The 57,027-nt window shown below is 61.2% G+C and carries 48 protein-coding genes and 1 pseudogene (2 of these 49 running past the window's edge); 23 read left to right on the forward strand and 26 right to left on the reverse strand.

Translation table 11 applies throughout. The features are described 5' to 3' along the window. Positions 1 to 1,308, forward strand: the final stretch of a protein-coding gene (locus IHQ43_RS04865) for a dermonecrotic toxin domain-containing protein (RefSeq protein WP_192563566.1). It extends 2,124 nt beyond the left edge of the window; the window shows 1,308 of its 3,432 coding nt (coding positions 2,125-3,432); the start codon falls outside the window, past its left edge; the stop codon is at positions 1,306 to 1,308. A 24-nt stretch (positions 1,309 to 1,332) separates the two neighbouring features. On the opposite strand, the gene IHQ43_RS04870 is transcribed toward IHQ43_RS04865, so the two are convergent. Beyond that, positions 1,333 to 2,118, reverse strand: a complete 786-nt coding sequence (locus tag IHQ43_RS04870) for an IclR family transcriptional regulator (protein WP_192563567.1) — start codon at positions 2,116 to 2,118, stop codon at positions 1,333 to 1,335. Positions 2,119 to 2,281: 163 nt separating this feature from the next. Here IHQ43_RS04870 and hmgA point away from each other — a divergent pair, with 163 nt between their 5' ends. The 4 genes from hmgA to IHQ43_RS04890 all read left to right on the forward strand — a co-directional run bounded on the left by hmgA (position 2,282) and on the right by IHQ43_RS04890 (position 7,049). Beyond that, positions 2,282 to 3,577 (forward strand): homogentisate 1,2-dioxygenase, encoded by a 1,296-nt coding sequence (gene hmgA / locus IHQ43_RS04875; RefSeq protein ID WP_192563568.1) that lies wholly within the window; start codon positions 2,282 to 2,284, stop codon positions 3,575 to 3,577. Between the two features lie 3 nt (positions 3,578 to 3,580). After that, a complete protein-coding gene (fahA, locus tag IHQ43_RS04880; RefSeq protein WP_192563569.1) occupies positions 3,581 to 4,885 on the forward strand; it encodes a fumarylacetoacetase in 1,305 nt (434 codons plus the stop codon). Between the two features lie 12 nt (positions 4,886 to 4,897). Beyond that, positions 4,898 to 5,533 carry a maleylacetoacetate isomerase gene (gene maiA, locus IHQ43_RS04885; RefSeq protein WP_192563570.1) on the forward strand — a complete coding sequence of 212 codons (636 nt, stop codon included), beginning with the start codon at positions 4,898 to 4,900 and terminating at the stop codon, positions 5,531 to 5,533. Positions 5,534 to 5,678: 145 nt separating this feature from the next. Beyond that, positions 5,679 to 7,049: an MFS transporter gene (locus IHQ43_RS04890; RefSeq protein ID WP_192563571.1), complete on the forward strand. Its 1,371-nt coding sequence runs from the start codon at positions 5,679 to 5,681 to the stop codon at positions 7,047 to 7,049. Positions 7,050 to 7,099: 50 nt separating this feature from the next. On the opposite strand, the gene IHQ43_RS04895 is transcribed toward IHQ43_RS04890, so the two are convergent. Further along, positions 7,100 to 7,903 carry a SirB1 family protein gene (locus tag IHQ43_RS04895; protein WP_192563572.1) on the reverse strand — a complete coding sequence of 268 codons (804 nt, stop codon included), beginning with the start codon at positions 7,901 to 7,903 and terminating at the stop codon, positions 7,100 to 7,102. Positions 7,904 to 8,087: 184 nt separating this feature from the next. Here IHQ43_RS04895 and IHQ43_RS04900 point away from each other — a divergent pair, with 184 nt between their 5' ends. Further along, positions 8,088 to 9,107: a Glu/Leu/Phe/Val dehydrogenase family protein gene (locus tag IHQ43_RS04900; RefSeq protein WP_192563573.1), complete on the forward strand. Its 1,020-nt coding sequence runs from the start codon at positions 8,088 to 8,090 to the stop codon at positions 9,105 to 9,107. Between the two features lie 181 nt (positions 9,108 to 9,288). On the opposite strand, the pseudogene IHQ43_RS04905 reads toward IHQ43_RS04900, so the two are convergent. Then, positions 9,289 to 9,546 (reverse strand): annotated as a pseudogene (locus IHQ43_RS04905) (YebG family protein); the annotation flags it as partial. Positions 9,547 to 9,839: 293 nt separating this feature from the next. Here IHQ43_RS04905 and IHQ43_RS04910 point away from each other — a divergent pair. Continuing rightward, on the forward strand, positions 9,840 to 10,340 hold the full coding sequence (locus IHQ43_RS04910; protein WP_007957255.1) for a phosphate-starvation-inducible protein PsiE: 501 nt from the start codon (positions 9,840 to 9,842) through the stop codon (positions 10,338 to 10,340). On the opposite strand, the gene IHQ43_RS04915 is transcribed toward IHQ43_RS04910, so the two are convergent. The 3 genes from IHQ43_RS04915 to IHQ43_RS04925 form a co-directional block, all read right to left on the reverse strand. Beyond that, entirely contained in the window at positions 10,337 to 10,654 is a 318-nt protein-coding gene (locus IHQ43_RS04915; protein WP_192563574.1) for a DUF3509 domain-containing protein, read from the reverse strand. The two genes, IHQ43_RS04910 and IHQ43_RS04915, sit on opposite strands and share 4 nt — an antisense overlap. A 199-nt stretch (positions 10,655 to 10,853) precedes the next feature. Next, on the reverse strand, positions 10,854 to 12,155 hold the full coding sequence (locus IHQ43_RS04920; protein ID WP_007957257.1) for an HAAAP family serine/threonine permease: 1,302 nt from the start codon (positions 12,153 to 12,155) through the stop codon (positions 10,854 to 10,856). A 63-nt stretch (positions 12,156 to 12,218) separates the two neighbouring features. After that, on the reverse strand, positions 12,219 to 13,595 hold the full coding sequence (locus IHQ43_RS04925; protein WP_192563575.1) for an L-serine ammonia-lyase: 1,377 nt from the start codon (positions 13,593 to 13,595) through the stop codon (positions 12,219 to 12,221). 135 nt (positions 13,596 to 13,730) lie between these two features. Here IHQ43_RS04925 and IHQ43_RS04930 point away from each other — a divergent pair, with 135 nt between their 5' ends. Next, complete coding sequence (locus tag IHQ43_RS04930) at positions 13,731 to 14,678, forward strand: LysR substrate-binding domain-containing protein (protein ID WP_011332523.1); 948 nt, start codon at positions 13,731 to 13,733, stop codon at positions 14,676 to 14,678. 200 nt (positions 14,679 to 14,878) lie between these two features. Beyond that, positions 14,879 to 15,286, forward strand: coding sequence for an HPF/RaiA family ribosome-associated protein (locus IHQ43_RS04935; protein ID WP_011332524.1), 408 nt, complete (start codon positions 14,879 to 14,881; stop codon positions 15,284 to 15,286). A gap of 71 nt (positions 15,287 to 15,357) precedes the next feature. On the opposite strand, the gene fecA is transcribed toward IHQ43_RS04935, so the two are convergent. The 3 genes from fecA to IHQ43_RS04950 all read right to left on the reverse strand — a co-directional run bounded on the left by fecA (position 15,358) and on the right by IHQ43_RS04950 (position 19,240). After that, the gene (gene fecA / locus IHQ43_RS04940; protein WP_192563576.1) at positions 15,358 to 17,691 is read right to left on the reverse strand and encodes a TonB-dependent Fe(3+) dicitrate receptor FecA; all 2,334 of its coding nucleotides are present in this window, start codon (positions 17,689 to 17,691) and stop codon (positions 15,358 to 15,360) included. Between the two features lie 134 nt (positions 17,692 to 17,825). Then, positions 17,826 to 18,755 carry a DUF4880 domain-containing protein gene (locus IHQ43_RS04945; RefSeq protein WP_192563577.1) on the reverse strand — a complete coding sequence of 310 codons (930 nt, stop codon included), beginning with the start codon at positions 18,753 to 18,755 and terminating at the stop codon, positions 17,826 to 17,828. Next, positions 18,752 to 19,240, reverse strand: a complete 489-nt coding sequence (locus IHQ43_RS04950) for a sigma-70 family RNA polymerase sigma factor (protein WP_007957265.1) — start codon at positions 19,238 to 19,240, stop codon at positions 18,752 to 18,754. The genes IHQ43_RS04945 and IHQ43_RS04950 overlap by 4 nt, the downstream gene beginning before the upstream one ends. 176 nt (positions 19,241 to 19,416) lie before the next feature. Here IHQ43_RS04950 and IHQ43_RS04955 point away from each other — a divergent pair, with 176 nt between their 5' ends. The 6 genes from IHQ43_RS04955 to IHQ43_RS04980 all read left to right on the forward strand — a co-directional run bounded on the left by IHQ43_RS04955 (position 19,417) and on the right by IHQ43_RS04980 (position 25,819). Continuing rightward, positions 19,417 to 19,722, forward strand: coding sequence for a DUF3649 domain-containing protein (locus tag IHQ43_RS04955; RefSeq protein ID WP_085698515.1), 306 nt, complete (start codon positions 19,417 to 19,419; stop codon positions 19,720 to 19,722). Continuing rightward, entirely contained in the window at positions 19,719 to 21,308 is a 1,590-nt protein-coding gene (locus IHQ43_RS04960; RefSeq protein WP_192563578.1) for a PepSY-associated TM helix domain-containing protein, read from the forward strand. The genes IHQ43_RS04955 and IHQ43_RS04960 overlap by 4 nt, the downstream gene beginning before the upstream one ends. Then, complete coding sequence (locus tag IHQ43_RS04965) at positions 21,309 to 21,635, forward strand: DUF3325 domain-containing protein (RefSeq protein WP_192563579.1); 327 nt, start codon at positions 21,309 to 21,311, stop codon at positions 21,633 to 21,635. A 1-nt stretch (position 21,636) separates the two neighbouring features. Next, positions 21,637 to 22,203 (forward strand): RNA polymerase sigma factor, encoded by a 567-nt coding sequence (locus IHQ43_RS04970; protein ID WP_192563580.1) that lies wholly within the window; start codon positions 21,637 to 21,639, stop codon positions 22,201 to 22,203. Continuing rightward, positions 22,200 to 23,189, forward strand: coding sequence for a FecR family protein (locus IHQ43_RS04975; RefSeq protein WP_192563581.1), 990 nt, complete (start codon positions 22,200 to 22,202; stop codon positions 23,187 to 23,189). The genes IHQ43_RS04970 and IHQ43_RS04975 overlap by 4 nt, the downstream gene beginning before the upstream one ends. Positions 23,190 to 23,389: 200 nt before the next feature. Beyond that, positions 23,390 to 25,819, forward strand: coding sequence for a TonB-dependent siderophore receptor (locus IHQ43_RS04980; protein ID WP_192563582.1), 2,430 nt, complete (start codon positions 23,390 to 23,392; stop codon positions 25,817 to 25,819). On the opposite strand, the gene IHQ43_RS04985 is transcribed toward IHQ43_RS04980, so the two are convergent. Further along, on the reverse strand, positions 25,820 to 26,695 hold the full coding sequence (locus IHQ43_RS04985) for an AraC family transcriptional regulator (protein WP_127796967.1): 876 nt from the start codon (positions 26,693 to 26,695) through the stop codon (positions 25,820 to 25,822). Between the two features lie 139 nt (positions 26,696 to 26,834). Here IHQ43_RS04985 and IHQ43_RS04990 point away from each other — a divergent pair, with 139 nt between their 5' ends. Further along, entirely contained in the window at positions 26,835 to 27,737 is a 903-nt protein-coding gene (locus IHQ43_RS04990; RefSeq protein ID WP_192563583.1) for a DMT family transporter, read from the forward strand. Positions 27,738 to 27,765: 28 nt separating this feature from the next. Here the strand turns inward: IHQ43_RS04990 and IHQ43_RS04995 are convergent, their stop codons facing one another. Together IHQ43_RS04995 and IHQ43_RS05000 are read right to left on the reverse strand one after the other, a co-directional pair. Then, a complete protein-coding gene (locus IHQ43_RS04995) occupies positions 27,766 to 28,275 on the reverse strand; it encodes a DUF2165 family protein (protein ID WP_192563584.1) in 510 nt (169 codons plus the stop codon). Positions 28,276 to 28,426: 151 nt separating this feature from the next. Further along, on the reverse strand, positions 28,427 to 29,401 hold the full coding sequence (locus IHQ43_RS05000; RefSeq protein ID WP_192563585.1) for a 2-hydroxyacid dehydrogenase: 975 nt from the start codon (positions 29,399 to 29,401) through the stop codon (positions 28,427 to 28,429). Positions 29,402 to 29,670: 269 nt separating this feature from the next. Here IHQ43_RS05000 and IHQ43_RS05005 point away from each other — a divergent pair, with 269 nt between their 5' ends. Continuing rightward, complete coding sequence (locus IHQ43_RS05005) at positions 29,671 to 30,972, forward strand: IS4 family transposase (protein WP_192564953.1); 1,302 nt, start codon at positions 29,671 to 29,673, stop codon at positions 30,970 to 30,972. Between the two features lie 490 nt (positions 30,973 to 31,462). On the opposite strand, the gene IHQ43_RS05010 is transcribed toward IHQ43_RS05005, so the two are convergent. Next, positions 31,463 to 32,431 carry a LysR family transcriptional regulator gene (locus IHQ43_RS05010; protein WP_192563586.1) on the reverse strand — a complete coding sequence of 323 codons (969 nt, stop codon included), beginning with the start codon at positions 32,429 to 32,431 and terminating at the stop codon, positions 31,463 to 31,465. Between the two features lie 182 nt (positions 32,432 to 32,613). On the opposite strand from IHQ43_RS05010, the gene IHQ43_RS05015 reads away from it, so the two are divergent. The 4 genes from IHQ43_RS05015 to IHQ43_RS05030 all read left to right on the forward strand — a co-directional run bounded on the left by IHQ43_RS05015 (position 32,614) and on the right by IHQ43_RS05030 (position 37,521). Further along, positions 32,614 to 34,113 carry an efflux transporter outer membrane subunit gene (locus tag IHQ43_RS05015; RefSeq protein ID WP_192563587.1) on the forward strand — a complete coding sequence of 500 codons (1,500 nt, stop codon included), beginning with the start codon at positions 32,614 to 32,616 and terminating at the stop codon, positions 34,111 to 34,113. 141 nt (positions 34,114 to 34,254) lie between these two features. Beyond that, positions 34,255 to 36,447, forward strand: a complete 2,193-nt coding sequence (locus IHQ43_RS05020; RefSeq protein ID WP_192563588.1) for an FUSC family protein — start codon at positions 34,255 to 34,257, stop codon at positions 36,445 to 36,447. Continuing rightward, positions 36,437 to 36,637: a DUF1656 domain-containing protein gene (locus IHQ43_RS05025; RefSeq protein WP_003221811.1), complete on the forward strand. Its 201-nt coding sequence runs from the start codon at positions 36,437 to 36,439 to the stop codon at positions 36,635 to 36,637. The genes IHQ43_RS05020 and IHQ43_RS05025 overlap by 11 nt, the downstream gene beginning before the upstream one ends. Positions 36,638 to 36,654: 17 nt before the next feature. Next, complete coding sequence (locus tag IHQ43_RS05030; RefSeq protein WP_192563589.1) at positions 36,655 to 37,521, forward strand: efflux RND transporter periplasmic adaptor subunit; 867 nt, start codon at positions 36,655 to 36,657, stop codon at positions 37,519 to 37,521. 143 nt (positions 37,522 to 37,664) lie between these two features. Here the strand turns inward: IHQ43_RS05030 and IHQ43_RS05035 are convergent, their stop codons facing one another. Together IHQ43_RS05035 and IHQ43_RS05040 are read right to left on the reverse strand one after the other, a co-directional pair. Continuing rightward, on the reverse strand, positions 37,665 to 38,063 hold the full coding sequence (locus tag IHQ43_RS05035) for a DUF4440 domain-containing protein (RefSeq protein ID WP_192563590.1): 399 nt from the start codon (positions 38,061 to 38,063) through the stop codon (positions 37,665 to 37,667). After that, positions 38,060 to 39,430: an MFS transporter gene (locus IHQ43_RS05040; RefSeq protein WP_192563591.1), complete on the reverse strand. Its 1,371-nt coding sequence runs from the start codon at positions 39,428 to 39,430 to the stop codon at positions 38,060 to 38,062. The genes IHQ43_RS05035 and IHQ43_RS05040 overlap by 4 nt, the downstream gene beginning before the upstream one ends. Before the next feature lie 109 nt (positions 39,431 to 39,539). Between IHQ43_RS05040 and IHQ43_RS05045 the strand changes: the two genes are divergently transcribed. Then, the gene (locus tag IHQ43_RS05045; protein ID WP_192563592.1) at positions 39,540 to 40,421 is read left to right on the forward strand and encodes a LysR family transcriptional regulator; all 882 of its coding nucleotides are present in this window, start codon (positions 39,540 to 39,542) and stop codon (positions 40,419 to 40,421) included. Between the two features lie 132 nt (positions 40,422 to 40,553). Here the strand turns inward: IHQ43_RS05045 and IHQ43_RS05050 are convergent, their stop codons facing one another. After that, the gene (locus IHQ43_RS05050; protein ID WP_192563593.1) at positions 40,554 to 41,378 is read right to left on the reverse strand and encodes an SDR family oxidoreductase; all 825 of its coding nucleotides are present in this window, start codon (positions 41,376 to 41,378) and stop codon (positions 40,554 to 40,556) included. Between the two features lie 36 nt (positions 41,379 to 41,414). After that, entirely contained in the window at positions 41,415 to 41,879 is a 465-nt protein-coding gene (locus IHQ43_RS05055) for a multidrug transporter (RefSeq protein WP_085690590.1), read from the reverse strand. 182 nt (positions 41,880 to 42,061) lie between these two features. On the opposite strand from IHQ43_RS05055, the gene IHQ43_RS05060 reads away from it, so the two are divergent. Beyond that, positions 42,062 to 44,752: an RHS repeat domain-containing protein gene (locus tag IHQ43_RS05060; protein ID WP_192563594.1), complete on the forward strand. Its 2,691-nt coding sequence runs from the start codon at positions 42,062 to 42,064 to the stop codon at positions 44,750 to 44,752. 71 nt (positions 44,753 to 44,823) lie between these two features. Here the strand turns inward: IHQ43_RS05060 and IHQ43_RS05065 are convergent, their stop codons facing one another. The 9 genes from IHQ43_RS05065 to algK all read right to left on the reverse strand — a co-directional run. After that, positions 44,824 to 46,275, reverse strand: coding sequence for a mannose-1-phosphate guanylyltransferase/mannose-6-phosphate isomerase (locus tag IHQ43_RS05065; RefSeq protein ID WP_179692576.1), 1,452 nt, complete (start codon positions 46,273 to 46,275; stop codon positions 44,824 to 44,826). Positions 46,276 to 46,486: 211 nt separating this feature from the next. Next, entirely contained in the window at positions 46,487 to 47,143 is a 657-nt protein-coding gene (locus tag IHQ43_RS05070; RefSeq protein WP_085711707.1) for an alginate O-acetyltransferase AlgF, read from the reverse strand. A 14-nt stretch (positions 47,144 to 47,157) separates the two neighbouring features. Next, positions 47,158 to 48,333: an alginate O-acetyltransferase gene (locus tag IHQ43_RS05075; RefSeq protein ID WP_192563595.1), complete on the reverse strand. Its 1,176-nt coding sequence runs from the start codon at positions 48,331 to 48,333 to the stop codon at positions 47,158 to 47,160. A 10-nt stretch (positions 48,334 to 48,343) separates the two neighbouring features. After that, a complete protein-coding gene (locus tag IHQ43_RS05080; protein ID WP_192563596.1) occupies positions 48,344 to 49,909 on the reverse strand; it encodes an MBOAT family O-acyltransferase in 1,566 nt (521 codons plus the stop codon). A gap of 212 nt (positions 49,910 to 50,121) precedes the next feature. Beyond that, positions 50,122 to 51,246, reverse strand: coding sequence for a mannuronate-specific alginate lyase (locus IHQ43_RS05085; RefSeq protein WP_192563597.1), 1,125 nt, complete (start codon positions 51,244 to 51,246; stop codon positions 50,122 to 50,124). Positions 51,247 to 51,254: 8 nt separating this feature from the next. Then, complete coding sequence (locus tag IHQ43_RS05090; RefSeq protein WP_192563598.1) at positions 51,255 to 52,706, reverse strand: alginate O-acetyltransferase; 1,452 nt, start codon at positions 52,704 to 52,706, stop codon at positions 51,255 to 51,257. A gap of 10 nt (positions 52,707 to 52,716) precedes the next feature. Further along, positions 52,717 to 54,288 carry a mannuronan 5-epimerase AlgG gene (algG, locus tag IHQ43_RS05095; RefSeq protein WP_192563599.1) on the reverse strand — a complete coding sequence of 524 codons (1,572 nt, stop codon included), beginning with the start codon at positions 54,286 to 54,288 and terminating at the stop codon, positions 52,717 to 52,719. A 26-nt stretch (positions 54,289 to 54,314) separates the two neighbouring features. Continuing rightward, entirely contained in the window at positions 54,315 to 55,802 is a 1,488-nt protein-coding gene (locus tag IHQ43_RS05100; protein WP_085608137.1) for an alginate export family protein, read from the reverse strand. After that, positions 55,799 to 57,027, reverse strand: partial view of an alginate biosynthesis TPR repeat lipoprotein AlgK gene (gene algK / locus IHQ43_RS05105; protein WP_425220292.1) — the 3' portion only. The gene runs 283 nt beyond the window's last position; the window shows 1,229 of its 1,512 coding nt (coding positions 284-1,512); its start codon lies beyond the right edge, outside the window — the gene reads right to left on this strand; it ends in the stop codon at positions 55,799 to 55,801. Before algK ends, IHQ43_RS05100 begins: the two co-directional genes overlap by 4 nt.

Below are 57,027 nucleotides of genomic sequence, written 5' to 3' on the forward strand. Positions count from 1 at the left end.
ACTTTCGAACAGTTTTCCCGTGATCTGATCAAGCAGCGGATTGAAGAGGTACTGCTTTCGCGAGGTCAGAGGGTCCAGGTCGATCCTGACAAAATCATGATCCAGACCGACGATTTTCATCTGGATCTGACCACCGTCCTGATCGAAGGACGCCACTTTGAAGTACCTGCGACGCCCGGCCGGTCGATTGATGACAACCCCAGGTTCTATGTGACCGGTGTTCATCCTTCGATTGAAAAACTGGACATAAGGGATCTTTCCAGTTGGTCGAAAACCTTGCGTCCCGGCGACCATTACACCCGGTTTCTGCAAAGTGAGTACCTGGATCGCAAGCATCCGGGCTATGAGTTCAAGCGAGCTGTGCATGCCAGGAAGATTCGCTGCGAGATGCACTACGACACCTGTCATCAGCATTACTCCGGTCAACTTTCACTGGAAGTTTTCAGGGGGATTCAACGGCTGCTCGACAACCTGGAGGAGACTGCAGGCAATGAGGGTTCTCCGTTTCCATCGAATAATGCAGAAGGGATTTACAAGTTCCGCTTGCCGGGCCGGCGAATCGTGGAAGGCGTCTATATTTTCCGGATCTCGATTTACGGGAAGTTCCATGACTACCTTTACACGCCCAATGCTCCGGACAGTGTGGCTATTCGCTCGGTTGACGAGTTTGTCGGCTCCATTCGTTTGCGCTTCGGGCCATTGCGTGAGTACTACGCGGCACGGGTGAAGATCGAAGACTGGAAGGTTGTGAATGATTACTTCGACACTCTGGTCGCTACGGTCAACGCCGTCGAGCCACCTCAGCCGGAGGGCGCGATGCGGTTGTCGGGCCTGAACATGCTCCATGATGACCGGATCTATCGCGTTCTCAGCGACATCGACGCGCAAACCACGAGTCTGAATGAGGTCATTGCCGGCCTGGTGTACGACAACGTGATTTTTGCCGCCAATCTCATCAGTCTTGTGATTCCCCCGGTCGGCGTAGTTGTGACGGCCGTGGAAGTGTTCAAGAGTCTTTACGACGGTGCCAGCGCTTATGAGCTGGGTGATTACCAGTCGGCCCTTGGACATGGAAAATCCGCACTGGTCGGACTGGTGAGCCTTGGAAAGGCCGCCGCTGCCGGCAAGCCGGTCAAGGTCACGCCTGCGCAAAAGACCTTGTTTGATCTGGGCAAGGATGCCAGGACTGTGGTGGGCTGGATGTCCCAGGCCACGGGCCAGAAGATGGGAGAAAAGCGCCTGATCGAGATCATCGAGCAAATGATGCAGGATCATCAAAGTCGCAGGAGTCAGACCACCGTACGCTGATGCCCGGATTCGGCCGCGAGCGTTTCAGGCTTGCGGCTCATGCCCCATCCGCCAACTCACGGCCCGCGTCGCCGCCAGCAACCGCTGCGCCGCCGGGCCGTTTTCGTCTGCGTGGAACAACGAGGTCGGGCCGACGATGGTCAACACCGCAGCGATCTGACCGAGGGCGTTGAACACCGGTGCCGACAGGGCATCGACACCGGGCATCAGCAAGCCATGCACATGATGCAGACCGCGTTCGCGGATCTGTTCGCACAACGCCGCATAGGCTTTTTCGTCCGCCAGCGGATGGCCGCCGCTGGCGATTTCCTGTTCGCGCAATTCGTCGGTTTCCCGATGCGGCAGGTAAGTGCTGAACACCAGACCGGTGGAGGAACTGAGCAGCGGCAACACAGAGCCCAGTTGCGTCACCACCGTCACCGCGCGCACCGCCGGCTCGATGTGCACCACGGTCGCGCCCTGATTGCCCCAGACCGCCAAAAAGCAGGTTTCGTTGAGTTCGTCGCGCAACTCGGCCAGCGGCAGGGCGGCGACTTTCAGCACGTCCATACTGTTGAGTGCGGCCAGGCCCACGCGCAGCGCTTCACGGCCGAGGCCGTAGTGGTTGGTGGCAGTGTTCTGTTCGGCGAAACCACTGGCGATCAATGCCTGCAGATAGCGGTGAACCTTGCTCGCCGGCATCTGCACATGTTCGGCCAGACGCGACAGCGAAGTGGACGGCGACAACTCGGCCAGGGCCTTGAGGATGTCGGTGCCGACTTCGGCGGAGCGGACTTTCTGTTTGCCGTTGCTGTCGCTGGTTTTTTCCATGGTGCTGCCGTGTCCCGGAACGAATGGGCGTCTTTATAGCTTGACGCTGGATAGCGAGCAAATTACGTTATGCGTAATTGAATTACGATAAAAATAACCCCGGCGTGCCAAGACCTCTGATCCAGAGCGTCCGGCCATGCCGACTCCCTGTTCAGGAGGCTCCATGAACCTCGATTCAGCCCTGGCTTACCAGTCCGGTTTCGGTAACGAATTCAGCTCCGAAGCGTTGCCCGGCGCACTGCCCGTCGGCCAGAACTCCCCGCAGAAAGCCCCGTACGGTCTGTACACCGAACTGTTCTCCGGCACCGCGTTCACCATGACCCGCAGCGAAGCGCGGCGTACCTGGATGTACCGGATCCAGCCGTCGGCCAATCACCCGGCGTTCGTCAAACTGGAGCGGCAACTGGCGGGCGGGCCGTTGGGTGAAGTCACCCCGAATCGCCTGCGCTGGAACCCGCTGGAGATCCCGGGCGAACCGACCGACTTCATAGATGGCCTGGTGAGCATGGCAGCCAACTCCGGCGCCGAGAAACCTGCCGGCATCAGCATCTATCACTACTGCGCCAACCGTTCGATGGAACGGGTGTTCTTCAACGCCGACGGCGAGCTGCTGCTGGTGCCGCAACTTGGGCGCCTGCGCATCGCCACCGAACTGGGTGTGCTGGAAGTGGCGCCGCTGGAAATCGCCGTGCTGCCACGGGGCTTGAAATTCCGGGTAGAACTGCTCGATCCGCAAGCGCGCGGTTATGTCGCCGAGAACCATGGCGCGCCACTGCGTCTGCCGGATCTTGGGCCGATCGGCAGCAACGGCCTGGCCAATCCGCGGGACTTCCTGACCCCGGTCGCCGCCTATGAAAACCTGCAACAACCGACCACCCTGGTGCAGAAATTCCTCGGCCAGTTGTGGGGCACCGAACTCAATCACTCGCCGCTGAACGTGGTCGCCTGGCACGGCAACAACGTGCCGTACAAATATGACCTGCGCCGCTTCAACACCATCGGCACCGTCAGTTTCGATCACCCGGACCCGTCGATCTTCACCGTGCTGACCTCGCCGACCAGCGTCCACGGTCTGGCCAACCTCGACTTCGTGATCTTCCCGCCGCGCTGGATGGTGGCCGAGAACACCTTCCGTCCGCCGTGGTTCCACCGCAACCTGATGAACGAATTCATGGGTCTGATCCAGGGCGAATACGACGCCAAGGCCGAAGGCTTCGTGCCCGGCGGCGCGTCCCTGCACAGCTGCATGAGCGCCCACGGCCCGGACGGCGAGACCTGCACCAAAGCCATCAACGCGGACCTCAAACCGGCGAAGATCGACAACACCATGGCCTTCATGTTCGAGACCAGCCAGGTGCTGCGCCCAAGCCGCTTCGCCCTCGACTGTCCGCAACTGCAATCCACTTACGACGCCTGCTGGGCCACGCTGCCTGCCACGTTCGACCCGACCCGGAGATAACCCATGACTCAGAATTCCATCACCCGCAGCTGGGTCGCTTCGGCCAACGGCCACACCGAATTCCCGCTGCAGAACCTGCCACTGGGCGTGTTCAGCATCGAAGGCTCGGCACCGCGTGCGGGCGTGGCGATTGGCGAACACATCTTTGATCTGCAAGTGGCGCTGGAGGCCGGGCTGTTCGATGGCGTCGCGCGCAGCGCGGTTGAAGCCATGCACGGCGGTCAGTTGAACGCCTTCTTCGAACTCGGTCGCGACGCTCGTGTTGCCTTGCGTGAACGTCTGCTGGAACTGTTCAGCGAGGGCAGCACTCATCGCGGCAATGTCGAAGCCCAAGGCGCGAAACTGCTGCCGCTGGCTGCCGATTGCCAGATGCACCTGCCGGCGCGCATCAGTGACTACACCGACTTCTACGTCGGCATCGAGCACGCGCAAAACGTCGGCAAACTGTTCCGCCCGGACAACCCGCTGCTGCCGAACTACAAACACGTGCCGATCGGCTACCACGGTCGTGCCTCCACCGTGCGCGCCTCCGGTGCCGACGTGCGCCGTCCGAAAGGCCAGACCTTGCCGGCCGGTGCGACCGAACCGACCTTCGGCCCGTGCGCGCGTCTGGACTATGAGCTGGAGCTGGGGATCTGGATCGGTCAGGGCAACGAGATGGGCGAGCCGGTCGCCATCGGTGACGCCGCTGAACACATCGCCGGTTTCTGTCTGCTCAACGACTGGTCGGCCCGTGACATCCAGGCCTGGGAATACCAGCCGCTCGGTCCGTTCCTGTCCAAGAGCTTCATCACCAGCGTCTCGCCATGGGTGGTGACCGCCGAAGCGCTGGCGCCATTCCGCACCGCGCAACCGGCGCGTCCGCAGGGTGATCCGCAGCCGCTGCCGTACCTGCTCGACAAACGCGATCAGGATGGCGGTGCCTTCGACATCGAACTGGAGGTGCTGCTGCTCACCGAGAAAATGCGCGAGCAGAACCTGCCGGCCCATCGCCTGACCCTGAGCAACACTCGCTACATGTACTGGACCGTTGCACAAATGGTCGCGCACCACAGCGTCAACGGCTGCCAGTTGCAGGCCGGTGACCTGTTCGGGTCGGGCACCTTGTCCGGCCCTGAAAACGGCCAGTTCGGCAGCCTGCTGGAAATCACCGAGGGCGGCAAAAAGCCGATCGAACTGGCCTCCGGTGAGGTGCGTAAGTTCCTTGAAGACGGCGACGAAATCATCCTGCGCGCCCGTTGCGCCCGCGAAGGTTTTGCCTCGATCGGTTTCGGCGAATGCCGTGGCACCGTGCTGGCGGCACGCTGACAGGAGCGGCTCATGGATCTCTATACCTATTACCGTTCCACCTCGTCGTACCGGGTGCGGATCGCGCTGGCACTCAAGGGCCTCGACTACCAGGCATTGCCGGTCAACCTGATCGCACCGCCCGGTGGCGAGCATCGGCAACCGGCGTACCTGGCGATCAATTCGCAGGGTCGGGTGCCGGCGCTGCGCACTGATGACGGCAAGTTACTGATTCAATCGCCGGCGATCATCGAGTATCTGGAAGAGCGTTATCCACAGGTGCCGCTGCTACCCGAAGACCTCGTTGCCCGCGCCCGGGTGCGCGGCGTGGCGGCGGTGATCGGTTGCGATGTGCATCCGCTGCACAACGTCAGCGTGCTCAATCGTCTGCGCGGTCTGGGGCATGACGAGCCGCAGGTCAACGAGTGGATCGGCCACTGGATCAGCCAGGGGCTGGCGACGGTTGAGCAGTTGATCGGCGACAGCGGCTTCTGTTTCGGCGAGTGGCCGTGTGTGGCGGACGTGTACCTGATTCCGCAGCTGTACGCGGCCGAGCGGTTCAACGTTTCGCTGGAGGCTTACCCACGGATTCGTCGGGTAGCTGCGTTGGCTGCTGAGCATCCGGCGTTCATTGCGGCTCATCCGGCGAATCAGCCGGACACGCCGTAACCCCTGTGGGAGCGAGCTTGCTCGCGAAGAGGGAGGGGCAGCGCCAGCAATGTCGCCTGACTGACCGCTTTCGCGAGCAAGCTCGCTCCCACAATAGATATGCGCTGTGACCAAAAAAACATAAAAACAAAACAGGTTCCTTGCGATGCACAACCAGATTGCCAGCTTTCGGGCGGCACTCGACGCCCGTCCTGTGTCCCGCTTTCAGTGGTTGCTCCTGATTCTTCTCGCCTTGCTGCTGGTCACCGATGGCTATGACGCCCAGGTGCTCGGTTACGTGGTACCGGCGCTGGCGCAGGACTGGGGCCTGGAGAAATCCGCGTTTGGCCCGGTGTTCAGCGCCAACCTGCTGGGGCTGACCCTCGGCTCTCTCGCTGTGACGCCACTGGCCGACCGCTTCGGCGTGCGAAGGATTCTGCTCGCCTGCGTGCTGATCTACGCCAGCCTCACCGTGCTGATGGTGTTCGCCGATTCCCTGAATATCCTGATGATCGCGCGCTTCATCTGCGGTATCGGCATGGGCGGTGCGATGCCCAGCGCCATGGCGTTGATGTCGGAATATTCACCGCCACGCCTGCGCACGTTGATGGTGACGCTGGCGGCGTGCGGCTTCTCCTTTGGCGGGGCAGCGGGCGGTTTTGTCGCGGCGGGATTCATCGACCGTTTCGGCTGGCAAGCGGTGTTCCTCGCTGGCGGCGTCACGCCATTGCTGTTGTTCCCGTTCCTCTGGTGGATGCTGCCGGAATCCTTGCCACGACTGCTGCGTGACGCACCACCGTATGCGCGCCTGCGCAAGGTCACCGCGCGAATGCTGCCGGACTGGCAGCCGCCGGCTGCATCAGTCGAGCAGAACGAACGCGAGCAGGGCAGCAAACTGATCGTGGTGGAGTTGTTCCGTAACGGTTACGCACGTCCGACCTTGCTGATCTGGGCGACGTTTTTCGTCAGCCTGATCCTGCTGTATTTCATGATCAGCTGGCTGCCGTCGCTGCTGCTGGAAAGTGGCCTGAAACTCAATGAAGCGAACCTGGTGACGTCGATGTTCCTGTTCGCCGGCACGTTGGGTGCGACCTGCATGGCGTGGTTCGCCGACCGTTTGAAAAGCAAGGTGCGATTGTTGTCCGGCGTGCTGGCTGGTGCGGCGGTGTGCACGATCCTGCTGGGTCTGAATCACGACAACCCGCGTTATCTGGTGGCCTGTGTGTTCGCGGCGGGGTTCTGCATCATCGGCGGGCAACTGACGCTCAACGCGTTCGCCAGCAATTTCTATCCGGCGCATGTGCGAGCCACCGGCACCGGCTGGGCTTTGGGAGTAGGGCGGTTCGGCTCGATTCTCGGGCCGCTGTTCGGCAGCCTGCTGCTGGCGATGCACATTCCGGTGGAGCAGATTTTCTTCTTCTGCGCGATTCCGGCGGTGATTGCGGCGTTGTTGATCATGCAGGTGCGTTCGCCTTCGCAGCTCGCGCAAAATCCTGTGAGAGCGAGCTTGCTCGCGAAGAACGATAACGCGGTTTGACTGATCGACCGTGTCGCCTGATTCGCGAGCAAGCTCGCTCCCACAAGGGATCAGTGGACGACTGAGTTCGGCGGCAGATGCCCCAGTCGTTCCGTCAGGCGAAGTCGCTGAATCGGGTCGTCACTGAGCAATAGCGCGTGCTCCAGATCGAAACGCTCGGCGTTCGGGCAATCGAGGCGCTGGTACAGACTGGCCCGGGCCAGATAGTCGGCGGCGTTGGCATTGCCCAGTTCGAGCACGCGCTCGGCATCGATCAGCGCCGCGATGAAGTCGTCGTGGGTCAGGTGCAACTGACGCAGATTGCGTGACAGACGCTGAAGCATCTGCACCGGCTCGGCAGTCAGCAGGTGATCGGCATTGAGTTTCATCTGGTGGCCGTACTGGCGATGCAGCAATTCGCGGCAATCGTTGGGATACAGGCGCCGTCCGCCGCAGGGGTCGAGCAGGTGATCGGCCCCGGGAACCTTTAGCAGGAAATGCCCGGGGAAGTTGACGCCAACCAGCGGAATCTCCAGGCCACGGGCCAGTTCCAGAGCGATCAGTGCCAGCGCCAGTGGCTGGCCGCGTTTGGTCTGCATGACTTTGTGCACCATCGCGGCCTGCGGGCGCAGAGGTACGAAATCGTCCTGGGCAAAACCCAGATCGGTCATGCGCCGCAGCAGCGGTTGCGCCAGTTCACTGACCGGCAGCAACGGCAAGCCATAGCTGACCCGTTGTTGCAGTTCCTTGAATTCCTGCAGCAGCGCTTCGGGATCGGCTTGTTTGTCGTGTTCGGCGGCCATCCACAACGCGGCTTCGAACAGCGCGGGCGGTGAACGGTGCAGACAATCGAAAAAATGTTGGCGCGGACTCATCTCAATCTCCGGGGCTTGCCTCGTTTTAGCCCCGTCTTCGCCATTCGTCCAGTGCCGGGCCGCTCTGCCATCGGGTTATGCCACATCCCTCTGATGGGTGGCGGTGCTTATTCCGGCGTGCTTCAGCAATTTTCAGACGCAAGCCTATACTGGCGTCTACCAGAAGTGATTCGGGAGCCTGCCGATGTTCGCTCTCATGCAAAGCACTCGCCTGGAATCGCTGCACCTTAGCGTTGATCCGGTGTCCGGATTGAAGGCGGTCATTGCCATTCATAACAGTCGCCTCGGGCCAGCCCTGGGCGGGTGTCGTTATCTTGCCTATCCGAACGACGAGTCCGCGGTCGAGGACGCCATACGTCTGGCCCAGGGCATGAGCTACAAGGCCGCGCTGGCCGGCCTCGCCCAGGGCGGCGGGGTGGCCGTGATCGTGCGGCCGGTCCACGTGGAAAACCGCGCCGCACTGTTTGAGGCTTTCGGGCGTTGCATCGACCAGCTCGACGGGCGCTACATCACTGCCATCGACAGCGGCACATCCGTGGCGGACATGGACTGCATCGCCCAGCAGACCCAACATGTCACCAGCACCACCTCGGCCGGCGATCCGGCGCCGCATGCGGCGATGGGCGTGTTCGCCGGAATTCGCGCCACGGCCATGGCGCGTCTGGGCAGCGACAACCTCGAAGGCTTGCGCGTGGCGATCCAGGGCCTGGGCAACGTCGGGTTTGCGCTCGCCGAGCAATTGCATGCCGCCGGGGCCGAACTGCTGGTCAGCGACATCGACCACGGCAAGGTGCAACTGGCGATGGAGCAACTCAACGCTCATCCGATCGCCAATGATGCGTTGCTCAGCACGCCGTGCGACATCCTCGCGCCGTGCGGCCTCGGTGGGGTGCTCAACAGCCACTCGGTCACCCAGTTGCGCTGCTCGGCGGTGGCGGGTTCGGCCAACAATCAGCTGACGCATCTGGACGTCGCCGATCAACTGGAACGGCGCGGCATCCTGTATGCGCCGGACTACGTGATCAATGCTGGCGGGCTGATCTACGTTTCCCTCAAGCATCGCGGCGAAGAGCTGACGACCATCACCGCGCACCTGTCGAAGATCAGTTCGCGACTGACCGAAGTCTTTGCCCACGCCCAGGCGGAAAAACGTTCACCTGCGCGGGTGGCGGACGAACTGGCGGAGAAGGTGTTGTACCGCTGAGGTTGGTCCGGGCATGAAAAAGCCCCTGAGTCTTTCAACTCAGGGGCTATTCAATTCAGAGGCTTCAATTCAGAGGCTTCAATTCAGCTATCGATTACTTCGCAGCCTTTGCCGCCTTGGCGGGTTTGGCGGGTGCTTCTGCCGGTTCGGCCACATCTGCTGGCTCGGTCGCCACAACCGGTGCCGCTGGTGCGTTGATCAGCTCCGACAGTGCGTCAGGCTGGCTCTTGAACGCCCGGGCGAACACATCGCGGTTCTTCGCCATGAAGATCCCGACTTCTTCCACTTGCTGCTCGCTCAACGAAGGAACGGCTTTTTCCAGCACTTCGGCCAACAGTTCGGCCAGTTCGAGCATTTTGTCATGACGGTCAGCTTCGGCTTTATCCATGAACAAGCGCTCCAGATCTCGGCTGCTGCGGTATACCACTTCGACGGCCATTCACCACCTCACATGCCTTCACATTAAGTTGTCTTTGCGACTACTGTATCTATATACAGCGAAAAGGATAAGCGAATCCCTGCGCTTTGGGTAGTGGCTTTTCAATGTAGACCGGATTCGGATTTTTTCAGCCTGACGGTTACGCACAGGTGCGACCAAACGCCACGGCGCGGGTTTCGCGGCGCCTCGCCATCATGGCGTGGCCTCTTTTCTGCATGCATCCGTGTGCGTGTGTAATAACCGTCACGTCCAATGCGCAACATCCGCTCGAACCGGGCTAAGGAACCTTCATCGTGAAAATCAACTGGGCCGAGAAACTGCGGCAAAACGTGCATCAACTGGCCGAGTCCCTGGGCAACCTGTTCGTCGAGACCTTCCATTACCTGGCGCTGTTCGCCATTGGTGCGGTAACCGCATGGGCGGCGGTGATGGAATTTCTCGGGATGCTCGAAGAAGGGCACATCAAGATCGATGACATTCTGTTGCTGTTCATCTATCTGGAACTGGGGGCGATGGTCGGGATTTACTTCAAGACCAACCACATGCCGGTGCGCTTCCTGATCTACGTGGCGATCACGGCACTGACGCGCCTGCTGATCTCCAACGTCTCGCATCACAACCCGCCGGACATGGGCATCATCTACCTGTGCGGCGGGATTCTGCTGCTGGCGTTTTCGATCCTGGTGGTGCGTTACGCCTCGTCGCAATTCCCCTCGGTGAAAATCGAGAACCCGCACCGCAAGATCGGTACGGGTTCCAGTGAACATCCTGAAGTGGAGAAAGGCGAACTCTAAAGGCCGGCTGTTGGCCGGGGCAGGTGGTTGGCGCGGCGCGGTGGCGGAGCGATTCCGTCGCCGCGAGTCATGGCGTCGAGGATCGCCATGGCGCTGTGGCCCTGTTCAATGGCGATGCCGAACTGAATGCTTTGCACCAGGCGCTTCAGGCGCTTGGGGTCGTTGCGCTGTTCGGCGCTGATCATCCGTTTGGCGACGATCCGCCCGCCATTGGAGAGGGTCAGCATGATGCTGCCGTCGAGTCCCTGAATGCTCAGGTTGATTTGATAGTCCGGCGCGAAGGCATCGGTAATGATCTGAAAAGGATTGTCCATGATGCGTCACCGCCTGATTGAACGTGCAGTTGTTGACCGGCCTTGATCGGGTTGGTTCGCCAAACCTGACCATCGGCCCTTCCGTGGTCTTGTCTCCTTCAGCGATGTAGCAAGGGACATGCCGGGAATATTGTCGAACAATGAAACCGGCCAAAAAGAAGGCGAGCCCCTGGCTCGCCTTCTTCGTTTACGGCCCGTTTCAGGGCAGAACCGAGTAGATGATCGCTGACAGTGCAATCAGGCCGATCAGCACCACGAACACGTTCGACACCTGCCCCGAATACTGGCGCAAGGCTGGCACGCGGCGAATCGCGTACATCGGCATCAGGAACAAAAGGCAGGCAATCACCGGCCCGCCGAGGGTTTCGATCATGCCGAGGATGCTCGGGTTGAAGGTCGCCACGGCCCAGCAGCTGAGGATCATGAACAGTGCGGTCGCACGGTTCAGCCAGCTCGCCGACATCACCCGGCCACGGCTGCGCAGGCTTTTGACGATCATGCCCTGGAAGCCTTCGCTGGCACCGATGTAGTGGCCGAGGAAGGATTTGGTGATCGCCACCAGTGCAATCAGCGGCGCGGCGTAAGCGATGACCGGGGTCTGGAAATGGTTGGCCAGGTACGACAGGATCGAAATGTTCTGTGCCTTGGCCGCTGCCAGATCCGCCGGCGACAATGCCAGCACGCAACTGAAGCAGAAGAACATCACCGTGACGACCATCATGCCGTGGGCCATGGCGAGAATGCCGCTGCTCTTGCGTTCGGCCTGGTCGCCGTAGCGTTGTTTTTGCTCAACCGCGAAGGCGGAAATGATCGGCGAATGGTTGAACGAGAACACCATCACCGGGATCGCCAGCCACAGGGTCTTGAGGAACACCGACATTTCCATCGGTTCTTGAGCACTGGCGAAGAATGCGCCGTTCCAGTTCGGAATCAGGCTGATGCCGAGCAACAGCAGCGCGGCGACGAACGGATACACCAGCACGCTCATGGCTTTGACGATCACGCTCTGACCGCAACGCACGATGGCCATCAGACCGAGGATCAGCGCCAGCGACAGCACCGCTCGCGGCGGCGGGGCGATGTGCAACTGGTGCTCGAGGAAGCTGCTCAACGTGTTGGTCAGCGCCACGCTGTACACCAGCAGGATCGGGAAGATCGCGAAAAAATACAGCAGCGTGATCAGTTTGCCGGCGCCGATGCCGAAGTGTTCTTCCACCACTTCGGTGATGTCACCGGAGCGGCCCGACAGCACGAAGCGGGTCAGGCCCCGGTGCGCGAAGAACGTCATCGGGAATGCGAGCAATGCCAGGATCAGCAATGGCCAGAAGCCGCCGACACCAGCGTTGATCGGCAGGAACAAGGTGCCGGCACCGATGGCTGTGCCGTACAGGCCGAGCATCCAGGTGGTGTCGAATTTGCTCCAGCCCTTGTGGGCGGTTTCGTTGTTGCGTGTGCGGTCTACAGCGGGATTTTCGGCAGCAGGTGTGCGTACATCGGTCATCGTTTTTGCCTCGTTATTATTCTTGCTCGGGCTCACGTGTTACGGGCGGTCAGGGAGTGCTCCTCAGCACTCCACCCAGCTCACGGCCAGGCCGCCCCGTGAAGTCTCTTTGTATTTGTCATGCATGTCGGCGCCGGTATCGCGCATGGTGCGGATCACCCGGTCGAGGGAAATGAAGTGTTTGCCGTCGCCGCGCAGGGCCATTTGCGTGGCGTTGATTGCCTTCACCGCAGCGATGGCGTTGCGCTCGATGCACGGCACCTGCACGAGCCCGCCGACCGGGTCGCAGGTCAGGCCGAGGTTATGTTCCAGACCGATTTCGGCGGCGTTCTCCAGTTGCTCCGGGGTGGCGCCGAGCACATCGGCCAGACCCGCAGCGGCCATCGCGCAGGCAGAGCCCACCTCGCCCTGGCAGCCGACTTCGGCGCCGGAAATCGAGGCGTTTTTCTTGCACAGGATGCCTACGGCAGCTGCGCCCAGAAAGAACGCGACCACGTCATCGTCGGACGCGTCCGGATTGAATTTCATGTAGTAGTGCAGGACAGCCGGAATGATCCCGGCGGCACCGTTGGTCGGCGCAGTCACCATGCGCCCGCCGGCGGCGTTTTCTTCGTTGACGGCGAGGGCGAACAGGTTGACCCATTCCATCGCCGACAGGGTCGAGCTGATGACGTTCGGCTTGCCGATTTCCAGCAGGCTGCGGTGCAATTTCGCCGCACGACGGGGAACATTCAGACCGCCAGGCAGGATGCCTTCGTGACGCAGGCCTTGCTCGACGCATTCGCGCATCACCGACCAGATGTGCAGCAGGCCCTGACGGATCTCTGCGTCGCTGCGCCAGGCCCGTTCGTTGGCCATCATCAGTTCGGAAACCCGCAGGTTGTGTTGCTTGCACAGTGCGAGCAGTTCGACGGCGCTGGAGAATTCGTAAGGCAACTCGACGTCGCCGGCCGGCGCCACACCGGATTCGGCTTCGGCCGCTTCGATGATGAAACCGCCACCGACCGAGTAGTACGTCTGCTCGAACAGTTGCCCTGATGCACCGAAGGCTGTCAGCGACATGGCGTTGGGGTGGTAGGGCAGGCTCTCGTCCAGCAGCAGTAGATCGTGCTGCCAGTTGAAGGCAATTGAGCGTTCACCGGCGAGGGACAGTTGGCCGGTCTCGCGCAGTTGCTGGATACGTGGCTCGATGGTCGATGGATCGATGCTGTCCGGCCATTCGCCCATCAACCCCATGACCGTTGCGCGGTCAGTGGCGTGACCGACGCCAGTGGCCGAAAGCGAGCCGTACAAACGGATTTCCACCCGTTGCACATCGTTCAGCAAATGCTGCTCGATCAGGGCCTGGGCGAAGGTCGCGGCGGCGCGCATCGGGCCGACGGTGTGGGAGCTGGACGGGCCGATACCCACTTTGAATAGCTCGAAAACACTGATAGCCATGCTAAACCCTTACAAGCAATGGAGTAGGAATCGCTGCCATTTTTTGTAGGACAAGCGCAATGTCGGCGATACTGCCTACCTCGCTTCAACGTGACTAACGAAACTTCCTAAGTAAGCCTTTAGCAGGACTAAACCATGAGTCGTCAATTGCATGCCCAGACTTACGTCTGGCTGCAGGTGTTTTCCTGTGCCGCGCGGCACCTGTCGTTCACCCGCTGTGCCGAAGAACTGCACATCACGCCGGGGGCCGTGAGCCAGCAAATCCGACAGCTGGAAGAGCGTTTGGGGTTTCGCCTGTTTCACCGTCGTGCGCGGGGCGTGGAGCTGAGTGCGGAAGGGCAGCGACTGGCGATCACGGTCAACGAAGCCTACGGCAGCATCGATGCGGAATTGCGGCGCCTGGATGCGGGGATGATCAGCGGGATTCTGCGAGTCCGTTCGATTCCATCGTTCCTCAGCAAATGGTTGACCCCGCGTCTGCCACGCCTGCAACAACGTTACCCGGACATCCAGTTGCGGCTGGTGGCCGAGGACAGCAGCGTGCCGTTGCATGAAGGGGATTTCGACCTGGCCATCGACCTGAACGACGGCAGCTATCCGGGATTGTTATCCACAGCCTTGCTCGACGAGCAGATCTTTCCGGTGTGCGCACCGGGCCTGCTACGTGGGCGGCCGCCGCTGCACGGGCCGGCGGATCTGGTGCATTTCCCGCTGTTGCACGACATCACCGCCTGGCGTGGCAGTTATGAATACGCGGAGTGGGAGTTTTATCTGAATGCCATCGGTTTCGAGGGTGCCGATGTGCGGCGCGGGCACACGTTCAATCGCAACCACCTGACCATCGAAGCGGCGATTGCCGGCATGGGCGTGGCAATTGCCCGGCGAACGCTGCTCAACGATGAACTGGAGCGGGGGACGTTGATCGTGCCGTTCGGGATTTCGGTGCCCAATCACAAGCGCTATGTCTTGCTTTATGCGCCGGGGGCGTTGAGCCATCCGGGCGTGCGGGCGGTACATGACTGGCTGGTGGAAGAGGCGGGGATTTTCCGCAGCCTGCACCCGTTGGGTGATGGCCAATTGTGAGCAGATTTTTCGGGGCGGCGAGGCGACCCAACTCCCGACCTTACCAGCGCTTTACTCGGTTGTCCGGCTTTTTTTGCGTATGAATATTTATCTTTTTTAAGGGGTTGAAATGTTCGTCCGGCGGGCCGATTGTTGTAATCAAGAGGTCACGAAATCCTGTTCCAGGCCTCTTGCGAGCTAGCTGAAATAAGGGATGAACTATGCAAATCCAAGTCAACAGCGACAACCATATTCAAAGCAGCAAACGACTGGAGGAGTGGGTACGAACCACAATTGAGAGCACGCTCGACCGTTATGAAGAAGACCTGACCCGTGTCGAAGTCCATCTGAGCGACGAGAACGGTGACAAACCAGGTCCTCATGATTTGCGCTGCCAACTGGAAGCGCGGCCAAAAGGCCATCAACCGATTTCCGTCACCCACAAAGCCGATTCGCTGGAACAGGCGATCGATGGTGCAGCCGAAAAACTGGAGCACGCGCTGGAGCACCTGTTTGGCAAACTGCGCGGCAAACCACGAGCCGCTGTGGTGCCATTCACAAGCAAGGCCAATGACAAGCTATTGGCGGAAGAGTTTGACGAGAACGAACAGGCAGCGATCAACAGTTGATGCGCTGATTTTTCAAGCCACCCAATGAGAAAGGGCCTGCAATTGCAGGCCCTTTCTGTTTTCAGCAGGGATCAGAAAGCAACGGAAGTCTGCACGTACACCGTGCGCGGCTCACCGACATACTTGCCCTTGTTGTTGTCATCGAACGAGCGGGTGAAATACTGGGTGTTGAAGATGTTCTTCACCCCCACCGCGACGTTCAGGTCCGACAGCTGCGGGCCGAAGTCATAGCCGGCACGGCTGCTGAACAGCATGTAGCCCGGGATCTTGCCGGTGCTGCCGTCGGCACTTTCTTTCGAGGTGTTGGCGTTGTCGGCGAACTGGTCGCTCTGGAAGCTGCTGTCCAGGTTCAGCTTCCACGGCCCTTCGGTGTAACCGACGCCGATCGTGCCTTTGTGTTTCGACGAGAACGGCACACGATTGCCCTTGTTCGGCCCGTCTTCGCGAATGGTCGCATCCACATAAGCGTAAGTGGCGTAGATATCGAAGCCGGCCAGCGCCGGGCTCAAGTCGTCGAGGGCGTAATTGACGCTGGTTTCGATGCCCTGATGGCGGGTTTCGCCACGGGCGATCACCGAGTCGTTGGTCTGATTGCTTTCGTACTGGTTGTCGAAGTTGATCAGGAACGCGCCGATCTCCGCTCGCAGCGCACCGTTGTCGTAACGGGTGCCGACTTCCCAGGTGCGGGCCTTCTCCGGTTTCACTTCGCCGCTGCTGACGCGGTTGGGCATCTGGCTGTATTGCACGCTGCCGAAGGAGCCTTCGGTGTTGGCGTACAGGTTCCAGCTGTCGGTCAGGTGATACAGCACGTTCAGCGCCGGCAGCGCGGTGTTGTAGTCGCCCTTGTATTTGACGTTGGTCAGGTTGTTGGTCTGCTGCGACTCGATCATCTCGTAGCGCACGCCCGGGGTGATCGTCCACTTGCCGATGTCGATCCGGTCATCGACGAAGAACGCATTGGCTTCGGTGCCGCCGCGAGTGTCGCGGTCATTGCGGCTGTTGGTGGTCGGGTATTCGTTGCTGCTGATCGGCGTGCGATAGCGCAATTCATGGCCGGCTTCATTGATGTAGCGATAGCCGACGCCGACTTCATGGCTGGTGGCGCCGAGGTCGAAGCCCTGGGCGAAGCGGGTTTCCAGACCTCGCACCCAGTATTCGCGGGGCGACAGCGACAGGAAGGTGCCCTGATCCAGATAACCGCTGCGCAGGGTCTTGGTGAAGAACGTGTTGGCGGTGAACTCGCGGCGATCTTCCTGATAGCGATAGCCGAAATTGAACATCGTGCGGCGGCCCCAGAACTGGTCTTTCGGCCGGGTCGACTGATACGGATCGGCATCGTAGTCGGCGACATTCAGACCGCCGGGCATGTCGGCCTTGCCTTCGTAATACTGGGCCATGGCGTTGAAGCTGTTGGCTTCGTCGAGCTGGTATTTGCCCTTGAGGATCAGGTCGTCGATTTCCGTGTCGCTGTGTTCGCGCCAGTCGCCACCGCGAGTGCCGGAGTAAAGCAGCGCGCCGCCCAGACCATTGGCATTGGTGCCGCCGGCCAGCAGATTGGCGCTGGTCTTGAAGCCGTCGTGGCTCGACGATGGGCTGGTTTCGGTCTGGAATCCGCCCTTGACGGTGGGCTCGTCCGGAATCGCCCTGGTCACGAAGTTGACCACGCCGCCGACGTTCTGCGGGCCGTAACGCACGGCGCCGCCGCCACGCACCACGTCCACGGCGTCCATGTTGCCCATGCTGATTGGCGCGAACGACAACTGCGGCTGACCGTAAGGCGCGAATGGCACCGGAATGCCGTCCATCAACACCGTCGAGCGTGCAGCCAGACGGGGGTTGAGGCCGCGAATACCGAAGTTCAGCGCCATGTCGTGGCTGCCGGTTCCGTTATTTTCCGGAGCGTTGACCCCGGGAATGCGGTTGAGCACATCGCGGGCCTGGGTCGCGCCCTGGCGTTTGAACTCTTCGCGGCGGATCACGTCACGGGCACCGGGATGTTCGAAGACGTTGACCTGCGCCGCTTCACCCAGCCAGTCGCCGACCACTTTCGAGGTGTCCAGCTCCAGGGCGCTGTCGTTCGACGGTTGCAGGCTGAAGGCATTACCACCTTCGGCCCGTGCTTGCAGACCAGTGCCTTCGAGCAGCGCGTTCAGACCTTGCTCGGCTGTGTAGCTGCCTTCGAGGCCACGGCTTTGCACACCGCTGGTGACTTGCGAGCCGAATGAAATCAGCACACCGGCTTCACGGCCGAACTGGTTGAGGGCATTTTCCAGCGACGACGGGGCAATGTGATAAGCCTTGGTGTCGGCAGCCTGCACAAGGGGCAGGGCGCTGAAGCTCAGGCTGGCGCCGAGGACAAGGTTGCGCAGGGTTCGGGCCAGCGGCGTGAGGCGGGTGGGGTGCATGGAGGACGGTCCTGAGAAGGTTGAATCAAGGGGGCTTTCCTTCTCTGTCACGCCAGATCTGAAAAACGGCTCATTTATTTTTACAGGGGATGCGGAGCGCCCGGGTTGAGCTCCCACGCAGAGCGTGGGAGCGATCAGGCTCTGGCTTCCACCGTCACCCAGTAACGCGTAAAACGCTTCACTTTTACCGGCAAACTGATTTCCAGCAGATCGAGAATCCGCTCGCTGTCGTCCAGTGGATAAGTCCCGGAGATCAGCAAGTCGGCGACTTTCGCATCGCAGTTGAGCTGCCCGCGACGGTAGCGGCCGAGTTCGTCGAGGAAGTCGCCAAGGCGCATGTGCGCGGCCACCAGCATGCCGTCGGCCCAGGCGCCGCTGTTGGCGTCCAGCGGTTTTGCCTCACCGACGCCGGTGGTGCTGAAACTCAATTGTCGGGCGATCGGCAGCAACATCGGCACGCGACCTTGTGTGCTCAATTCGACCCGCCCTTCAAACAGTGCGATCTGCGTACGGTCGGCAAATTGCCGCACGTTTATTCGCGCGCCCTGGGTTTTCAGCACGCCTTGGGCGGTTTGCACTTCGAAAGATTGAGTGGCGGTCAGCAGCATTTCGCCTTCGAGCAGACGGATCAGGCCATCGCCCCGGACATCCGCCGCGCTGGCGGTGTTGAGCTGCAATTGGCCGCCAGCGCCGAGCGAGATCTTGCGCCGCTGACCGATCGGGCTGCGGTAATCGGCCAGCAGCGATGGCAACGGATTGTATTCGCGCATCCCGCAGGTCACCGCCGATCCGGCGCCGAGAATCAGCAACAGCTTCAGCGCCTGACGACGGCTGGCGGACTTCGGCGCATTCAGCGCGGCGTGGGCCAGTGGCGACGACAATCCGCGCAACCGCGAATTGACCCGCTGCATGTGTTCCCAGGCGCGACGGTGTTCGCTGTGGGCGTCGATCCATTGCTGCCAGGCCTGTTGCTGGCGCGGGCTCAGTTGTCCTTGCTGCATTTCCAGCAACCAGTGGACCGCCTGTTCGGCGACCTGCGCGGAAAAATCCATCGGCGGGTTCACAGGGCGAAATAGCAGCGCATCGCCGCTTTATTCAGATGACGTTTGACAGTGGCCACGGAAATGCCCAGCTCGGCGGCGATCTGCGGATAGGTCAAGCCATCGACCTGTGCCAGCAGAAATGCACGTTTGACGGCGCGCGGCAGACCGTCGAGCAACTGATCCAGCTCCATCAGGGTTTGCAGGATGATCGCCTTCTCTTCTTCCGACGGCGCAACCATTTCCGGCATCTGTGCGAGGGTGTCGAGGTAGGCGCGCTCCAGATCCTGGCGGCGGTAATGATTGAACAGCACGCGCTTGGCCAGGGTGGTGAGGAACGCGCGTGGCTCGATGATCACCGGCGGCTCGCGGGCGGTCAGTACCCGGATGAAGGTGTCCTGGGCCAGATCGGCGGCGCTGTCCGGGCAGCCGAGCTTGCGCCGCAGCCAGCCGGTGAGCCAGCTGTGGTGGGCCTGATAGAGCGATTCGACAGGATGGGCGGACGACAACGGCATCACTCCGGGCGCATGCAGGATGCGTTAGAGAACAAGAATGGTTCGCATTGTAGGGCTGCGAGTGCGTGCCGGCAATCAGACTCTTTTGCGTATGAGAATATTTATCATTAATATCGCATGCCTGTCGTCTCGGCCTGTTGGCCGGACGTTAACCGTTTCAGGGTCGAAACATGAAAGCCAAACTCGCCACACTCCCCATGTCCTATCGTCTGGCCGTCACTTCGCGGGTGCTCGCGGCGGTGTTTGGCGGCTATCTGGTCGCGGCATTGGCCAGCGTCACGCTGACGCTATGGCTGCCGCTGAATCGCGCCGAGGCAGTGGTGACCGGCATGACCGTTTCGTTTCTGGTCTATCTGGTGGCGGTGCTCTGGTGTTTCGCCTGTCGCACGGCGTGGTCGGCGTGGGTCGGTCTGCTGGTGCCGAGCGTGATCCTGGCGACCGTTTCCGGGGCTGCGCGCGGCCTGGGTCTGGCATGAAAGAGGGCTTCCGTCAGGCGATGGCCTGGCTGCACACCTGGACCGGGCTGGTCTTCGGCTGGCTGCTGTTCGCGATTTTCCTGACCGGGACCCTGGCCTATTTCAAGGACGAAATCAGTCACTGGATGCAGCCGGAAATCCCGGCCCGCGCGGTGAATGCCGAAGCGAACCTGACCCTGGCGCAACATTACCTGCAACAGCACGCGGTCGGCGCTTCACGCTGGTTGATCGACCTGCCTGATGCCCGTGATCCTGGTCTTGGCGTGCGTTGGCAACAGGCCCCGGCCAAGCCCGGCGAGCGCGGCCAGTTCATCAGCAAGACCCTCGACGCACAGACCGGCGCCGAAGTGCAGGCCCGGGAAAGCATGGGCGGCGAGTTCTTCTACCGCTTCCATTTCCAGTTGCAGATGCCTTACCCGTGGGGCCGCTGGCTCTCGACCATCGCCGCGATGGTGATGTTTGTTGCATTGATCACCGGGATCATCACCCACAAGAAAATCTTCAAGGACTTCTTCACCTTCCGCCCGCGCAAGGGCCAGCGTTCGTGGCTCGACGGGCACAACGCGGTGGGCGTGCTGGTGCTGCCGTTTCACTTGATGATCACCTACAGCAGTCTGGTGATTTTCATGTCGATGGTGATGCCGGCGAGCATTCTGGCTTCGTACGGCAACAACGTCCGGGCGTTTTACGATGAGGTATTTCCCGCCTCCAATGTGCCCGAGCGTGCCGGTCAACCGGCGACGCTGGCACCGCTGGCGCCCCTGCTGCTGACGGCCAGCGAGCAATGGTCGGGCGGACGTGTCGGGCGTATCAGCGTGAACAATCCGGGTGATGCCAACGCCTCGGTGGTGATGTCCCGCGCCGGTTCCGACCGTGTGGTGAATGATTCCGGCAGCGCCGTGACCTTTCACGGAGTCAGCGGGCAAATCATCGGCACCCCTCCTGAACAGCCGATGGCGATGGCGGTTGCCGGCAGTTTCTATGGTTTGCACATGGGGCACTTTGCCGGCCCTGTGCTGCGCTGGCTGTACTTCATCTGTGGTCTGGCCGGCACGGCGATGATCGGCACCGGGCTGGTGATCTGGCTCGGCAAGCGTCAGCTCAAACACGCCAAGACCGGTGTGATGCCGTTCGAGTTGCGACTGGTGGAAGTGTTGAACATTGCCAGCATGACCGGACTGGTGGCAGCAGTCGCGGTGTTCTTCTGGGCCAATCGTCTGCTGCCGGTGAGTCTGGCCGGGCGTGACGACTGGGAAGTGAACGCGTTTTTCATCGCCTGGGGCTTGAGCGTGGTGCACGCCATGTTGCGACCGGGGCGCAAGGCCTGGGTCGAACAGCTTTCGCTGGGGGCTGCACTGTTTGTCACGGTGCCCGTTCTTAATGGTTTGACCACTCCGTATCACCTCGGTGTGACAGTGCCCGAAGGCGACTGGGTTCTGGCTGGCTTCGACCTGACGTGTCTGGGCAGCGGTCTGTTCCTCGCCTGGGCTGCCCGAAAAATGCAGCGCGCCGGACACGCCGTCAGCGTAAAAAAACCAGCCCGCGAAAAGGCCCGGCCGATCACCCTTGAGCAAGGGGCGAACTGAATGCTGTTGGCGCTGTTGCTCTGCTATTCCGGCTTCACCGCATTGTGTTTGGCGATGCCCCGGCATCACGAAGACGTACTCGGCCACAAACCTTCGGCATCCCGGCGACAAGGCCTGAAGATCGCCGGTTGGTTGCTGCTGGGACTTTCGCTCTGGGCGGCCGTTTCCAGGAAGGGCTGGAGTTTCGGTCTGGTCGACTGGTGCGCGGTGTTGATGCTCAGTGCGCTGACTCTGGTTCTGCTGCTGCCCTATCGCCCACGGCTAGTCATTACGATGGCCGGGCTGAGCCTGCTCGCCAGCCCGGTCGCTGCGTGGGCCCTGAACTGACATGTTGATCGGCCATCCTCCCGAGCGTCGCGACGACGAACCCCATGGCGCCCGTGCGCATTTTCTTCAGGTGTTCCTGTCCCAGCGTTCGCAGATGGAAGCGCTGGTGAGCCGGCGCGTCGGTTGCCGGGCGACGGCGGCGGATCTGGTGCAGGACCTGTTCCTGCGTTTCTGGCGTCGGCCGCTGGTGCAGGTCGAAGAACTCAGCACTTATCTTTTGCGTTGTGCCGGCAACATCGCCATCGATCATCTGCGCAGCGAAGGCGCGCGGGTGCGGGTCAACGAAGGCTGGCAACCGGATGAGCCTGACAGCAGCGCCAGCGAGCCGCAGGCCGCGCTCGAAGCGGGCAACGATTTGCGCCATGTCGAAGCGGCGTTGCGCGCTTTGCCCGAGCGCACGCGGCAGATCTTTTTGCTCAATCGCATCCACGGGCGCAAGTACGCCGAGATCGCCAAAGCCATGGGCCTGTCCCAAAGCGCCGTGGAAAAACATATGATGCGCGCCCTCGAGGCCTGCAAGGCCAGCCTGCGCGAACCCGCGCCACGCCTGCCAGGGAAAGCACCGTGAATTACACCGAACGCGTCATCCCGACGCCCGCTCAGGAACAGGCCGCTTTCGCCTGGCTGAGCCTGCTGCATGACCGCCCGAGCACCGGTGATCAACTGACCTTCAGTCAATGGCTGCGCGCTGACCCGGCCCACGCCGAGGCCTACGCCCAGGCGCAAGTGGTGTGGGAATTGAGCGAAGGGCCGGCGCGCACGTTGGCTGATGAAGACGCGCTCGCGTTGCAGGGTTTGCTCAAGGCGATGGATCGACCGCGCCGTGCGCCGGTTCGACGCTGGGCCGGCGCGCTGGCCATGGCGGCCTGTCTGCTGTTGATGATCAGCCTCGGCAGCGGTTGGCAGCCGCAGCGCTGGATCGAAGATCTGGGCGCCGATTACGTGTCGGCACCGGGCGAGATCCGCACCGTGATCCTGGCCGATCAATCGCAAGTGACGCTGGACGCCGACAGCGCCATCGCCGTGGATTTCAGTCATGGCGAGCGGCATGTGCAATTGCGTCGCGGCGCCGGATTTTTCAGCGTGACCCACACCGGCGATCCCTTTGTGGTCGAGGCCGAGAAGGGTGAGGCGCGAGTGCTGGGCACGCAATTCGAAGTGCGCCTGCAATCTCCTGGCGCACAAGTCACTGTGCTGTCAGGGCGCGTCGGCGTGACGGCTGCGCGGGATGCCGAACAGCAGATTCTCACCGCCGGCCAGCAAGTGGCGTATGGCGAAGGCACTGCGCAAAAACTGCATGCCGTGGACAGCGAAGCGCAACTGGCGTGGCGCCAGGGCTGGCTGACTTACTACAAGTCGACACTGGCCGAAGTGGTGCAGGATCTGCGGCGTTATTACCCCGGACGGATCGTGTTGCTCAACGACGAACTGGGCGCGCGCAAGGTCAGCGGAAGCTTTCCGAGCAAGGATCCGCAAGCCGTGTTGAATTCGCTGCAAGGGGTGTTGGGATTCGAGCAGCATCAGGTGCTAGGACATCTGATAATTCTTCGCTGACCTCACTGGCCATTTCGCGAGCAAGCTCGCTCCCACAGGTCGTGCATTCCAAGGTGGGAGCGAGCTTGCTCGCGAAGGCGTCGGCAGCGACAACGAAAATATTTTCAACTTTGTGGTGAGGTAAACCCGGACGCCATCCGTGTAGTGACTGAAACTGCGAGTCATTCGCATCCGTTGCGGTTCTACACAGGTCATGAGCAATGAAGTCCAGGGCAAAATCGGGTTCGGTCAAACAGTGGTTAGGCGTTTCGGCATTGAGTTTTTCGGCGTTGGCCCTGTTGCCGATGAGCGTGGCGCTGGCCGCTGAATCCGTCAGCAGTCAGCCACAAAAGCAATTCAGTTTTTCCCTGGCCGCCAAGCCGTTGCCTCAGGCCCTGAGCGATTTCAGTCGCGTCACCGGGCAGAGCGTGGTCTACACCGATGAAGCGCCTTACGGCCTGACCGCTCCAGCGATCAACGGCCAGATGAGTGCCGAACAGGCGCTGCAACGTCTGCTCACCGGCTCGGGCCTGACCTTCCGCCGCACCGACAGCCATACCCTGGCGCTCGAACCGCAACCGACCGCAGGCGCATTGAACCTCGGCGCGACCACCATCACCTCGGTGGTCAACCAGCCGATGAGTTACCAGCCACCGGAAACCAGCTCGGTGATGCGCTCTTCCGCTTCGCTTCAGGAAATCCCGCAGACCGTCAACGTGATTCCGGCCCAGGTCATTCGCGATCAGGCACCGCGCAATCTCGATGACGCGCTGGCCAACGTCAGCGGCATCACCCAGGGCAACACCTTGGGCAGCACTCAGGATTCGGTGATGACCCGTGGCTTCGGCGACAACCGCAACGGCTCGATCATGCGCGACGGCATGCCGGTGGTGCAGGGGCGTGGCATGAACGCGACCGTGGATCGCGTCGAAGTGCTCAAGGGCCCGGCGTCGCTGCTGTACGGGATTCAGGACCCGGGCGGCGTGGTCAACATGGTCAGCAAGAAACCCGAACTGACCCGGTACAACGCGCTGACCCTGCGCGGCTCGACCTACGGCGACGGCAAGAACGGCAGCGGTGGCTCGTTCGACAGCACCGGTGCGCTGGGGGACTCCGGCCTCGCGTATCGCATGGTGCTGGACCACGAAGACGAAGATTACTGGCGCAACTTCGGCACTCACCGTGAATCGTTGATTGCGCCGTCGATTGCCTGGTACGGCGAGCGCACCAAGTTGCTGTTCGCCTATGAGCACCGCGAATTCCTGACCCCGTTTGATCGTGGCACCCTGATCGATCCACGCACCAACCATCCGCTGGACATCTCGCGCAACGAGCGTCTCGACGAGAAATTCAACGACATGGAAGGGCGTTCGGACCTCTATCACTTCGAAGCCGATCACGAGCTCAACGACGACTGGAAAGCCCATTTCGGCTACAGCTGGAACCGCGAAACCTACGACGCCAGCCAGGTTCGCGTAACCGCGATCGACACCAGGAAAGGCACCCTGACCCGCAGCATGGACGGCACCCAGGGCGCGATCAGCACCGACCGTTTCACCACCGCCAGCCTCGAAGGCAAGGTCAACGTGCTGGGCATGCAGCATGACCTGGTGTTCGGCGTCGACGACGAGTACCGCAAGATCTACCGCGCCGACCTGATCCGCCAGAAAAGCCTGAGCACCTTCAGCTACGTCAACCCGGTCTACGGCCGCGAAGTCGAAGGCACCACCGTCAGCCCGGCGGACAGTGCACAGACCGATCTGCTGCGCAGCGATTCGGTGTTCCTGCAGGACTCCATCCACCTCAATGACCAGTGGATTCTGGTGGCTGGCGGGCGCTTTCAGGAATACGACCAGTACGCCGGCAAGGGCGTGCCGTTCAAGGCCAACACCGACAGTAACGGCCAGAAGTGGGTGCCGCGCGCAGGTCTGGTGTATCGCTATACCGACGCGTTGTCGTTCTACGGCAGCTACACCGAATCGTTCAAACCCAACTCGACCATCGCGCCGCTCAGCGGCAGCAGCACCGTGCTCGACGGCAGCATTGCGCCGGAAGAAGCCAAGTCCTGGGAGCTGGGCGCACGCCTCGACATTCCGGGGCGCGTTACTGGCAATATCGCCCTGTTCGACATCAAGAAACGCAACGTGCTGGTGGCCAACGCCGAAGGCCCGACCACGATTTACAGCGCCGCCGGCGAAGTGCGTTCCCGTGGCCTGGAAGTGGATCTGACCGGCCAGCTCAGCGACCGCTGGAGCATGATCGGCAGCTACGCCTACACCGACGCCGAGGTCACGGAAGACCCGGACTACAAAGGCAACAAGCTGCAGAACGTGGCGAAGAATACCGGCTCGCTGTCGGCGGTCTACGACTTCGGCAGCGTGATCGGTGGCGATCAACTTCGGGTCGGCGCCGGCGCGCGATATGTCGGTGAGCGAGCGGGTAACGCGGTGAATGATTTCGAGCTGCCGAGCTACACCGTGGCCGATGCGTTCGCCACTTACGACACCAGGGTTGAAGGGCAGAAGGTCAAGTTCCAGCTCAACGTGAAGAACCTGTTCGACCGTACTTACTACACCTCGGCGGCCAGCCGGTTCTTCGTGTCGATGGGCGATTCGCGGCAGATTTCGTTGTCGAGCACGCTGGAGTTCTGATCAGCGCAAAAACGCCTGGCGATACTCGCCGGGCGTTCCACCCAGCACCTGACGAAAGCGGTTGGTGAAGTGACTGGCACTGGCAAACCCGCACGCCAGCGCAATCTCGCCCAACGGCAACGCCGTCCCTCGCAACAACTCCCGGGCCCGGCTCAAACGCCGCGCCAGTACGTACTGATGCGGCGGCAAGCCGAAGCTCACCCGGAACATCCGCGCAAAGTGGTATTCCGACAATGCACACAACCCCGCCAGTTGCCCGAGGCTGATCGGCTCGGCCAGTTGGCTGTCGATGAATTCCACCAGTTGCCGACGCTGATGCGGCGCCAGTCCACCCTTGAGACGCAAGCCCTGTCGCACGCCAACCTGGCTCAGCAGGGTATGGCTGATCAGTTCGTGGGCGAGGCTGCTGGTCAGCAAACGCTCGCCGGGTTCGTCCCAGTTCAGGGTCAGCAACTGGCGAAACCGTCGGGCCTGTTGCGGATCTTCCAGAAAGGTCTGTTCGCGCAGCTGCATTTCCCGGGGCTCGCGATCCAGCAGCGTGACGCACCCCAGGGCAAATTGTTCGGCGCTGAAATACAAGTGAGCCAGGCGAATATCACCGTTGATGACCCAACCCGATTCGTGGTCGGCCGGCAGGATGCACAGTTTGTCCGGGCCGCCCTTGTGGCCGGGTTCGCCGCGACGGAAGGTGCCGGTGCCGCCGGCGATGTAGCAGGAGAGGGTGTGATGGCTCGGCGCTTCGTATTCCTGGGCGTCGTGGTGGTTGGTCCACAAAGCTGCAGACAGGCCGTCACCCAACTCGGCGCTGTGCACCAGGCGTGCATTGGGCGAATTGTTGAGGGCTTGAAAGACTTGCAGGGTATCGATGGCGGCCATGGTCGGTTCTCTTCAACGCCTTGCATCCTACTCCGTAGATTTCGCGCTGCCAGCCTGTGCGCCGACAAAAGCGCAAGTTTATGCAAGCGAGGATCGAGGGCGCAGGCAGACACTGAAACCCAATCAAGGAGTGTCTGCCATGAATCTGTCGTTGTATTTGTTGACCGTGCTGATCTGGGGCACCACCTGGATAGCCCTGAAATGGCAACTGGGCGTGGTGGCGATTCCTGTGTCGATCGTCTATCGCTTCGGCCTCGCCGCGCTGGTGTTGTTTGCGCTGTTGTTGCTCAGCCGTCGCCTGCAACCGATGAACCGGCGCGGGCATCTGATCTGCGTGGCGCAGGGCTTGTGTCTGTTCTGCGTCAACTTCATGTGTTTCCTGACCGCCAGCCAATGGATCCCCAGTGGTCTGGTGGCGGTGGTGTTTTCCACCGCGACCTTGTGGAACGCGCTGAATGCGCGGGTGTTCTTCGGCCAGCGTATCGCACGCAATGTGTTGATGGGCGGGGCGCTGGGGCTGTGCGGTCTGGGCCTGTTGTTCTGGCCGGAGCTGGCAGGTCATCACGCGAGTCCGCAAACCCTGCTCGGCCTGGGGCTGGCACTCTGCGGCACCCTGTGTTTCTCGGCAGGCAACATGTTGTCGAGCCTGCAACAGAAGGCCGGTCTCAAACCACTGACCACCAATGCCTGGGGGATGGCCTACGGAGCGGCGATGTTGTCGGTGTGGTGTCTGGTCAAAGGCATTCCATTCGAGATGGAGTGGACGTCACGCTACATCGGTGCGTTGCTGTATCTGGTGATTCCGGGGTCGGTGATCGGTTTCACGGCGTATCTGACACTGGTCGGCCGGATGGGCCCGGAGCGCGCTGCTTACTGCACGGTGCTGTTCCCGGTGGTGGCGCTGAACGTCTCGGCCTTTGCCGAGGGTTATCAGTGGACGGCGCCGGCCTTGGCGGGGCTGGTACTGGTGATGCTGGGGAATGTGCTGGTGTTTCGTAAACCCGCAGTTGCGGTTATCCCGAAGCATGGAAAGTTGGCCTGAAATTAATTGAGTGTTGAGCGTTGATTATTCAGCGCTCGTTTTTCAATGTTATGAAGATCAGTACCGGCAACATGAAGTCGACAATGTGTCGTGCCCAGTCCTTGGCGTTCCATACTTGTGAAGTGTCCATGTCGAACCATTCAACACCGATGCTCTGCAGGCAAACGTAATAGGTGAAGATTGCGATCAACAAGCCAATGATCGAATATCTTTTTGCCTCGTGAAAGGCTGCGGCGGATTCGTTTATTTTTCGATAGAGATAATAAGTCCCCAACAGGCAATAGGCAGTATAGATCGCTTCCGTCGTGATGATGAACCAATAGATCCGGTGGTGCATCATGGGCGATTCGATCGCCCTGTAACGTATGTTCTCGTTGATTTGAGTCGTATCCATACTCAGGATGTGTCCGACGTACTCATAGTTTGCCGAGTAGTCCGTCAAGTTTCCGTACATCACCAGCAGGCCAAAAAAGCTGATATAGGCCATCAGGCAGACTTTGCTGTAACGGATTAATTGATCGGTATTGGAAATTCTCAAGGTGGCTATTCTCCGGGGTGCTTATTGTTATGTTGGATAAGTCCGGAAAGTTTATAGCGGTATGGTTTGTTTAGTTGGTGTGTTGGTTTTCAAAGTATGTATTGGCTGGATATTGAACGGGCAAGCACTTTGCAGTACTTGCCCGATTTTTTTATCCGCGCCAGACCTGCGGATTCACCAGGTCCTGCGGACGCTCGCCGAGCAGGGCGCTACGCAGGTTGGCCAAGGCACGATTGGCCATGGCTTCGCGGGTTTCGTGGGTCGCGGAGCCGATGTGCGGCAGGGTCACGGCGTTTTTCAGCTGGAACAGCGGTGACTCGGCCAGCGGTTCCTTCTCGTAGACGTCCAGACCTGCACCGCGAATCCGGTTGTTCTGCAATGCCTCGATCAGTGCCGGCTCGTCGACCACGGGGCCGCGGGAGATGTTCACCAGAATTGCGTCCGGTTTCATCAGCGCCAGTTCGCGGTGGCTGATCAGGTGGCGGGTCTTGTCGCTGAGCGGCACTACCAGACAAACGAAGTCGGCTTCGGCCAGCAGTTGGTCAAGGCTGCGAAATTGCGCGCCGAGTTCCTGCTCCAGTCCGGTCTTGCGGCTGTTGCCGCTGTAGAGGATCGGCATGTTGAAACCAAAGCGGCCGCGACGGGCGACAGCGGCGCCGATGTTGCCCATGCCGACGATGCCCAGGGTCTTGCCGTGTACGTCGCAACCGAACAGCGGTGCGCCGACGCTGGCCTGCCATTGGCCGGCCTTTGTCCAGGCGTCCAGTTCGGCGACGCGGCGGGCGCTGCTCATGATCAGGGCAAAGGCCAGGTCCGCGGTGCTTTCGGTCAGGACGTCCGGGGTGTTGGTGAGCATGATTCCGCGTTCGTTGAAGTAGGCGAGATCGTAGTTGTCGTAGCCGACCGAGACGCTGGAGACCACTTCGAGTCTGGTGGCGGTTTCCAGTTGGGCCTTGCCGAGTTTGCGACCGACGCCGATCAGGCCGTGGGCGTGGGGCAGGGCTTCGTTGAACTGGGCGTTGATGTCGCCGTTTTTCGGGTTGGGGACGATGACGTCGAAGTCCTGTTGCAGGCGTTCGATCATGGGCGGGGTGATGCGGCTGAAGGCCAGGACTGTTTTTTTCATTGGCATTGGGCTCGGCTGGGCGGCTGATGTGATTGCCAAGCAAGCTAACATTTTCTGTTTGGGGTTGTCTTGGCGGCCTCTGGGCCGACCAGGTTCTTGGGGTTTTGGGTGAATATCCGTTGCTGCGGTAACGGCTGCTTATGGTTCCGCTTTTACAGCCATCCCTTTCAAGGTCTTAGGTAAAATCCCCTGAAGTTTCTATCAGGGATACCCGAACGATGTGGGCCGATGTTTTAGCGCGTTTCGAGAAAAAAGCACCTGCCAGCGTTATGGCCAAATTGGCGCTGGAGCAAGCTATTGCCCCTGAGTGGGTCGATCAGGTCTTCGAAGAGCATCGGCAACGGCAGTATTCTCGTGAGCTACTGTTCTCGACCATCATCAAGCTGATGTCCCTTGTTTCATTGGGCTTGAAGCCATCCCTGCACGCTGCGGCGCGGCAACTGGAAGATCTTCCTGTCAGCCTGGCGGCCCTCTACGACAAGATCAGTCGTACCGAGCCAGCTCTGTTGCGCGCCCTGGTCACGGGCTGTGCACAGCGCCTGGCTCCAACGATCAGGGAGTTGGGTTGCACGGCGATGCTGCCGGGTTGGCAGGTTCGGGTGGTGGACGGTAATCACTTGGCATCCACTGAGAAACGACTCGGGGCTTTACGCCACGAGCGAGGCGCCGCTCGGCCCGGTTTTTCGGTGGTTGTCTACGATCCCGACCTGGATCAGGTCATCGACCTGCAGGCGTGTGAGGATGCCTACGCAAGCGAGCGTGTTTGCGTGTTGCCTCTCTTGGCCGATGCCGAGTCGGGCCAAGTGTGGCTGGCTGATCGACTCTATTGCACGCTCCCGGTTATGGAGGCTTGCGAACAGGTCAAAACCTCCTTTGTCATTCGCCAACAAGCCAAGCATCCACGCTTGATTCAGGAGGGGCAGTGGCAAGAACCAGTGCCTGTGAGTACGGGCACTGTGCGTGAGCAGATTATTCAGGTCAGAGGCGGTTACCAGTGTCGGCGTGTCGAACTGACGCTTCACTCGCCAACGGACTCGGGTGACAGCAGCTTGATGTTCTGGAGCAATCTGCCTGACAGCGTCAGCGCGCAGCAGATCGCGGAACTCTATCGCCGCCGCTGGAGCATTGAAGGCATGTTCCAGCGACTGGAAGCAATCCTGGAAAGTGAAATCGAAACCCTTGGTAGCCCAAAGGCTGCCCTGCTCGGGTTTGCTACTGCGGTTTTGGCCTACAACGTCCTGGCCGTACTCAAGCGAAGCGTCGAGCAAGCCCATCAGGCTTCCCAGCCTGAGGGCTGGGAAGCCTCAACCTATCACTTGGCGGTTCAGGTCCGCAGTGGCTATGAAGGTCTGCAAATTGCGCTGCCCTCGGAATGCTTTCCCGTCGTACCTCTGGAAAAACTGGCCCAGCGCTTGTTGGAACTGGCCAGAAACATCCAGCCAAAACAAGTTGCCAAAAGTCCCCGGGGCCCCAAGGTGCCCAAACCCAAAACATGGGTGCAAGGCGCTGCGGTGCATGCGCATGTTTCAACGGACCGGGTAATCAAGGCCGCCAAAACGAAAAGACCTTGAAAGGGATGGCTTTTACAGCGGGTCACTTTGGCAAACGCCCCAAAGTAACCAAAGGTCTTGGGCCCCGGCGTTCGGCACCTCGCTTTGGCTCGGTGTTCCTTCGTTCCGGAATTCATCCGGGGGCATCGCCTACGGTTTGCTTCGCTGCACCTCCTCTCGATGCATGCGGCTGCGCCGCACGGTCGCTGCGCTCCCACCCCCGGATGAATCCCTCCACTCAGCCTGCCGAAGGGGCCGGCACGTCAAGAGCGGTACTCGAGCTAACGCTCATCGTGGTGAGTGGTGGGAAGCGAACAGCGAACAGCGAGTGCGGGCTGGCTTTTGATCGTTCCCACGCTCCGCGTGGGAATGCAGCCCGGGACGCTCTGCGTCCCAATCGATCTGCCAGTGACGATGGCATTCGCTGGCAAGTCCGTTCAGTCAGGGCGACTCTGAGGGGGCGGGATAACGTTGTACTCCGACGTTATCCAGCACTCGGTTCACGCCAAACTCAATTCGCTACCCGCACCCCCGCCAGGCTCCCACTCATCTCATAAGCCGCCAACTCCGCCTGATGCCCCGCCAATATCTCTGGCAACGATCCACGCAGGTATTCAACCCAGGTCTTGATCTTCGCATCCAGATATTGCCGCGACGGGTAGATCGCGTACAGGTTCAGTTCCTGCGATCGGTAGTTCGGCATCACCCGTACCAGCGAGCCGTTGCGCAGGGCTTCGATGGCGGCGTACACCGGCAACACGCCGACGCCCATGCCGCTGATGATCGCGGTTTTCATCGCGTCGGCGGAGTTCACCAGGAAGGGCGAGCTGTTGATGGTGACCATTTCCTGGCCGTCAGGGCCGTCGAAGGCCCATTTTTCCAGGGGGATCACCGGGCTCACCAGGCGCAGGCAAGCGTGGTTCAGCAGGTCGCTGGGTTTTTGTGCGCAGCCGTTGGCTTTTACGTAGGCCGGGGAGGCGCAGACGATGCTGTAGGTGATGCCCAGGCGTTGCGAGACGAAGCCCGAGTCCGGCAGTTCGCGGGCCAGGACGATGGAGACGTCGTAGCCTTCGTCGAGCAGGTCCGGCACGCGGTTGGCCATGGTCAGGTCGAAGGTCACGTCCGGGTGGGTCTTGCGGTAGCGGGCGATGGCGTCGATCACGAAGTGCTGGCCGATGCCGGTCATGGTGTGGACTTTCAATTGTCCGGCCGGGCGGGCGTGGGCCTCGCTGGCTTCGGCTTCGGCCTCTTCGACGTAGGCAAGGATCTGCTCGCAGCGCAGCAGGTAGCGCTTGCCGGCTTCGGTGAGGGCGATGCGTCGGGTCGTGCGGTTCAGCAGTCGGGTTTGCAGGTGGGCCTCAAGGTTGGAGACCGCGCGCGAGACGTTGGCGGTGGTGGTGTCGAGTTGCACGGCGGCGGCAGTGAAGCTGCCCGCTTCGGCCACACAACTGAAGGCGCGCATGTTTTGCAAAGTGTCCATGGGGTGCTCTCAAGGGAGATGGCAAATTGTGACACGAAGTTTCAGGGGCTGAGACCCCCGACCAAGGGATTATCTCGTTAACGGTAACAAAGATTCACAGGATTCCCAGCTTATCGCCGTAATGGCGCCCCCCTAGAATTGCGCCCACCTCGAAACATCTCCCACCTCAGGAATTCGCAGCAGTGCCGCGTCGCATCAACAGAGCGCTTTTGCCGCTCAGTGTTCTGGCTCTTTCGTTAGGTCTCGGCGGCTGCATCGGAACCGGAGGGATTGCCCCGCAGGGCAAGGCTCTGGAGGCCAATGAACTGGCCACCGACGAGGCCATCGCCCACGCCGCCCGTGACGCAAACTGGCCCACCGGCCAATGGTGGCAAGCCTATGGCGACCCGCAACTCAACCGCTGGATCGACCTCGCCGTGCAAGGCAGCCCGACCATGGCGATGGCCGCCGCGCGAGTGCGTCAAGCGAGATCCATGGCCGGTGTCGCCGAAGCAGCCGAGTCGTTGCAGATCAATGGCGAGTCGACCCTCAAGCGCCACAACTGGCCCACCGACCAGTTCTACGGCCCCGGTGAGCTGGCCAACAGCACCACCTGGGACAACAACGCCGCGCTGGGTTTCAGTTACGCGCTCGACCTCTGGGGCCGTGAAAGCAACAGCACCGAGCGGGCCGTCGATCTGGCGCACATGAGCGCTGCCGAGGCGCGTCAGGCGCAGCTGGAATTGCAGAACAACATCGTGCGCGCCTACATCGAACTGTCACTGCATTACGCCCAGCGCGACATCGTTGCGGCGACGCTCAAGCAGCAACAGCAGATTCTCGAGCTGGCGCAGAAACGCCTGAACGGCGGGATCGGCACGCACTTTGAAGTCAGCCAGGCCGAAACGCCGTTGCCGGAAACCCATCGGCAACTGGATGCGCTGGACGAAGAAATCGCCCTGAGCCGCAACCAGATCGCGGCACTGTCCGGCAAAGGCCCGGGCGCCGGCGCGCAATTGCAGCGTCCGACCCTGTCCCTCGGGGCAGCGCTGAAGTTGCCGTCGGCATTGCCTGCCGAACTGCTCGGCCAGCGTCCGGACGTGGTCGCCAGTCGCTGGCAAGTGGCGGCGCAGGCGCGCGGGATTGATGTCGCGCATGCCGGGTTCTACCCCAACGTCGATCTGGTCGGCAGCCTCGGCTACATGGCCACCGGCGGCGGGGCGCTGGAGTTCCTGACCGGCAAGAAGCTCAACTACAACGTCGGCCCGGCGATCTCGCTGCCGATCTTCGACGGCGGGCGACTGCGTGCCGAGCTAGGCGAAGCCTCGGCGGGTTATGACATCGCCGTCGCGCATTACAACCAGACTCTGGTCAATGCGCTGAAGAACATCTCCGACCAGTTGATCCGCCGCGAGTCGATGGACAAGCAGCAGACGTTCGCCGCCGAATCCGTGGCCACCGCGCAGAAGACTTACGACATCGCGATGATCGCCTACCAGCGCGGGCTCACCGATTACCTCAACGTGCTCAACGCCCAGACCCTGCTGTTCAAACAGCAGCAGGTTCAGCAGCAGGTGCAGGCGGCGCGCTTGAGTGCCCATGCGGAACTGGTGACGGCGTTGGGCGGTGGTTTGGGGGCGGGTAAAGACGTGCCGACGGAGCGACAAACCCAGGCACCTAAAACCCCGGTTCTCTTGCGTTGAACACACAATCCCTGTGGGAGCGAGCTTGCTCGCGAATGCGGTGTGTCAGCCGACATGTGTGCTGGCTGACACTCCCGCTTCGCGAGCAAGCTCGCTCCCACAGGGGATGGGGCCGACCTGAAACTCATTGAGCATATTTGAATGACTCCCTTGCCCGCACCTTTGCGCTGGCTCTACTCCCTGGAATGGCGCCGGGGCTTCTTCGACTGGGCGCGCAGCGACGGCGTGACCTGGGTCTACATCTTCAAGGTATTGATTGCCGCGTTCCTGACCCTGTGGCTGGCGATGCGCCTGGAGCTGCCGCAGCCGCGCACGGCGATGATCACCGTGTTCATCGTCATGCAGCCGCAGAGCGGTCAGGTGTTCGCCAAGAGTTTCTATCGCTTCCTCGGCACCCTGGCCGGGTCGGCGATGATGGTCACGCTGATCTCGTTGTTCGCGCAGAACACTGAGTTGTTCCTCGGTTCGCTGGCGATCTGGGTCGGCATCTGTTCGGCGGGCGCCGCTCGTTGCCGCAACTTCCGTGCGTATGGTTTTGTGCTGGCCGGGTACACCGCCGCGATGGTCGGTTTGCCGGCGCTCGCCCATCCTGACGGTGCGTTCATGGCGGCGGTGTGGCGGGTGCTGGAGATCTCGCTGGGGATTCTCTGCTCGACCCTGGTCAGTGCCGCGATCCTGCCGCAGACCGCCAGCGCCGCGATGCGCAACGCCTTGTATCAGCGCTTCGGTGTGTTCGCGTTGTTCGTCACCGATGGCCTGCGCGGGCGCAGCAAACCGGAATCGTTCGAGGCCAGCAATGTGCGCTTTATCGCCGAAGCGGTGGGGCTGGAAGGGCTGCGTAGCGTGACCGTGTTCGAAGACCCGCACATGCGTCGGCGCAACGGTCGGCTCAGTCGCCTCAACAGCGAATTCATGGGCATCACCACCCGTTTCAACGCCTTGCACCAGTTGCTCGAACGCCTGCGTCGCAACGGCGCCGACCATGTGGAAGCCGCAATCAAACCGGGCCTGCAGGACCTGGCCGAAGTGCTCGACGGTTTCAGCGGCCGCGCCCTGACCAGTCCGGATGCGGCGCGTCTGGTGCTGGCGCTGGCGGCCTACAAGGAAGGCTTGCCGGCGCGGGTGCGCAGCCTGCGGGCGATCTTCCAGGAGAGCGAGCCGAGCGACGCCGAACAGCTGGATTTCCATACCGCGTATGAGCTGCTCTATCGCTTCGTCGATGACTTGCACAGTTATGCACAGACTCACGCCTCTCTGGCTGATCACAGCCACGAACGCGAGCGCTGGGACGAGCCGTTCACCCCGCAGACCAGTTGGTGGGCGGCGGCGGCTTCGGGGATTCGTGCCACGTTCATCCTGGTCGTGCTCGGCAGTTACTGGGTCGCCACCGCGTGGCCGAGCGGTGCGACCATGACCCTGATTGCCGCTGCCACCGTGGGTCTGTCGGCGGCGACGCCGAACCCGAAACGCATGGCGTTCCAGATGGCCTGCGGCACGTTCCTCGGAGCGTTGATCGGCTTCGTCGAGATGTTTTTCATCTTCCCGTGGATCGACGGTTTTCCGCTGCTGTGCGTGATGCTCGCGCCGGTGATCGTGCTCGGCTCGTTCCTCGCTTCGCGGCCACAATACGCCGGTGTCGGCCTCGGTCTGCTGATCTTCTTCAGCACAGGTTCCGTGCCGGACAACCTGACGATCTACAACCCCTACACCTTCATCAACGACTACATCGCCATGGTCATGGGCATGCTGGTCTGCGCGGCGGCGGGGGCGATCATTCTGCCGCCGAACAGCCGTTGGTTGTGGCAGCGTCTGGAACAGGACCTGCGCGGGCAAGTGGTGTACGCGATCAGCGGCAAACTCAAGGGGCTGGCGTCGAGCTTCGAAAGCCGTACCCGCGACCTGATGCATCAGGCTTATGGTCTGGCGGCCGGTCAGCCGCTGGTGCAGAAAAACCTGCTGCGCTGGATGTTCGTGGTGCTGGAAGTCGGTCACGCGATCATCGAGTTGCGCAAGGAACAGGCGATTCTGCCGGTGCATCCGGCGTATGCCGAATCCCAGCCATGGCGCCAGGCGATCCGGGTCATGGGGCGCTCGCTGGTGCGGCTGTTCCTGCAACCGAATTCGAGCAATCTGGAACGCGCACTGGTCGCTGTCGATCACGCCATCAGCCGAGTCGCCGCCACTGACGAGCCGTTCGCACCGCACTTCGATACCTCGGCACTGCGTCGGGTGAAAAGCTACCTGCACTTCATCCGCACCTCGTTGCTCGACCCGCAGTCGCCCCTTGCTGCCTACGCCATCGCCAAGCCCGAAGGACTTGCCCATGCCTCGTGAAATCGCCTTCCACGGCGTGTACATGCCGACCATGACCCTGATGTTTTTCGTCGCTGCGGCGCTGGCCTGGGCGCTGGACCGATTCCTCTCGGGGTTCGATCTGTACCGCTTCTTCTGGCACCCGGCGCTGCTGCGCCTGAGCCTGTTTACCTGTCTGTTCGGCGCGATGGCGCTGACTGTCTACCGTTGAGTCTGAGAATTGTCCCGATGAAAAAGTTTTTCAGCCTGCTCGCGACCCTGCTGGTGCTGGCCCTGGCGTTGTGGATCGGCCGCACGTTGTGGGAGCACTACATGAACACCCCGTGGACCCGCGACGGCCGGGTGCGCGCCGACATCATCAACGTCGCCGCCGACGTCACCGGTGAAGTGGTCGACGTGCCGGTGCGCGACAACCAGTTGGTGAAGAAAGGTGATTTGCTGATGCAGATCGACCCCGAGCACTATCGCCTCGCGGTGAAACAGGCGCAGTCGCTGGTGGCTTCGCGCAAGGCCACCTGGGAGATGCGCAAGGTCAACGCCCATCGCCGCGCCGACATGGACGCATTGGTGATCTCCAAGGAAAACCGCGACGACGCCAGCAACATCGCCGACTCGGCACTCGCCGATTACCAACAGGCCCAAGCGCAACTGGAAGCCGCCGAACTCAACCTCAAACGCACCGAAGTGCGCGCGGCGGTGGACGGCTACGTGACCAACCTCAATGTGCATCGCGGCGACTACGCCCGCATCGGCGAAGCGAAAATGGCCGTGGTCGACATGAATTCTTTCTGGGTCTACGGCTTCTTCGAAGAAACCAAACTGCCCCACGTGCGCGTTGGCGATAATGCCGACATGCAACTGATGAGCGGCGAAGTCCTCAAGGGCCATGTGGAAAGCATTTCCCGTGGTATTTACGACCGCGACAACCCCGAAAGCCGCGAGCTGATCGCCGATGTGAACCCGACCTTCAACTGGGTGCGGCTGGCGCAACGGGTGCCGGTGCGGATTCACATCGATGAAGTGCCGGAAGGTGTGCTGCTGGCGGCGGGGATTACCTGCACCGTTGTTGTGAAGCAGGACGCTGTGGATAACTGACAGACCGCGTCGTAGCCATTCGCGAGCAAGCTCGCTCCCACAGGTATCACGGCGTCCGGGCATTCTGAGTACGCCACAATACCTGTGGGAGCGGGCTTGCCCGCGAAGCCGGCGACTCGGTTTTGAGAGGAGATACTCAGCTTCTACTCGCTGCAAAACGTCTCGTGCAGATGCCGCCAGATCACCCGTCCGGATCCGGTTTTTTCGAACACCACAGTTGAACGCCGATCCGTGTGCACCCCGCTCGCATCGGTCTGCTGTTCGCGATAATTCACCGTCGCGCCGCGCTCATGCAAGGCAATCCCTTGAAGCTCGCCGAGCCCGATCCTGAACCCGCTTTTCTTGCCGCCCGCGATTTGAAACAACCCACGCAAGGCCTCGAAATCCAGCACACGCCCCAGCGGCGTCACCATGGAAAACCGTGGCGAAAAACGCGCCAGCAATCGTTCCAGCGCTGCCTCGTCTTCCTCAACGGCAAACCATCGTTCGATGGCTTCATGGGCCTGGATCACTTCGTCAAAATAGTCGGCGTAGTCAGTCATGTGGATTTTTCCTGAAGGTGAGGTGAGCGCAGAAGGGCGAGCACTTTTGTCGAATCGAAACGCAGCACGGCCGCCATCGGCAACAGCGTGAGCAGTGCAGCGGCGAGAAAGCAGTATTTGAATCCGTTGGTGCCCAAAGCGCCCAACAGAGAGCTGAGCAGTGCCGCGCCGAGGCAGAAACCGAGTTGGCGATTGATATTCCACAGGGCGCTGGAGTGGCCCATTTTTTCTGGCGTGATGCCGACAAATGCCAGGGTCTGCGCGGTGACGCTGCACAGGCTGCCACCCAGCCCCATCAGGGCATAGGCGAGGATTAACGGGCCGTTGGCAGGTTGATCGATCTGCAACAGCACGACGATGCCAAGTGATTGCAGCAGCATGCCGGCGATCAGTAACGGCTTGGGGCCGGTCCGGTTGAAGCTGCGTTTGCCAAGCATGATCGCCACGCCCGAGGCCGCCGCCCAGGCCAGCATCAACGCCCCGGTTCGCGCTGCACCGAAACCGAGGTCGTGCAGGTACAACACGGCAATCATGTTGGTGCCGGTAAAGATGCCGGGCACGAACAGGTAGATCAGCATCGCCAGGCGCAACGAAGGGTTCTTGATCAGTTGCAGATCAAGGACTGCACCCGGTTTGTTCCAGCCATCGCGCAGGTAGATCCACAAGGTGCTGATGCTGAGCAGCAGGACACCGCCCGCGAGATGTCGGGTTGCGGGCTCGCTCGCCAGACTGACGGCCATCAGCAACAGACTCAGCGCTGCCACGGCCAGCAGCAGGCCGCGAGCGTCCAGTGTCGGGCGTGCGTTTGCTGGCTGATCCGCTTTCAACCAGAGCAGGCCCAATCCGAAAGCCAAGAGCGCCACTGGCATATTCAGGTAGAAAATCCAGCGCCACGACAGCAACTCGACGATCAAACCACCCGCCGCCGGCGACAGCGCCGGCACCATCAATGCCACCAGCAAAACCACACCGGTGAAGTGCGCGCGTTGTGTCGCCGGAAACTCCCGATAGGCCAGCGCCTGACCGACCGGCAGCAACAACCCGCCACCGAGTCCTTGCAGCAGTCGCCAGCCGATCAGGCTTTCAATCGAGCTCGCCTGAGCGATAAGACCGGAGGCGATCCCGAACGCCAGCAGCGAACCGAGGATCAGCCGCCGCTCGCCCACCCGTGCAGCCAGCCACACGCTCATCGGAATGATCAGCGTCAGCCCGAGCATGTAGGCGTTGGTGATCCACGCCAGTTGCGTCACCGAGGCGTGCAACTGCGCGGCGATGTCCGGGTAGGCAATGCTCGCGGCGAACATGTTCAGCAGGTCGAGGGCGAACCCCAACAGATACACCAGCGCGACTTTCGAGCGATAGGCCATGGCAGCTTCCCTGTGATGAGGCGTGCAGGTTAGGGCGCTGGAAGCGATAGAAATACGCTGGTTTGACTGCTAGTTTGTCAAAATTATTTTGACAGGGAGCGCAGTGAACATGGTCAGCCTGGATCGATTCGACACCTTCAAAGCCGTGGTCGAGGCCGGCTCATTGACCGCCGCTGCCGACACGCTGGGGCAAACGCGGGCGGTGGTGAGCTTCAACCTCAAACGTCTTGAGGAAGAGTTGGGCGTCACCTTGCTCACCCGCAACACCCGGCAACTGGCCCTGACCGATGCCGGCGAACGCTTTTATCGGCGCTGCCTGCGCACACTGGACGAAGCACGGCTGGCCATCGAGGAAGCACGTTCGGAGCACTCGCAGCTCAAGGGCACCCTGCGCATCACCACGACCGTGGAGTTCGCGCTGGCTCAGGTGGTGCCGGCGCTGGAAGTGTTTCGGCAACAGCAGCCGCAACTGAACATTCACTTGTCCACGTCCTCGACCCACGCCGATCTGATCTCCGAACGGTTCGACATGGCGATCCGCCTGGGTCGCATGCACGACTCGAATCTGCGGGCGGTGCAGTTGTCGACGTTCGAGGTGTTTGCCGTGGCGGCACCGGGGCTGGTCGAGCGATTTGTGCCGGTCGATACGCTGGCGGTGCTTGAATCGATGCCGACGCTGGGGCATGGGCGAGTGCCGGAAATGACGGTCAGCGACCCCGCCGGCACCGAGCATGTCTATCAGCCAAAACCGGGAACCACCGCCATCGTTGCCGACAACTCCGCGACCCTGCGTGCCTTTGCACTGACCGGGCAGGGCGTGGCGATTCTGCCGCAATGGCTGATTCAGGAAGACCTCGACGCCGGGCGGTTACAGCGCTTGTTGCCGGATTACCGTTTCGCGCAGCAAGGGGTTTATGCGCTGTACCCGGACACCCGACACCTGCCACTGAAGGTGCGGGCGTTCATTGATTTCATGAAAGGGTGGGGGTGATGCTCTGCGGTGTCTGCACTGGCCCCATCGCGGGCAAACCACGCTCCCACAGGTTTAGCGGTGTGTTCAGATATCCAGTACGGCACAAAAACCTGTGGGAGCGGGCTTGCCCGCGATGGGGCTGACGCGGTTTCAGAGTTGCCCGCCCAACCCGAACCGCTTCATCAACGTCGACTCCAGCAATCCTTTCGGCAACAACGTCGCCAGCAGCGGCAACGCCCGGCTGCCATTGCCGATGCGGATCAGTCGTGGCGGTTTGCTCTGCTGCACAGCCTTGAGCAGCTCGGCGGCAAATTCGCTGGCCGGCGTCGGTTTGTCCTGCGAGGCCTTGGCCCGCGCCCGAATGCCTTCGCGCAACGGAAACCACGGCGATTGTTCGTTGATCAGCTGTTCGGCTTCATGCCCGGCATTCTTGGCGAAGCTCGATTGAATCGCCCCCGGCTGCACTTCCATCACGCGAATCCCGAAGGGCGCCAGCTCCATGCGCAATGCATCGCTCAACGCATGCACCGCCGCTTTCGAGGCGCAGTAGGCTCCAGCGAACGGCGTGACCAGCACCCCGGAAACGCTGCCGACGTTCACCACCAGGCCCTTGGCCCGACGCAGCACCGGGAACAGCGCACGGGTCACGCCGACAATTGAAAACACGTTGGTTTCGAACTGGCGCTGCATGGCCGGAACACCGCCGTCGAGCAGCGGCCCCATGGCGCCGTAACCGGCGTTGTTGATCAGCACATCGAGACCGCCGTGTTGCTGGTTGATCCGCTCGGCGAGTTGTTCCAGTGCTGTGTTGTCATTGACGTCGAGTTGCACGGCGGTGAATCCGGCAACGGCGAGTGCCGCAACATCTTCAGCCTTGCGCGCACTGGCCCAGACCTCGTAGCCGGCACTTTTGAAGGCATCGGCGAGGGCGCGGCCGATGCCGCTGGAACAACCGGTAATCAACGCAACGGGCATGGCGCATTCCTTGTGCAAACGTGTGGGGGGAGGGGATCAGTCGGAGAAACTACCCTGCAATCGCTCGGCGCGAAACTCCAGGGTTTGCGGGCGATAACCGGGACGCAACGGCGGCATCGGCAGACAGTCTTCCCAGTTGCCGCCAGCCTGCAATTCGCCGGGGCCGCGATAGCGTGGGGCGGCGTATTGATTGTCGGCCAGGTTCACGGTGTCGCCCGGTGCATACGCTGCGATGCGCCAGCGCAGTTCGGTCAGCGGCACGTCGTTGCCATTGTTCATCTTCAGCAGCAGCGGGCGGTCGGCGGGGCAGTGTTCGGGGGCATAGACGATGCGCAGTTCAAGCCGTGCCAGTTGCTTGACCTCGCGGTTGTCCAGCCACACCACCCACATTGCCACCAGCCCAAGGCCGACGGCGGCGGCCATGGATACCGGCAAGGCTTTGGCCGGGTAGCGCAACAACAGGATCAGCCAGGTGATGACCAGCAAGACGCCGATGAACATGTTCGAACGCTCCTTGAACTCGTGATGACCATCCTACCGAAGGGGCGCGGGAATGGACATTCACGGATTGAGCGTAGGTGCCGTCGGTCGGTACTGTAGTTTCTGACAGTAGCCGAAACAGCACCGAGCTTGCTCAGATGCCAGAGGCACAACGAACGCCGTTCGCGCGGGGAGCGCGCTCTATGAGCTTGCACATCAATACACCGAGGATGTCAGCGTTCGATCCGCGCGGTTTACCGGTCCGCACGGTCGATTACTGTCGAACCGTCGAGGGCGGACCTGTCGAGCCCCGGATCAACCGCATCCTGAATGATTCGGCGCAGCGTGCGGTGAAGCTGTGGGATCCGCGGCTTTGGCTGTCACAAACCGGCGACCCGCTGACGCCGGCCAACCTGATACAGAAGTTTACCCTCGACGCCAGGGTGATTCGTTCAGACAGCGTCGATGCCGGTACGCAAATCGATTTGAAGGGGCTCGCCGCACAAACGGTGTTCAGCTGGGACAGCCGTCAGATGCGACGCGAGATCGAACACGACTCCTTGCTGCGCCCCGTCGCGATATTCGAGCAAGGGGCGAGCGAGCCACGGCATTGCGTCGAACGCTTGACCTACGGTCATCCCGGCAGCGGGGATCGGTCGCGAAACCAGTTCGGTCAGCTGATTCGTCATGACCATCCGGCGGGCAGCGTGCTGTTCAATGCCTTTGCAATCATCGGCCCCTGCACCGAGGACACCCGCCACTTCACTCTGGAGCCGCTGACACCCGACTGGCCGGAGCAGGAGGCGGATCGTGCACGGCTGTTGGAACCCGGCGGCGGTGCGACATCGCGGTGGCGCTATGGTGCGCTCGGCGACGTACTGGAGCAGACGGACGCCCGAGACAACCGGCATACACTCGCACTTACCATCGATGGCCGCTTGCGCGAGCGCCGCTTGCAGTTGAAGGGGGAGACTGAGCAGACCCTGGTTACTGATATTCACTACAAAGCGTTTGGCAGCATCGAGCAGGAAGCCACCGGCAACGGTGTACAAACCACACTGACCTATCGCCCCGAGGACGGGCGCCTGATGGTTCGCCGTGCTGAAGATGCTGACGGTCGAGTGTTGCAACACCTGATTTATCGTTATGACCGGGTGGGCAATGTCTTGAGCATCGAAGACAAGTCTTTGCCGATCCGTTACTTCGGGAATCAGCGAATCAATCCGGTCAGTCGCTTTGTCTATGACAGTCTTTACCAATTGATCGGGGCGTCCGGCTGGGAAGCCGGCGCTGTCAATCAGGGTCCGCAGTCGGTGGGGCGCGTCAATCCGGCGGCGCTCAGCAACTATCAGCAGACTTACGAATATGATCCCGGCGGCAACCTGCGCAGGCTGACTCATGTCGGCGCACAAAGTCATGGGCGCAAACTGCAACCGGCGAGTTACAGCAATCGTGCTCTGCCTTACGGGCACGCACCTCCCGACGACGCTCAAATCGAAGCCGCCTATGACCGCAGAGGCAACCTGTTGCAGCTGGAGCCGGGGCGGATACTGAGCTGGAACCTGCGCAACCAACTGCAATCAGTCAGCCCGGTGGAGCGCGCTTCCGGTGCCAATGACAGCGAGACCTATCTCTACGATGGTGGTCACCAGCGGGTTCGCAAGATCCGCCTGTTACAGGCCAGTACACGCACCGTGGTTGCCGAGGTGTGCTATTTGCCCGGGTTGGAACTGCGTACCGATAACGGGATCGGTGAACGGTTGCAAGTCATCACTGCCGAGGGCGGGCTGAACAATATTCGAGTATTGCATTGGGAGAGCCCTCCGCCTTCGGGGATCAACGATCGGTATCGATATGCCTGTTCGGATCACCTGGGATCAGTCAGCCTGGAGTCGGACGATCGTGGCGCAGTGATCAGTCAGGAGTTATTTCACCCGTTCGGTACAACGGCCTGGCAAAACGGTGAATTCGAATATAAATACGTACGTTACTCGGGCAAGGAGCACGATGCGACCGGTCTTTACGATTACGGCTTCCGCTACTACATCCCGTGGTTGCAACGTTGGGCAAGCACCGATCCTGGCGGATATTCGGATGGGCTGAATATTTACCGGATGGTTCGCAACAATCCGCTCACGATGAGAGACGCGCTGGGGCTGCAAGCCGAGACCGGAACCTACGAAGCGGACGTGGGCATTCGAGTGAGATTGGCGTTCAAGCTGCTTTCCTCCCAAGCACATGTGTCCAGGCTTGAGCCGGGAGGAGTGGAATACAGCAAGTCTGCTGATTTCAAACTGGTTGAAGTCGGCGAGGGCCCGGATTTTTCAGTGAGCAAGCGCGAGCTGTCGAGTCATCTGAGGATGTACCGGCGCCAGTACCGTGAGATGTACCACGACTCTATGCGGCGAGAAATGCAGAACACAAATATCAGCGCGGAACAAAATTTTGAATTGGGAAAAGAGATCGCCGAGATCACATCCTCGTCCCTCAAGTATTCAAGCGAACCACGTGTATCGGAGGAAAAAACGGTCACCAAGCACTACTTCGCATTGGTCAATCGCGACGATGTTGAAAAGAAGGGCCAGGATAAAGTGATTTATGGCATCGCTGAGTTGAGTGTCTCGTCAACAAAGGACGGAGAAAGCACGGTTCATGTGAGCAACATACTTGCGCACCCACTGACACAGCCGGGCGTGGATAAGTTCCTGGGTGAATCGGTCGAGGCCACCGAGGCCATCCAACCTTTCAAATTGCGTGGTATTGGGACCTACCTGACCGTCAAGTCGTTGGCCAGGATGGTGAGCACGCACAACGTTCAGAAAGTCAGGACGGCCGCGGTCAATCCGCGATCAGCGGCTATCGCCAAAAGACTGGGAGCCAGAAAAGTGGCGTAAAAAAGCCCCCGCCCAACCGCTGCGGATAGGGGACGCAGCGGGCTGGACGGGGGCTTCTTATCACGGGGCGATCACTGCGCGATGGTTTTCACCGACACGCCGCGTTCGATCGGGGTGGAGCGACCGTAGATATCTTCAAAGCGCTCGATATCGTCTTCGCCCAGGTACGAGCCCGACTGCACTTCGATGATTTCCAGCGGGATCTTGCCCGGGTTACGCAGGCGATGGACCGAGGCGATCGGGATGTAGGTCGACTGGTTCTCGCAGAGCAGAAACACGTTCTCGTCGCAGGTCACTTCGGCGGTGCCGCTGACCACGATCCAGTGTTCGGCGCGGTGGTGGTGCATCTGCAGTGACAGGCAGGCACCCGGCTTGACCGAGATGTGCTTGACCTGGAAGCGACCGCCCATGTCCACCGAGTCGTAGGAGCCCCACGGACGGTAGACCTCGCAGTGGTTCTGGGTTTCGCTACGGCCCTGCTCGTTGAGCGTGTTGACCATCTGCTTGACGCCTTGGACCTTGTCCTTGTGGGCGATCATCATCGCGTCCTTGGTTTCGACCACCACGATGTTTTCCAGGCCGATCACCGACACCAGTTTGCCGTTGCCGTGGATCATGCAGTTCTTGCTGTCCTGGATCACCACATCGCCTTTGCTGACGTTGCCGTTTGCGTCCTTCTCGTTGACTTCCCACAGCGACGACCAGCAACCGACATCGCTCCAGCCGGCGGTCAGCGGCACCACGCAGGCGCGCTGGGTCTTTTCCATCACGGAATAGTCGATGGAGTTGTCCGGGCAGCAGGCGAAGGTGGCTTCGTCGAAGGTGATGGTGTCGTTGTCCTGGGCGCTGCGTTCGAGGGTCAGCAGGCAGGTGTCGTAGATGTCCGGATCGTGTTTTTTCAGTTCTTCGAGGAAGCGGCTGGCGCGGAACAGAAACATGCCGCTGTTCCAGTAGTAACCGCCGGACTCGACGTACTCGGTGGCGCGTTTGACGTCGGGTTTTTCCACGAAGTGCGAGACGCGGCTGACGCCTTCCGGCAGCAGCGAATCGCCGGTGGATTTGATGTAGCCGTAACCGGTTTCCGGTTTGGTGGCCGGTACGCCGAACAGCACCATCTCGCCGTTCTCTGCCGCCACAGTGGCCAGGGCCAGCGCACGTTGCAGGGCTTTCTGGTCTTCGAGGACGTGGTCGGCCGGCAGCACCAGCATCAGTTCGTCGCGACCTTCATTGACCAGCATCATCGCGGTCAGCGCCACGGCCGGCGCGGTGTTGCGACCGAACGGTTCCATCAGGATGCGCTGGCATTCCAGGTTCCGGTTGCTCAGCTGCTCGTTGACGATGAAGCGGTGATCCTTGTTGCAGACCACGATCGGAGTGTCCATGCCTTCGAACACCAGACGCTCGAGGGTTTGCTGGAACAGCGTGTGTTCGCCGGTCAGGGCGAGAAATTGCTTAGGGAACTGCTTACGCGAAAGCGGCCAAAGACGTGAACCGCTACCACCTGACAAGATCACCGGAATCATATTGTTTACTCCATAAAATCGATTGGTTAGAGGCACGAACGCTGTGTCGTTTCACTCTTGCTTTTGTCTCGTATCCGAACTCTTGCCTCGGTCCCTGTGGGAGCCTGGCTTGCCAGCGATGGCATCACCTCGGTATGTCTGCAGAACCGAGTTGTCTGCATCGCTGGCAAGCCAGCTCCCACAGGGAGCGGGGGCGGTTCGGGAAAATTTGTTAGCGGGTCGACACCGGGCGTTTCACCCAGACCGGCGACAGGTTGCTGCCGTTGCCGGTGACGTACAGCACTGCGGCTTCACCGCGCTCCAGGGCGACCGGTTTCACGTCGCCGACCTTCTTGTCGCCTTCGTACAGCGCGAGGCTGACTTTCACCGGGTTGATTTCGCGCTCGCCACGGCCCTTGGCGGCCACGTTCGGCACCACGTCGGTCTTGCCGTCGGCGGTCTTCAGGGTCAGCGGCTTGTCGCTGAGGTTCTGCACGCGCACCAGGGATTTCTGCTTGTTCTTGAACGGCGGTTCTTCGATCAGTTGTGGCGCGCCGGACGCGTTGTTGACCAGGGTGTAGTAGTGATCACCGGCGAGTTTCACCGGCAGGGTCTGGCTGCCGACCTTGGCGCTGTAGTCGCCGCCCGGCATGAAGCTGAAGTCGCTGCTGGCCAGCGGCGCGACGTCGCTCAGATTGGTGCTGCCGACGGTGGCGCTGACTTCAGCGTTGCTGGCGTTGTAGACGCGCACAAAGGTCGAGCCTTTTGGTGCAGTCGGGCCGTACAGCGCGGCGTCGCCACCGGCGAAGGCCTGGACCGACAGCACGCTCAGACCCGCCACCAGAGCAATGCGTTTTGCGAGACGACGAGGAGTTGTAGTGAAAGTCATGGTGTACCTCTCTTTCAGTTTTGCGCCCGATCGGGCGTCTCGGATTTAGTGTTGATTGCTACGTTTTGTTGGCGCGCGCCGGCTTGTTTAAGCTCTGCGACCCACTGCGGGTCGGCGTCGCCGATTTCGTTGTTCACAGGCAGATATCGTTCAGGAAACTCCCAGATCAGCACCTGTGGCGGGCTGTTCTTGAAGTCGTCGCTTTTCAGGTAGCTGAGCATCGGCAGGATCGGGCCGTGGCCGTCCTCGGCGTAGTTGACGACGTCGCTGTGCAGCGCTTGCTTGAGCGCACCGACGAAGTTCCAGTTGGGGTTGGCGCTGTAGCTGGTGCCGATCAGCGCGACCGGCACTTCGCTGTTGGCGAACAGCGCGTCGTCACCGGCAGGCTGCTCGGCGGCGGCCACGGTATTGCGCTTTTGCAGCGGCTCTTGCGCCGGCATCAGGTTTTCGAACAGCGGATCCAGCGGCAGGAACAGACGCAGGTCGCCTTTGTGCGTGACCTTCTCGGCTGGCGTGGTGACGAAGCGCTGCGGCTCGCCGCTGAGCGGGAACTTGTCGGCGATGGTTCTGGCCAGGGTGTTGGCGGCGATTTCCGCGCCTTCCGGGGTCCAGTGGGTGTCGGTGCGCAGGAACACTTGCTGACCGTTCTGCTTGGCAGCTTGCAGCGGGCCGAGCAGGTCGGGGGCGAGGATCTTGTCCGCCGCGACACGGGCATGGAAGTCCTGATAGAGGTTGGCGTGGATGCTCGCCGGTTTCACTTCACCCAGGTGTTCCGGGTACAGGCGAACCTTGGCCGGCACGATCGCCATCACCAGTTTCACGCCTTTCTCTTTCAGGGTCTGGCGCACGCCTTCGACCAGCGCGTAGTTGCCTTGCAGGTTCAGCTCTTCGTTGACGATCGGGTTGAATTCCTCATCGCTGTACAACCACTGATCGCGACCGAGCACCACGCCCGGACGACCTTCGTTGAACAGTTTGAAATCCAGCGCGGCCCAGAGGTTGGTGCCCAGGCGTTTGATCGGGAATTCGTCGTCGTAGTGGGTTTCCACGGCTTTGGTCCAGCGGCCGTTGAGCACCGTCGCGTCCGCGTTGGTGCTGAAGCCGAAGAAGCTGCGCACCGACCACAGACCGAGCACCAGCAGGGTCACCAGAAACAGCGCGATGTAGAAGATGCGTAATGAGCGGGTCATGTCAGATCCCTCAGAACTGGAAGTAAAGGAACGGCGAGAAGCTTTGCGCCGAGAGTTTGAGAATCGAGGCGATGAACAGCAGCAGGATCAGCCCGCGCATCACGTAGCGCGACCAGTCCGCCGTCCAGTACGCCGGTTGCACCTGGGCGTCGACGCCGACGGTGTAGCCAGGCTCGTGGATGCTCGCCGGGTTTTCGCCAGGCGCTGCCTTGATCAGGCCTGGAGTCGCCGTGGCTGGGCCGTTGGCCTCGACGTTGACCTCAGGTTTGGTTTTGGCCGGAGGCTGGTTGGTGTACAGATCACGCAGGCCGAAGAACGCCAGCGTCATGTAAGCCACCACCAGAGTTGCCACTTGCAGGCCGGTGAGGCTGGCCTGGTTGAGTTCCGACAGCGACCAGTCGCCGAAGCTGAACATCGCGCCGTACATGCGGCCGGCAACGTGCAGGTTCTCGGCGCGGAAGATCACCCAGCCCATGACCACCAGCAGGAAGGTCAGCGCCCAGCGGATCGGGTTGAGGCTGCGCGGCGAGGTATTCAGGCCCAGCGCCTTTTCAATCGCCAGCCACATGCCGTGCCACGCACCCCAGACGATGTAGGTGATGTTCGCACCGTGCCACAGACCACCGAGCAGCATGGTCAGGAACAGGTTGCGATAGGTCATCAGCGTGCCTTTGCGGTTGCCGCCGAGGGTGATGTACAGGTAGTCACGCAGCCAGGTCGACAGGCTGATGTGCCAGCGGCGCCAGAACTCGGTGATCGATTGGCTGATGTACGGCTGCTTGAAGTTTTCCATGAAGCGGAAACCCATCATCAGACCCAGGCCGATGGCCATGTCGCTGTAGCCGGAGAAGTCGAAATACAGCTGCGCGGTGTAGGCCAGCGCGCCGAGCCAGGCATCACCCGTGGTCGGGTTTTGCAGGGCGAAGCAATGGTCGGCGACCACGGCGAGGGTGTCGGCGATGAACACCTTCTTGATGAAACCCTGCATGAACCGCGTGCAACCTTCGGAGAACTTGTCGAGGGTGTGGGTGCGGTTGTTGAACTGGTCGGCCAGGTCGCGGAAACGCAGCACCGGGCCGGCGATCAGGTGCGGGAAGATCGCCACGAACGCCGCGAAGTCGATCAGGTTGCGGGTGGCCGGGGTATCGCCGCGGTAGACGTCGATGATGTAGCTGATCGACTCGAAGATGTAGAACGAGATACCGATCGGCAGCAGCACGTGGGTCAGGATGAACGGCTCGAGACCGACCGACGTCATCATCGCGTTGATGCTGTCGACGCCGAAGTTGGCGTACTTGAAGTAGCCGAGGATGCACAGGTCCACCGCCACGCCGAGCAGCAGCCAGCGCTGGGCCGGTTTGGTGCGCACGCCGGCGGCGCCGACTTTCAGGCCGATCCAGTAGTTCCAAAGGGTGACGCCGGCGAACAGCGCCAGGAAGTCCACCCGCCACCACGCGTAGAACACGTAGCTGGCGATCAGCAGCAGCAGGTTGCGATAGCGTTGCCCGCTCAGGTAGTACAAGCCGAGAAAGATCGGCAAGAACAGAAACAGGAACACGTTGGATGAAAATACCATCCCGATCTCTCCATGTTTGAACCAACAGTCAAGGGCCAAAGCCCCCCCAAACCCCCCGCTGAAAACTGGAGAGCTAACTCACACATCTCAAACCTGACACTTAACCTGTGGGAGCGAGCTTGCTCGCGAAAGCGGTGTGCCAGACGACATCATTTTTGAATGTCAGATCCTCTTCGCGAGCAAGCTCGCTCCCACAGGGTTTATCAGTGTCCTCAGGAACCTTTGTTGCCCTTTTCGTGGGACGGGTCATAGACCTTGGTCAGGTCGCCGCCGAGGCGGAAGGTCTTGAATGGCTGCATGCCGTGCTTCTTCTCGATCACATCCGGCGAACAGGTGTAGAGGGTGCAGAACGGTTCGAGCCAGGCGAATTTCATGTCCTCTTTCAGATCGGTCATGTCCTGCTCTTTGCCGTTCTTCTTCTCGAAGTCTTCGGGGTCTTTCACCCCGGCCAGCACCCGGTCACCCAGACGTTTCAGCGCGCCGTTGTTTTCCTGACGCAGATCCACACCGTTGACCTGGGCGAAACTGGCGATCATCGCCAGCGGCGGCAGGGCGTAGTTGTGATAGGCGAGGGCGCGTTGCTGGCGCTTGAGTTCGTTCGGCAGGTAGCCGTCGGCATCGACCTGATTGACCCCGACCTTGTATTCCTTGACCGCCCAATCGAACAGGTCGCGGCGGTTGGTGGCGACCGATGTCGCCATCACCGACCAGGCGGCCCAGTACGAGTGGTTGTTGGTTTTTTCCAGCGGCAGGTTGTCCCAGTCGCTGACCACCTGATCGGCCATCTTGCTGAACCAGGCTTCGATCAACTGCGCTTCCTGCTGGTGCTGGGCCAGCGGATGGGAGTCGGAGAACTTCAGTCGGATGTACGAAGAGGCCATGCTGCCCAGCGCCCATTTGCGCATCGACTTGCCGGTGTGGTTGAAGTCCTTTGACATCAACGCATCGGCCTTGGCCCACGCCGTCAACCAGTTGAGTGTGCAATCGAGCTGTTCCGGACGACCGTCGCGCATGAACTGCATCACCCGCTTGGCGGTGCCGCGTTCCAGGGTGGTGATGTCTTTGGTGGTGTCGCGAAAGGCTTTTTCCGACTGCACGTTCAGCGTCGCGCGAGCCTTGTCCGAGCCTTCGTATTTGCTGCGAAATTGCAGCGGCCCGGTGTACGGCGCCGGCATCGCATCGCAGCCTTCGCTCTTGTCGCCGGTCTTGAATTTATCCACAGGCGCAAAGTAGCCCTGAGGGGGACGCAGTGGCGCGGCGGCCTGAGTGCCCCCGGCGAACATCGCCAGGCTCAGCAGCGTTGGTGCCAGTAAGGATTTCAGTTTCGGGTTTCGCATAGCAGACCTCATTGCCCGACCTGAGCGGTTTGTTGCCCAGCGCCCGGGAATACGTTGCGTTTGCAGATTTTCGCTTCGACTTTCTGTGGCGCGGTGCCCGCTTCCGGGCCCTGGACTTCGACAGCCAGCAGGTTTTGCGAGGCCCAGTCTTCGTCCGTGCGCAGCTCAAAGGCGAAACGACCGTCGGTGTCGGAGGTTTCCGGTTTCTCGATCTTGATGTCCTCGTGGCGACCGTTCATGTACCAGAGGGTGGCTTGCAGGGTTTTCACCGAGGTGTCGGCGAAGCGGATGTCGACCTGATGGCTGCTGTTCTGCAGGTTCAGGTTCTTGCTGTTGACCAGCAGTTCTTGTTTGCCGCCCGGCTTGAGCGTGGTGCTCGCGGACATTTGCGCGTCTTTGCCTTCGCAGCCGTTGTCGAGCAGGGACATCATCTGGCGATAGATGGTTTCCTGGTCGAGGCGGTACAGCGGCGAGAATTCCCAGATGAGGATTTTCGGCGGGGTCTTCTGGAATTCGTCGCTGCCCAGGTACTGCAACATCGAACCTTCCAGACCGCCGCCGGGGAAGGCGACGTTGAGAATGTCGGCGCCGATGGCTTCTTCGAGGAACCCGGCGAAGTTGTAGTTCTTGCCGCTGTGCGAAGTACCCACGAGAGTGATCTGCGGATTGCCGGAATCACCGAACAGATCGCCGTCGCCGGCCTCGCCTTTCGGTTCAGTGGTGAACTGGTCCATGTACTGGATCGCGTAACTGGTGCCGCACAGTTGTCCGGCCATGTTGTGCAGGGTGCCGGTCTTGCCCATGCGTCCGGAGCGTTTGGTTTCGAACTCACGCTTGGGAATGTCGGCGAAGGCCGGGATCTGCTTGACCTGCTCGGCGACGATTTTCGCCGTGCGCTGGGCACCGTATGGCGTCCAGTGCTGGTCGCCACGGAAGTAGAAATCGTGGGCGGGCAGGGTGTCCGGCAGCGATTCGTTGGTCAGCGGCGACAGGTCCGGCACCACGTAACCCATCTTCGCGAAACGGCCGAGCATGGTCTTGTAATTGCCCAGCGCTTTCTCGTAGTCGAACGCGGCTTTTTCTGCCGGGTTGAGCTTGTTGCGGTTCACCAGGCCACGGGTCGGCTGGTAGACGATCACCAGTTCGACGCCTTTGGCCTTGAACGCATCGTGCAGCTGTTGCAGGCGTTTGTAGCCGGCCGGGGTGGTGTTGAACTCGGTGCGCAAATCCTCCTGGGTCCGGAACAACCAGTCGCCCTGCGCCTGCACCAGAGTGGTGAAGTTCTGCTGGTAGCGAGTGGTGTAGTTCTTCGCGTCGTGGGCGGCCGGGCACAGGCTGCAGCAAGGTTCGGCCGTGAATTTCGGCGGCTGGACTTCATCGGCGCGGGCGCCGTTGCTGGCCGCCAGAATGCCCACGGTCAGGGCCGACAGGCTGAGTAATTTGATCAAGTGTGGGTGCATAAAATTGTCCTCAGTCCCGCAGTTCGGTCTGGCGTTCGACAGGGTCGATCAGCACGGCTTTCTGCTGGCGCACCAGCAGGTCGAGAATTTCATCCTGGCGCTCGCCGAGGATGCCGTTGAAGCTGATGCCGCTGGATTTGGTCGGCGCCAGCATCGACACGCGATACAGCTCGACACTCAGGGGCGAATCGATCGACAGCGGGCCGCTGCCGTTGGCCGCCAGTTCACCGCCGACGACGATCAGCGAAACCTGGGCGTCGAACGGGTCGAGCTTGATGTCGCGGTCGGTGTCGGTCAGGTCCTTGATGTGCCCGTAGACGCCGGTCAGGCCGTTGGCCATGGCGACGTTTTCGTAGAGGCGGATGTTCACGCTGTTACGAATGCGGATGCCGTGGCGCTTGTTGCTGATGACCTTGTTGCCCCACAGCAGGTTGTCGGCGGACTCGTAGAGGGTGATGCCGTCGGTGTGGTTCTTGTAGATCTCGTTGTAGGCGATCAGGTTGTTCACGCTGTTACGGTCGATCACCAGCCCCGAGAGGTGGTTGTCGTAGCTTTTGTTGTTGAAGATGAAGCTGTCGTTGACCTCACGGGAAATGATGATCCCGTGCTTCTTCTTCGTGCCGTACACCGTGTTCTCGGCAATGATCAGACCGTGGGAACGGTCGTGCGGGTCGATGCCGTAGACGATGTTGTCCTTGTAGGTGTTGCCCTTGACCACGAAGTCGCGGGTCTCGTAGCAGTAGAAGCCATACCACATGTCCGAGAACTCGGAGCCGACGATCCAGCCGGTCGGCTCGGGACGCTTGAGCACCTTGGCCATGTTCGGCGTGTACTGGGAAATACTCACCCCGTACGACTTACTGTTGGCGTAGCCGAAGCTGGCCATCTTGCTGTTGACGATGTAGGTCTCGGTGCCGCCCCAGGCCAGCAGGAAAGGGCGGAATTCCTTCGGCGACCGGAAGGTTGCCGGGCCGTTTTCCTTCTCGCGCCAGCCAGTGATTTTGGTGTCACGCACGAACAACTGACCGTCGTTGACCAGGAACGAACCGGCCTCCTGGGACAGGCGCAACTCCTGGGTCTGGCCGTCGATTTCGAGGATGCCCTTGCGGCCCACCACGATCGGCAACTTGGCCAGATACACGCCCGGCGAGGTTTCGCTGAAGTACTGTTTCGGCAGTTTCTGCGCCAGTTCTTTCAGGTTCATGTAGCCGTCGTCGACGAAGATCGCCTGCGGGATGCCGTGCTGACGCACCACCCATTCGGCCATCTTGTTGTCGCCGCCGATGAAGTCCTTCAGGGCGTCTTCCTGCATCATCCGGCGCACGCTGATCTTGCCCGGTTTGCTGCGCACGATTTTCGCGGCGGCGGCTTCGGCGGTGTAGCCGGAGAGGTCGGGCAGTTTCGGCTTGGCCAGTTCCAGCGCTTCGGTCGGCGCGCTGCTGACGGTGTAGGTCTTGGCCTGTTGCAGCTCCTTGGCGGTGGTCACAGCCTTGGCCGGTTCCACACTGGCGAAGGCGCCGGCCGAAGCCAGCAGCATCGCGCCGGCCAGCAGGCTGAGTGAGCCTTTGCGGGCACTGTTCATGTCGGGCACTCCCTTGGCGGTTTGCATCAGAAGCGCCAGATCACGTCGATGAACGCGCGGTGCATGTACGAATCGACCTGGCTGCCATAGGCGTCACCCGGCTTGAACACGCCGCCACGGAAGCGCACCAGCGCCGAAGGCTCGTCGATCGACTGGCTCAGCGCCGCCGGCAGCAAGCCTTGCTTGAAGTACTTGGTGACCACCAGATCCATTTCCTGGCCCAGATCCTTGTTGCCGTCCTGCAATGGCAGGGAGGTGCTGGAAAGGATCGCGCCGGTGACGTCGTCGGTGTTGTTTTCCACGGCGTTGATGCCGTTGCTGCCCACCGGCTTGTTGCCGTCCACACGCCAGAACTTGTGGTAGATCAGGCTGGCGTCGTACTGGTCATTGAGCATCCACGAACCGAACAGGGTGGCGGTCTGCATGTTGTTCATTTCGCCACGGAAGGCCTCGCCGAAACGGTGAACCCGCGAGCGAGTACCGGTGTAGTTCGAGCGGTTGCTTTCCAGGCCGTTCTGTTCGTAATCGGCGCTGGCGCGGGCATACGCTGCACCGACCTGCCATTGCGGATCGAGGCGCAGACGCACACCAATGTCGGTGGCCCAGCCGTCGACGTTGTCGCTGCGCTTGGCCTGGGCCGGGCGGGTGCCGTCGGCGTTGAGGGCGTTGACCGTATCGCGGTCGCCGCTCATGCCGGTGATGCTGCCCCAGTAGTTGACGGTGTTGGTGTTACGCCAGTTGTAGGCGTCGCTGTCGGCGGTCAGGCCGAGCCAGCTGATGTCGCCGTTCTCTTTCTTGTCCAGCGAGTCGCCAGCCACGCCCGGCTCCGGATAGTCGAGCTTGCCGTCGTCGTGAGTGTGGTGACCGCGAATGCCGACCCAGTTGCCCGGCGTCCACTGATACGCAGCATCGGCGTAGGCGTGCAGGCGATCCTTGTCTTTCGGCGCCAGCTCCTTGAGGTCGGTGCGGTATTCGCTGAAGCGTTCGGCCACACCGGCGTTGGCGCGCAGCAGAGTGGTGTCGAAAGTCCAGTTCAGGGCTTCGATGTTGGTGTCGCGCCACTGGCCGTCGTCGTTGCGCAGGCGCTGGCGACCGAACTTGAGGATCTCGCCGGGGTAAGGCGTCAGGCCGCTGTAGCCGACCCAGAACTCGCGCATCGCCAGGTAGTTTTTCTTGGTCTTGCGGTCGCCGTTGTCGGTGGTCTGGGTGCCTTCGCTGTCGGACTGCTGCAGGGTGTCGGTCTCGATGATGTCGGTCGAGGTCACAGCCTGGCCCATGGCGTAGGCGCTCCAGGCGCCGCTTTCGCCGTAGACCCACGGACGCAGATCGAGGCCGACGCCGTTGACGTCGCCGCCGCTGGCGGTGCCGAGGTCGCGGTCGTCTTCGGACTGGCCGGTGATTTTCACTTCGAGGCCGAAGTTCTTCGATTCAGTCATCGCGGCCAGGGTCGGGCAAGACCAGATCAGCGCGAACGTGAGGCCAATGCCGGCCTTCACAAAGGGATTCAATTTCATAATTTTTCCTCGCCGTCTTCTTCTTGCAGGGCGTGCAGTTGCAGCGTGTTCTGGCTCAGGGCGCCACGGGTCGCCTGTTCCTGTTGCAGCAGGCGCTGGGCTTCGGCCAGACGCTCGGGCGGCAGTTGCGCGGCGAGGGTGGTCGCCAGCTCATCGGCTTGCGGGGTGTTTTGCGCCTTGGCCAACTGACTGAACACGTAGGCATTGAGCGGGTCGGGCTTGGTGCCCTTGCCTTGGGAAAACAGCTGGGCGATGGCGAAGTCGGCGCTGTTCTGGCCGTTGCGCGCAGCGGTCAGCAGATGGTCGAGGGCCTTCTGCGGATAGACCTTGCCCAGGTAGCCACGGCGGTAGATCTGGCCGAGGTAGTAGTCGGCGGCGACTTCGCGGCCGACGGCTTTCTGGAAATGTTCCTCGGCGACTTTCGCGTCGGCCGGGACCAGTTTGCCTTCGTAGTAGAGTTTGCCCAGCAACAGTTCGGCGCGCGGCTGGTCGGCGGCTCGGCCGTTGTCCAGGTACTGCATCATCTGGTCGGTGTCGCCCAGTTCCGGGAAATCGTAGAGCAGTTGCGCGAGGGTGACCCATGACGCCGGGTAGCCCGGAGCGATCGGCTCGAGCAGCGACTGCGCGGTTTTTTCGTCGGTCTTGCCCAGGGTCGAATCGGCCAGCACACGGGCCACCGAATCCACCCGCTGAGCGCTGACGGTGCCGCGGCTGTAGCCGGCCTGCATTTGTTTGATCAGCTCGGCCTGTTGCTCCGGCGCGCCACGTTTCTGATAAACCGTGGCCAGCTCGACGTAGCAGATGTCGGTGGTGTTGATCGCGGCCTTGCAGATTTTTTCCACGTCATCCAGATGCTGGTCATACGTGCCCTGGGTGCGATACAGCAGTACCTGCGCCAGACCTGCTTCCGGGTAACCGGATTTGCGCCATTGGTCGATCTGCTGCTGAGCGTTGATGTTCGGGAAGCTGTGCGGGAATTGCAGGTACAGCATCGCGAGCGGGATCAGCGTGTTGCCTTCGCCACTGGCGGCGGCTTTCTTCAGCAGGCTTTCGGCTTCCTGATGCTCGGCCTCGGTGGCGCCGGGCTTGGCCACCAGCAAGCGGCCGAGTCGGGCCTGGGCACGCGGCGAAACACTGGCGGCGGCGCGGTAGGTGGCTTCGGCCTGTTTCATCTGTTCCGGATCGCGGCTGTCGACCTGGATGTCGGCAAGGCCTACCTGGGCTT

It is taken from the genome of Pseudomonas gozinkensis, assembly GCF_014863585.1.
GTDB lineage: Bacteria > Pseudomonadota > Gammaproteobacteria > Pseudomonadales > Pseudomonadaceae > Aquipseudomonas > Aquipseudomonas gozinkensis.

What these genes read in the sequence shown, in the direction of transcription:
- maiA (WP_192563570.1), top strand. Translation starts at nt 4,898, where the DNA reads ATGGATCTCTATACCTATTACCGTTCCACCTCGTCGTACCGGGTGCGG.
- IHQ43_RS05075 (WP_192563595.1), bottom strand. Translation starts at nt 48,333, where the DNA reads ATGACCCGCTCATTACGCATCTTCTACATCGCGCTGTTTCTGGTGACC.
- IHQ43_RS05045 (WP_192563592.1), top strand. Translation starts at nt 39,540, where the DNA reads ATGGTCAGCCTGGATCGATTCGACACCTTCAAAGCCGTGGTCGAGGCC.
- IHQ43_RS05035 (WP_192563590.1), bottom strand. Translation starts at nt 38,063, where the DNA reads ATGACTGACTACGCCGACTATTTTGACGAAGTGATCCAGGCCCATGAA.
- IHQ43_RS05050 (WP_192563593.1), bottom strand. Translation starts at nt 41,378, where the DNA reads ATGCCCGTTGCGTTGATTACCGGTTGTTCCAGCGGCATCGGCCGCGCC.
- IHQ43_RS05030 (WP_192563589.1), top strand. Translation starts at nt 36,655, where the DNA reads ATGAAAAAGTTTTTCAGCCTGCTCGCGACCCTGCTGGTGCTGGCCCTG.
- IHQ43_RS05040 (WP_192563591.1), bottom strand. Translation starts at nt 39,430, where the DNA reads ATGGCCTATCGCTCGAAAGTCGCGCTGGTGTATCTGTTGGGGTTCGCC.
- IHQ43_RS05000 (WP_192563585.1), bottom strand. Translation starts at nt 29,401, where the DNA reads ATGAAAAAAACAGTCCTGGCCTTCAGCCGCATCACCCCGCCCATGATC.
- IHQ43_RS05065 (WP_179692576.1), bottom strand. Translation starts at nt 46,275, where the DNA reads ATGATTCCGGTGATCTTGTCAGGTGGTAGCGGTTCACGTCTTTGGCCG.
- IHQ43_RS04960 (WP_192563578.1), top strand. Translation starts at nt 19,719, where the DNA reads ATGAAAGAGGGCTTCCGTCAGGCGATGGCCTGGCTGCACACCTGGACC.
- IHQ43_RS05010 (WP_192563586.1), bottom strand. Translation starts at nt 32,431, where the DNA reads ATGGACACTTTGCAAAACATGCGCGCCTTCAGTTGTGTGGCCGAAGCG.
- IHQ43_RS05070 (WP_085711707.1), bottom strand. Translation starts at nt 47,143, where the DNA reads ATGACTTTCACTACAACTCCTCGTCGTCTCGCAAAACGCATTGCTCTG.
- IHQ43_RS04920 (WP_007957257.1), bottom strand. Translation starts at nt 12,155, where the DNA reads ATGACCGATGTACGCACACCTGCTGCCGAAAATCCCGCTGTAGACCGC.
- IHQ43_RS05080 (WP_192563596.1), bottom strand. Translation starts at nt 49,909, where the DNA reads ATGGTATTTTCATCCAACGTGTTCCTGTTTCTGTTCTTGCCGATCTTT.
- fecA (WP_192563576.1), bottom strand. Translation starts at nt 17,691, where the DNA reads ATGCACCCCACCCGCCTCACGCCGCTGGCCCGAACCCTGCGCAACCTT.
- algG (WP_192563599.1), bottom strand. Translation starts at nt 54,288, where the DNA reads ATGAACAGTGCCCGCAAAGGCTCACTCAGCCTGCTGGCCGGCGCGATG.
- IHQ43_RS05005 (WP_192564953.1), top strand. Translation starts at nt 29,671, where the DNA reads ATGGCCAAATTGGCGCTGGAGCAAGCTATTGCCCCTGAGTGGGTCGAT.
- IHQ43_RS04890 (WP_192563571.1), top strand. Translation starts at nt 5,679, where the DNA reads ATGCACAACCAGATTGCCAGCTTTCGGGCGGCACTCGACGCCCGTCCT.
- IHQ43_RS05025 (WP_003221811.1), top strand. Translation starts at nt 36,437, where the DNA reads ATGCCTCGTGAAATCGCCTTCCACGGCGTGTACATGCCGACCATGACC.
- IHQ43_RS04955 (WP_085698515.1), top strand. Translation starts at nt 19,417, where the DNA reads ATGAAAGCCAAACTCGCCACACTCCCCATGTCCTATCGTCTGGCCGTC.
- IHQ43_RS04990 (WP_192563583.1), top strand. Translation starts at nt 26,835, where the DNA reads ATGAATCTGTCGTTGTATTTGTTGACCGTGCTGATCTGGGGCACCACC.
- IHQ43_RS04925 (WP_192563575.1), bottom strand. Translation starts at nt 13,595, where the DNA reads ATGGCTATCAGTGTTTTCGAGCTATTCAAAGTGGGTATCGGCCCGTCC.
- IHQ43_RS05020 (WP_192563588.1), top strand. Translation starts at nt 34,255, where the DNA reads ATGACTCCCTTGCCCGCACCTTTGCGCTGGCTCTACTCCCTGGAATGG.
- IHQ43_RS04895 (WP_192563572.1), bottom strand. Translation starts at nt 7,903, where the DNA reads ATGAGTCCGCGCCAACATTTTTTCGATTGTCTGCACCGTTCACCGCCC.
- IHQ43_RS05055 (WP_085690590.1), bottom strand. Translation starts at nt 41,879, where the DNA reads ATGTTCATCGGCGTCTTGCTGGTCATCACCTGGCTGATCCTGTTGTTG.
- IHQ43_RS04965 (WP_192563579.1), top strand. Translation starts at nt 21,309, where the DNA reads ATGCTGTTGGCGCTGTTGCTCTGCTATTCCGGCTTCACCGCATTGTGT.
- IHQ43_RS04935 (WP_011332524.1), top strand. Translation starts at nt 14,879, where the DNA reads ATGCAAATCCAAGTCAACAGCGACAACCATATTCAAAGCAGCAAACGA.
- IHQ43_RS04915 (WP_192563574.1), bottom strand. Translation starts at nt 10,654, where the DNA reads ATGGACAATCCTTTTCAGATCATTACCGATGCCTTCGCGCCGGACTAT.
- IHQ43_RS04900 (WP_192563573.1), top strand. Translation starts at nt 8,088, where the DNA reads ATGTTCGCTCTCATGCAAAGCACTCGCCTGGAATCGCTGCACCTTAGC.
- IHQ43_RS05090 (WP_192563598.1), bottom strand. Translation starts at nt 52,706, where the DNA reads ATGCACCCACACTTGATCAAATTACTCAGCCTGTCGGCCCTGACCGTG.
- IHQ43_RS04930 (WP_011332523.1), top strand. Translation starts at nt 13,731, where the DNA reads ATGAGTCGTCAATTGCATGCCCAGACTTACGTCTGGCTGCAGGTGTTT.
- IHQ43_RS05060 (WP_192563594.1), top strand. Translation starts at nt 42,062, where the DNA reads ATGAGCTTGCACATCAATACACCGAGGATGTCAGCGTTCGATCCGCGC.
- IHQ43_RS04970 (WP_192563580.1), top strand. Translation starts at nt 21,637, where the DNA reads ATGTTGATCGGCCATCCTCCCGAGCGTCGCGACGACGAACCCCATGGC.
- IHQ43_RS04980 (WP_192563582.1), top strand. Translation starts at nt 23,390, where the DNA reads ATGAAGTCCAGGGCAAAATCGGGTTCGGTCAAACAGTGGTTAGGCGTT.
- hmgA (WP_192563568.1), top strand. Translation starts at nt 2,282, where the DNA reads ATGAACCTCGATTCAGCCCTGGCTTACCAGTCCGGTTTCGGTAACGAA.
- IHQ43_RS04985 (WP_127796967.1), bottom strand. Translation starts at nt 26,695, where the DNA reads ATGGCCGCCATCGATACCCTGCAAGTCTTTCAAGCCCTCAACAATTCG.
- fahA (WP_192563569.1), top strand. Translation starts at nt 3,581, where the DNA reads ATGACTCAGAATTCCATCACCCGCAGCTGGGTCGCTTCGGCCAACGGC.
- IHQ43_RS05085 (WP_192563597.1), bottom strand. Translation starts at nt 51,246, where the DNA reads ATGCGAAACCCGAAACTGAAATCCTTACTGGCACCAACGCTGCTGAGC.
- IHQ43_RS05100 (WP_085608137.1), bottom strand. Translation starts at nt 55,802, where the DNA reads ATGAAATTGAATCCCTTTGTGAAGGCCGGCATTGGCCTCACGTTCGCG.
- IHQ43_RS04870 (WP_192563567.1), bottom strand. Translation starts at nt 2,118, where the DNA reads ATGGAAAAAACCAGCGACAGCAACGGCAAACAGAAAGTCCGCTCCGCC.